Origin of the sequence: Curtobacterium sp. 179-B 9B NHS (assembly GCF_045370965.1) — a bacterium.
GTDB lineage: Bacteria > Actinomycetota > Actinomycetes > Actinomycetales > Microbacteriaceae > Curtobacterium.
On the sequence record NZ_JBIQDQ010000012.1, the window covers coordinates 57672 to 102620 of the forward strand.

The following is a 44949-nucleotide window of genomic DNA, read 5'->3' on the forward strand; positions in this document are numbered from 1 at the left end:
GAGCGTGTCGTCCACGCGAAGGGCGGCGGTGCGTTCGGTACCTTCACCGTCACGCACGACGTGTCGCAGTACACCCGTGCCGCGTTCCTGCAGCCGGGCAAGCAGACCGAGATGCTCGCCCGCTTCTCGAGCGTCGCCGGTGAGCAGGGCTCCCCGGACACCTGGCGCGACCCCCGCGGCTTCGCGCTGAAGTTCTACACCGAAGAGGGCAACTACGACCTCGTCGGCAACAACACCCCGGTGTTCTTCATCCGCGACGGCATCAAGTTCCCCGACTTCATCCGCTCGCAGAAGCGCCTGCCGGGCAGCCACCTCCGCAACCACGACATGCAGTGGGACTTCTGGACCCTCTCCCCGGAGTCGGCCCACCAGGTCACGTGGCTCATGGGTGACCGCGGCCTGCCGTCGTCGTGGCGCCACATGGACGGCTTCAGCTCGCACACCTACCAGTGGATCAACGCCGAGGGCGAGCGCTTCTGGGTGAAGTACCACTTCGAGACGCAGCAGGGCCACAAGACCCTGACGCAGGAGGACGCCGACCGCATCGCCGGTGAGGACGCCGACTTCCACATCCGCGACCTGTACGAGGCGATCGAGCGCCAGGACTTCCCGAAGTGGGTCCTCAAGGTGCAGGTCATGCCGTACGCGGACGCCGAGGGCTACCGCTTCAACCCGTTCGACCTGACGAAGGTGTGGCCGCACGCGGACTACCCGCTCATCGAGGTCGGCACGATGGAGCTGAACCGCAACCCGGAGAACTACTTCGCGCAGATCGAGCAGGCCGCGTTCGCGCCGTCGAACTTCGTCCCCGGCATCGCGGCGAGCCCCGACAAGATGCTCCTCGCGCGCATCTTCAGCTACGCGGACGCCCAGCGCTACCGCGTCGGCACGAACCACGCGCAGCTGCCGGTGAACGCCCCGAAGAACGAGGTCCACTCGTACTCGAAGGACGGCGCCATGCGCTTCGACTTCCAGAAGGCGGAGGTGCCGGTGTACGCGCCGAACACCCAGGGTGGAGCGCACGCCGACCCGACCGCGACGGACGACGTCCCGGGCTGGGAGTCCGACGGCGCGCTGCAGCGCTCCGCGGCGACCCTGCACGCGGAGGACGACGACTTCGGCCAGGCCGGCACGCTCTACCGTGAGGTCCTCGACGACGCCGCGCGTGAGCGCCTGGTCGGCAACATCGCCGGCCACGTCTCGAAGGTGACGCGCGACGACCTGCGCGAGCGCGTGTTCGCCTACTGGACCAGCGTCGACGCCGACCTGGGGGCGCGCGTGCGCGCCGCGGTCGCGCCGAGCGCGCCCGGTTCGAACGAGGACCCGGAGAAGGTCGCGGTCGAGGCGTAGTCGCCACCACCTGACGGACGGGAGGCCCGGTACCAGCTGGTACCGGGCCTCCCGTCCGTCGTGTTGTCGCTCCTGGACCTGCTGTCCGTTGCGCATGACCTCGCCCGGCTGGTGGCGGGGCCCGGTCCTCGTTCCTAGACCTGCTGTCCGTTCAGCATGGTCTCGCCCGGCTGGTGGCGGGGCCCGGTCCTCGTTCCTAGACCTGCTGTCCGTTGAGCATGATCTCGCCCGTCGGCCAGTCCTCCAGCTGCGCCTCGACCGGCAGGACCATCCAGCCGCCCTGCTCGGTCTCGTTCACACCGACCCCGTCGGCCGTGAAGGCCGAGAACGTGCCGACGGCGCCGTCGACCTCGTGCCAGCCCATGTGCGCGTAGAAGGGGATGCGGTCCTCGCCGGCGCCGAGGAAGCCGTAGGGCACGCGGAGTCCCTCGAGGACGGCGCGGGTGCGGACGAGGAGTTCGCGGCCGACCCCGCTGCCCTGCAGCCTCGGCGAGACGGCGACGATGCCGGTGTCGCCGACCAGGACGTCCTGCCCACCGACCGTGACGAACATCCGACGGATCCCGACGTGCGCGAGCACCGTGCCGTCCTCGCCCCAGCCGACCACGCGGCGCTCGGGCTGCATGCCGGCGTAGTCGCGGCCGCCCACGTACCAGTGCGACCAGCTCGGGAACGCCTGCCCGAGCATCGCTGCGATCGCCTCGTGGTCGGGGAGCGACAGTGCGCTCTCCTCGACCACCTCCCACCGGATGTCTTCGCTCACGCGTCCATCCTGCCGGGTCCACCTGCGCATCGGTGCGGCCCGAGGCTCGGCCAGGCGGACATGTTCGCGTGTGCTCGACCACGAACGTGTCCGCGGAGCCGAGCCTCGGCGCAGACCGCCCGCGCGCGAGCCGCTCAGCCGCGACCGGGCGCGGTCACCTCGATGCGGTTCGCCCACGGGTCCTCGAACGCCACGGTCCGACCGTCGTCCGCGGTCTGCACCCCGGTGTCGTGCATGCGGGACACGAGTGCGCCGAGGTCGTCGGCGCCCGGCACCTCGATCCGCACGAGCCCGAGCCCGAGTGCCTGCTGCCGGCGCCCGGCCCCGCGGGAGTTCCACGTGTTCATCGCCATGTGGTGGTGGTACCCGCCCGCGCTGACGAACAGCGCCTGGTCGCCCATCGCCGCGGTCGTCGCGAAGCCGAGCCGGTCGACGTAGAACGCCTTCGCGGTGGCGACGTCGCCCACGGACAGGTGCACGTGGCCGACCCGGCCTGGGCGCGTGCTGGCTGCTTCGAGCGCCGAGGAGGTCAGGTGTTCCTGCACGAAGGCGTTCGGGTCGACGTAGATGGTCGCCATGTCGACCATCCCGTGCGTCCACGACCACTCGGTGCGGTCGCGGTCCCAGTACAGCTCGACGCCGTTGCCCTCGGGGTCCTGGAAGTAGAACGCGTTGCTGACCAGGTGGTCGGCGCTGCCCGTGAAGGTCTGCGGGTACTTCGTCGCGACGGAGTACAGCGCTGCCGCCAGGTCGGCCTGCGTGTCGAACAGGATCGCGGTGTGGAAGAGCCCGGCCTCGTGCGGAGCGGCGTGCCGCATCGCGGGGGCGTGCTCGAGGACGACGATCGGCGTCGACCCACGACCGAGCACGGCGGTCCCGCCCGCGTTCGTCAGCACCGTCAGGCCGACGCCGTCGCGGTAGTAGGCGACCATCGTGTCGAGGTCGGCCACGCGGAGCGTGACGGCGCCCATCCCGGTGTCGGCTGCGAGCAGGTCCTGCGTGTGCATGCCCCCAGTGTGCGCCGAAATGGTTGACGCGTCAACCAAACCGCGACCACGGGCTACTTCGCGCTGAACCCGCCGTCCGTCTTGAGCAGCTGGCCGTTCACCCACCCGCCGTCCGGCCCGAGCAGGAACCCGACGAGCGCCGCGGTGTCGGTCGGCATCGACGGGCGCCCGAGCGGGGTCTGCGCGACGGCGGCCCGGCGGATCTCGTCGGTCATCCACCCGGTGTCGTTCGGGCCCGGGTTGACCAGGTTCGCACTCACCCGGACGTCGCCGAGCTCGAGGGCAGCCCCGACGATCAACCGGTCGAGTGCGCCCTTGCTCGTGCCGTACGGCAGGTTGAACCCGACGTGGTCGCTCGTCAGCGCGACGATGCGACGGCGGTCCTCCGGTGCGGCTGCACCCTCGCGGAGCCGCCGCGCGTACGCCTGCACGACGAGGAACGGCGCGCGCACGTTCACCGCCAGGTGTCGGTCGAACGACTCCACCGTCGTGGTCGCGAAGTCCGAGTCGACCGACTCGCAGTGCGACATCACCACTGCGGTCACCGGCACGCCGGCCTCTGCCTCGGCGCGGCCGACGAGCGCGGCCGCCTGCTCGGGGTCGGCCAGGTCGACCGGGAGGCGCGTCACCCGTGCCCCCGCACGCTCGGCCTCCGCGACCACCGCGTCCACCCCGTCGGGGTCGGCCGCGCCGTGCACGCGCGCGTCGTACGGCCCCCACCACGAGAGGGCGAGGTCCCAACCTTCGGCGGCGAGCCGCGTCGCGATCGCGGCGCCGATCCCGGCGCGGCGGCCGACGCCCGTCACCAGGGCGAGCGGTCTGCTGGTGAGCGGTCCCTGGGTCATGGGTCGTGCCTCCCGTCCGGGCGACGCGTCGGTGCGTCGCCCGACCAGGATGGCATCGCACACGGGATCCCGTCGGCGCGGCGCGGCGCGGCAGGGCCAGGATGGGAGCATGCCGCCCTCCCGCCGACCCGATCTGGCGACCTTCCCGGTCGACCGTCTGCGCGACCGCATGTCGTCGTACATCTACGGCAACATCACCGTGCTCGCGGTCGCGATCGCGGTGGGGCCGGAGCAGATCGAGCACGGGGCAGCGGTGCTCACGGTGCTCGCGACGGCGGTGCTGACGTACCTGGCGCACGTGCTGTCCCACCTCGTGGCGCACACCATCGGCGACACCGGTGACGACGCCGAGCACCGGGAGACGATCGGGGCGATCCTGCGCGACGCGAACCCGATCGCGACCTCCGGCCTCATCCCCGCGGTGCTCTACGCCGTCGCGTGGGCGGACTGGCTGCCGGCGCAGTGGGCGCAGACCGCGGCGATCGTCATCCTCGTCGTCCGCATCGGGATGGTCGGGGTGTTCCTGCAGCGGTTCAGCGGACGGCGTCCGACGTTCCTCGGGCTCTGGGGCGGCATCGTGCTCGCCGCGGTGGCCTTCGTGATCGGCCTGGTGAAGGTGGTGGTGACGCATTGAGCGAGCAGACCGACGAGTCCCGTGCCGGACGACCGGTACGGTCCGGGTGGCGCTTCGTCCGCGACCTGGCGGTCATCGTGGTCGTCGCGCTGCTGGCGTCCTTCCTGGTGAAGGCCTACCTGGTGCGGGCGTTCTCGATCCCGTCGGGCTCGATGGAGCGCACGCTGCTGATCGGGGACAACGTGCTGGTGAACGAGCTCGTGCCGGGCGTCGCGCCGCTCCGCCGGGGTGACGTCGTGGTCTTCCGCGACCCGGGCGACTGGCTGACCAGCGAGCAGGGCGACGACCTCATCAAGCGGGTGATCGGGCTGCCGGGCGACCGGGTGTCGTGCTGCGATGCCCAGGGACGACTGTCCGTGAACGGCCACGCGGTCGACGAGCCGTACGTGGTCCGGCCGTCCGACGTGGACCGTGTCTCGGCGGAGGACTTCGACGTCACCGTGCCCGCGGGGCGGATCTGGGTGATGGGCGACAACCGGTACGAGTCGGCCGACTCGCGCATCCACGGGACGGTGCCGACGGCCGACGTCGTGGGCCGGGCGTTCGTCGTGACCTGGCCGGTCACGCGGTGGAGCGTGCTCGGCCGGTACGGCGAGGAGTGGGACGCGGTGCCCGACCCGCGGTGAGGGACCCCGCGCAGCGCGGTGGACGGGCCTGCAGCCGGGTCGGCCGGACGCAGTGACCGGTCAGCAGCCGGGTCGTCCGGTCGCGGTGGCCGGTCAGCAGCCGGGTCGTCCGGACGCGGTGGCCGGTCAGCAGCCGGTCGTGCTGAGCGTGACCCGCGTGACGTCGTCGCCCGACACCGTCGTCCGGACGGAGCACAGGTCGCCGGCCCGCACCGTGACGTCGCCGAGCGGGACCCCGGCGAAGTCCGCGGTGCCTCCCGGGAACACCCGCTGGTGCTCGGACAGCTTGCCGGTCGCGGCGAAGACCTTCACCTCGTAGGGGCGATCCGCAGCGTTCGACGACACGGTCACCGAGATCTGCCCGGTCGAGTCGTGGGCGCCGCACCCCGTCAGCGAGAGCGCGGCGGCAGCGCCGAGGGCGAGCACGAGCGGAGCACGACGGATCATCGTGCCGAGGGTACGCGCGTCCGACGGAGGCGCGTGTCCGGCTGATCCGGTCGCGCGCTCCCGGGTCCACCGTTCTGGGGAGGGGCGCTCCCACGGCGGACCAGTAGCGTGGAGGGCATGCACCAGGGGACCTCACCGACCTCCGCCGGATCATCGCCCGACGCCGTCCGCCGCGCGGCCCTCGTCGCCGCGCTCGACGTCGTCGACGGCGGGCCCGAGGAACGCTTCGAGCGCATCACGCGGATCGCCCGCGAGGCGTTCGGTGTCTCGGGCTCCTTCCTCAACCTCGCCGGCACCGAGGTCCTCACCATCAAGTCGCAGCAGAGCGACGCCGTGTTCGGCCCGACCATCCCGCTCCGGGACACGTTCTGCGGCCGCACGCTCGACCAGGCCGGTCCGATCGTCGTACCGGATGCCCGCGCCGACGACCGGTACGCCGACATGCCGATGGTCGTCGAGGACCCCAACGTGCGCTTCTACGCCGGTGTGCCGCTCCGCGTCGGCGACGACCACGTCAAGGTCGGCACGCTCTGCCTGGTCGACCCGCAGCCCCGGACGCTGGAGCCCGACGACCTGGCGCTGCTCGAGGAGCTCGGCGTGTGGGCGGAGCGCGAGCTCGCGGCCGGCGCGGACGAGGACCGCCTCCGGAACGTCCTCGCCGGGCTGCAGCCCACGCCGGTCACGGTGCCGGGGTACCGGATCGGCGGCATGTCGGTCCCGCACGGGGTGGTCTCCGGCGACCTGCACGAGTGGCACCTCGCCGGTGACGCCCTGCACCTGACGGTCGCGGACGTGATGGGCAAGGGCATGTCCGCCGGGCTGCTGGCGGCGACGATCCGCGGAGCGCTCCTCGCGCGGCCGGACGAGGAGCCCGGGCGGGCGATCGCCGCCCTGGACGAGCAGGTCGCGCCGGACCTCGGCCGTGCCGAGTCGTTCGCCACCATGTTCCACGGCCGGCTCGATCCGACCAGCGGGCGGATGGACTTCGTCGACGCCGGGCACGGCCTCGTCCTGCAGATGCGTGCGGACGGCCGTGAACGGACGCTCCTGTCGAACGACCTGCCGATCGGCCTGCACCCGGCCGGGCTCACCCGGTCGTCGGGGTCGCTCGTGCTCGAGCAGGGTGACGTCCTCGTGCTCGTCAGCGACGGTGCGCTCGAACTCTGGGACTCGACGCTGCAGTCGCTGTCCCGGCTCGGGGCCCTGTGGCGCGAGGAGCCCGAGATCGACGCGTTCCTGGGTCGGGTCCGCGCCCGCGCGCTCGAGCACGACCCCGGTGACGACCTGACGGTCGTCGTGCTCGTCCGCGACTGAGCCACGGCGACCGGCGACCGGCGGTCGTCGGTCGTCGGTCGTCATGTGGTCGGACGGGAGGCGCGCGGCGGCCCCGCCACGCGCCTCCCGTCCGGCACCCGGTCACGTCGCGCTCCGCTGCGGACGACACACCCTGCTGTGGCGGGGCGCGACGTCCGTGCGAGGGCGCGACGTCCGTGCCGGGGCGCGATCCGTGATCGGCGGACGCGTGGCGGGACGCACCCGGCCGGGCCGCGACGCCGGCCCGGCGGTCAGGCGCCGAGGCGCTCGATGAGCTCCGCGTAGCGGGCGGCCGTGCGGTCCACGATCTCCGCCGGCAGCACCGGCGGGGTGCCCTGGCGGTCCCAGTTCGCGCTGAGCCAGTCGCGCACGATCTGCTTGTCGAACGAGTCCGTGCGGCTGCCGGAGCGGGCGTCCCAGTAGCGGCTGGAGTCGCTGGTCAGGACCTCGTCCGCGATCCGGATCGTGCCGTCGGTGTCGCGGCCGAACTCGAACTTCGTGTCGGCGATCACGACGTCGTGCTCGAGGGCGATCGCCGCCGCCTCGCCGTAGACGCGCAGCGACAGGTCGCGGAGGGCCTCGGCGTCCTCGCGCCCGACGAGCTCGACGGTCTGCTCGAAGGAGATGTTCTCGTCGTGCTCGCCCTGCGGCGCCTTGTAGGCCGGGGTGTAGATCGGCTCGGGCAGGCGGTCGCCCTCGGACAGCCCCGCGGGCAGGGGGACACCGCACACGCTCTGCGTCTCGCGGTACTCCGCCCAACCGCTGCCGACCAGGTACCCCCGGACGACGCACTCGACCGGGAACATGGCGAGCGGCAGCACGTGCATGGACCTGGCGGCCACGGACTCCGGCACCGGGGTCCCGCTGGCACCGGGGTCGACCAGGTGGTTCGGGACGTCCGCGATGCGGTCGAACCAGAAGCGCGACAGCCGTGTCAGGAGCTCGCCCTTGCCGGGGATCGGGGGTTCGAGTGCGAAGTCGTAGGCGCTGACCCGGTCCGAGGCGACGAGCAGCAGCTCCGACGCGCTCGCGACGTCGTCGACGCCCGCGGGCACGTAGAGCTCGCGGACCTTGCCCGACGAGACGTGCCGCCAGCCGGGCAGCTCGGACACGGCCGTCACCGTGCGACCTTCGCGGCGATGTCGGTGCGGTACTGCGCCCCCTGGAGCGCGATGTCGCCGAGTCCGGCGTAGGCGCGCTCCCGGGCCTGTGCGAAGTCGGTGCCCGTCGCGACGACGCTCAGCACCCGGCCGCCGGTGGCGACGAGGTCGTCGTCGAGCACGGCGGTCGCGGCGTGCGCCACGGACACGCCCTCGCGCGCCTCGGCAGCGTCGATGCCGGTGATGACCCGGCCGGTGTGCGGGTTCTCCGGGTAGCCCTCGCTCGCGAGCACCACCGTGACCGCGACGTCGGTGCTGAACGCCGGCTGCGGAGCCGACGCGAGCTGTCCGGTCGCGGCCGCCGTCAGCAGGGCGCTGAGCGGCGTGGTCAGGCGGGGGAGCACGACCTGGGTCTCCGGGTCGCCGAAGCGGGCGTTGAACTCGATGACGCGGACGCCCTGTTCGGTCACGATGAGCCCGCAGTAGAGCAGGCCGATGAACGGCGTCCCCTCGTGCTCGAGTCGACGGACGGTGGGGAGCGCCACGAGCTCGGTGACCTCGGCGACGAACGCCTGCTCGGACTCCCACCGCTCGGCGAGCCACGGGAGCGGGGAGTAGGCGCCCATGCCGCCGGTGTTCGGACCGGTGTCCCCGTCGCCCAGGCGCTTGTGGTCCTGTGCGGGGCTGAGCGCCCGGACGTCGTGCCCGTCGCTCAGGAAGAACAGCGAGACCTCTTCGCCGTCGAGGAACTCCTCGACCACCACGCGGCCGTGCTGCAGCCAGTACGTGGCGTGGTCGACGGCCGCCTGCCGGTCCTCGGTCACCAGGACGCCCTTGCCCGCGGCGAGCCCGTCGGCCTTGACCACGTACGGTGCCCCGAGCTCGTCGATCGCGGCCACGGCCTCGTCCACCGTGCCGGCGTACACGGGGCGTCCGGTCGGGACCCCGGCCTCGGACATGATGCGCTTCGCGAAGGCCTTCGAGCCCTCGAGCTGGGCGGCGGCACGGCTCGGGCCGAACACCGGGATGCCCCGGGTCCGGAGCGGGTCGGCGACCCCGGCGATCAACGGCGCCTCGGGCCCGACGACCACGAGCTCCACACCGTTCTCGATCGCGTACTCGGCGATCAGCTCGCCGTTCGTGGGGTCGAGCGACACGGTCTCGACGTCGGCGGCGATGCCGGCGTTGCCGGGGGCCACCGTGATGACGTGTCCGGCCCGCTCTGCGAGGAGGGCCGTGATGATCGCGTGCTCGCGGGCACCGGAACCGAGGACGAGGATTCGCACGCGGCAAGCCTACCGAGCGCGACACGCCGTCCGCGATGCGACGGCTAGCCTGTGGACATGCCGCCGAAGAGGATCGAGGACGCCGCAGGACGCTCCGCGCTCGCCGCCGTGCGCGCGGGTTCGACCGTCCGGTCGGACGTCGCGACCGCGGTCCGGTGGACCCTGCAGCGCCTGGCCGACGACGTCCCCGGCAACAGCGTCGAGGTCCGCGTCCCGCCCTTCGCCGCGGTGCAGGCGGTCCCCGGTCCACGGCACACGCGGGGGACCCCGCCGAACGTGGTGGAGACCGACGCCACGACCTGGCTGGCACTGGCGCTGGGCGAGCTGCGGTGGGACGAGGCCCTGGCGGCGTCGCGGGTCAGCGCGTCCGGCTCCCGGGCCGACCTGACGGCGTTCCTGCCGGTCCGCACCGCGGTCTGACGCCGGTCGCGCCGCTGCGTCGCGCGGCCGGGCGAACCGGCAGCCGGGGCGCTCGGCCGGGTCGTACAGCCTGGCTCACCGACTTAGGTAGGTCCTACCGATGTGACCGACAGGACCACCCGCGTAACGTCGAAGTCGCCGGGATTCGGACCCGACCCGAACGGGTCCGAACCCGGCGACAGGGTTCAAGGTACGCGACATGCTGCCTTCGTTGTCAACCGGTACGGCGAGTCGTGCTGCAAACCGCAACGATCGCGGTCCCATCGGGGACCTTTCCTGACCCTGCGTCAGCTTCCGAGGCGGTTCAGGACGCCGCAGGACGACCATCAGGACGCCGACGCGTGGTCAGCGGGCGCCGAGCAGCTCCACCAGCTCCGACCGCGCGTGCACGTCCCACTTCGCGAAGATCCGCGACATGTGCGCGTCGATCGTCCGCACGCTCAGGCTCAGCGTCTCCGCGATCCGCCGGTTGCTCAGGCCCTGCGCCGCGAGTTCCGCGACCTCGTACTCCCGGTTCGTCAGCGGTGGGCGGACCCGACCGGCGGACACGGCCATCCCGTGCGCGGCGAGGACCCCCTGCGCCGCCACGACCCGCGTCCGGTCGCCGGCGAGCTCGGCGTCCGCGTACTCGACGACCGCGCGGGCGAGGGGACCGTCGACGCGCGCTGCGGCTTCGCGCATGCGGGCGAGCGACGCGGTGGTGTCCCGCCCGGACGTCATGTCGTGCGTGTAGTGCTGCGTCACCGCGTACATCACGTGCAGCCACGACCCGTCACGGGTGCTGCGCTCGATGATCTCGTCCGCGTGTCGGAGTCCGGCCGGGTTGCCGAGCACCGTCTCGGTCCAGGCGATCGACACCGCCACCTGCTCACCGGTGATCCGCATCGCGCGGCCCGGCGTGGTGCGGGCGCGCTCGAGTGCCGCGGCCGCGCGCTCGGTGTCGCCGGCGTACGCGTACGCCATGGCCAGTCGTGCCCAGGGGTAGGCCGCGAACCCGCCGTGGTCGGCCACGTCGTAGCGCTCGCACGCCGCCGAGAACGCGGCGATCGCGTCGTCCCACCGTCGCTGGCCGATCGCGTGGTTGCCCAGGCCGATGAGCTCGAGCGTGAAGTCGTACTTCAGGAACGGGCTCCCGCGTCGGACCGGGATCTCGGTGACCAGGTCGGCCATGTCCCCGCGCCAGACCTGCACCTGGTGCAGCACCGAGACGTTCTCGCCGACGCCCCACGGGGCAGCTTCGACGTGCTCGACGGCGGTGGCGATCGCCCGACGCGCGAACGCGGCGGCCTCCTCGAGCCGGCCCTCGGTCGCGAGTGCCATGGTGACGCACGGCGCGAGGCACAGGAGCGACACGGGCACGGTCGGCTGCTGGAGGATGCGCGACCGCTCGATCTCCGCCCGGACCTCGGCGAACCGACCGCCCCAACCCAGGTGGGCCAGTCGGAGCAGCCGGACGTGCTCGGCCGTCTCCGGACCGACGAGGGGTGCGAGGGCCTCGGAGAGCGCCACGGCGGCGTCGACGTCGTCGTCGTGGAACTGCCGGATGTTCGCCAGGGTCTCGCACGCCTCGACCACGACGGCGTCGTCGATCTCGCCGGCGCGCTTCCTGGCGAGGTCCCACGCGGCCTCCGCGTCGGCGCGACCGGCCTCACGACCCGTGCTGTACGAGTGCGCGATGGACCGCAGGCAGAGGGCGGTGACCCGCTCGGTGGCCGTGAGCGCGGTGCGCAGTGCGGCCGAGGCCAGGGCGACGGCGCTCTCGTGCTCCTGCAGCCGGACGGCGACCTGGGTGGCGTCGATGAGCTGGCCGACCGACGGCAGCACTCCGCACTCGAGCGACCAGAGCGCGGCGCGGAGCCGGGCGGCGGGCGGCGCTCCCTCCGGCCGGGCGGTCCGGAAGGCGTTGGCGCGCGCGAACAGTGCCGTGCGCCGCGCGACCGGCACGAGGCCACGGACGACCTCGCCCACGAGCGGGTGGGACGACCGGACGATGCTCGTGCCGTCCTCGGCGGAGTCGACGGCGACCAGGCCCAGCGCGACGACCCGGTCGACATCGCCGCCGGACACCATCCCGAGCAGTCGGACGAGCGGGATCGGGTCGGCGAGCGCGACGATGTCGACGACGTCACGGAGGTCCTCGGGCAGCGCGCCGAGCTCGGTGCGGTACATGTCCGCCAGGCTGTTCGACGCGGTGACCCGGCCGCGCCAGTACCAGCCCGTCGCGGTCTGGTCGAGCGCCCCGGACGTCAGTGCCGCGCGGACGACCTCGCGCAGGTACAGCGGGTTGCCGGCGGTCGCCCGGTGCACGCGCTCGGTCGAGGCGGTCTCGAGCTGCGCGCCGAGTGCCTGTGCGACGACCTCGCCGGTCTCGTGCAGGTCGAGCGGGGTGAGGTCGATGCGCTCGAGCAGGTCGTCCTGCCACAGTGCGCGGAGCGGCTCCGACAGTGCGGTGAAGTCGCGGCACGTCAGCACGAGCCGCGCACCCTGGTCGCGGACGAGCCAGGCGACGTACCGAGCCGAGATGGCGTCGAGGTGGTCGGCGTCGTCGACGCGCAGCACGACGTCGCGGTCGGCCAGGTCGTCGGTCTCGCGCAGTCGGCGTGCGGCCGAGGCGTCGTCGACCAGGTCCGCCAGGGCCGCCGGCAGCTCACCGAAGCGGTCCGCCACGGCGCCGAACGGCATCGAGCGACCGGCTTCGACCGCGGTGATCGGCACGACGACCGTGCGACCGGTGGGGTCACGGCGGGCGACGCGGTCGGTGACGCGGGCGGCGGTGGAGGTCTTGCCGAGCCCCGGTGCGCCGACGATCGCGACGCTCCAGCGGTGCTCGGCGACGACGGAGACCGCGCGGTCCTCCTCGCGACGCTGCACGATCGGCCACGGGACGCGTCCGGGCGTGCGGGGGCGGCGACGCCCACGGACGGACTGTTCGCGCACCCCGTCACCTCCCGTTCCTGGTCGTCCGCCTGCTCCCCCCGGCTCACGGATCCCGTTCCCGGGCTCCGACATCGTCCTCGACCGGGTGGTCGGTGTCCGACGGACTGCGTTCCGTGGATACCGACCGGTAGGGACATCATGCCCTGGATCGGTCGACGCGCAACAGGCCGACGGACGTCCCACAGTGGGGGACAATGGTCGGGTGAGCGACACCGACCGACCCGAAGACCGCCCGGCAGCGCCGGCCGCGACGCCGGCTCCGAGCGCCGTCAGCTCGGCGGACGAGGTCACCATCCGCCGCGCGCCCAAGTTCGGCGTGTTCATCGTCGGCGGCGCGGTGCTCGGCTTCCTCGCGACCCTGCTGGTCGTGACGCTCACCATGGACATCGACCGCGGCGACCAGCAGGACGCCGACTTCGGCACGCTGGTCGGCTACTTCTCGCTCTGGGGTGTCACGATCGGCGCCTTCGTCGGGGCCGTCGTGGCGATCGTCCTCGACCGCGTGTTCGCCCGCCGCGCCGCCCGCCTGACGGCGGAGCGCGTCGAGGTCGAGCCGGCCGAGGAGACCGTCGACGGCGAGGTCGAGGAGCACGGTGACGCGGGCGGACCCGCGGGACGCACCGACCGCTGACGGTCTGCACCGCACGACGGACGGGAGGCTCCCCACCAGCTGGTGGGGAGCCTCCCGTCCGTTCCGTGGTCGCCGTGGCGACGCGACTCAGCTGAGCTGGTTCGCCTCCACCCACGACAGGTACTCCGGGCTCACCGTGCCGGTGACGTACTCACCGGTGAAGCAGCTCATCTCGAGGTCGGTGACGTCCGAGCCCTCGATGATCGCGTCACGCATGTCCGCGACCTCCTGGTAGATGAGGTGGTCGCTGCCGAGCACGCGGTTGATCTCCGGGATCTTCCGGTCGTGCGCGATCAGCTCGGCGCGGGTCGGCATGTTGATGCCGTACACGTGCGGGTACCGGACCGGGGGAGCGGCGCTCGTGAACGTGACCTCGTTCGCACCGGCGGCCCGTGCCATCTCGACGATCTCGCGGCTCGTGGTGCCGCGGACGATCGAGTCGTCGACGATCAGGATGTTCTTGCCCTTGAACTCGGACGACATCGCGTTGAGCTTCTGGCGCACCGAACGCTTGCGCTCCGCCTGCCCGGGCATGATGAACGTGCGGCCGACGTAGCGGTTCTTGAAGAAGCCCTCGCGGTAGTCGATGCCGAGCTTCTGCGCGACCTGCATGGCCGCGGGTCGGGACGAGTCCGGGATCGGCATGACCACGTCGATGTCCCCGGTCGGGGCGTACTGCGCGATCGTGTCGGCCAGGCGGTTGCCGAGACGGAGGCGGGCGTCGTACACCGAGATGCCGTTCATGACGGAGTCGGGACGCGCGAGGTAGACGTACTCGAACGAGCACGGCACCAGGCGCGGGTCCTTCGCGCACTGGCGGGCGTGCATCTGGCCGTTCATCTCGATGAACACGGCCTCGCCCGGAGCGATGTCGCGGACGACCTCGTAGCCGCCGGACTCGAGCACGAGGGACTCGCTCGCGACGACCCACTCCGGCTGCCCGGCCTCGTCGAACTTGTGGCCGAGGATCAGCGGTCGGATGCCGTACGGGTCGCGGAACGCCAGCAGGCCGTGTCCGGCGATCGTGGCGATCGTGGCGTAGGAGCCCTCGACGCGCTCGTGCACGCGCTCGACCGCGTCGAACACCTGACCGGCGTCGAGCTCGCTGCCGCGGACCTGGCCCTGGAGCTCGTGCGCCAGGACGTTGACCAACAGCTCGGTGTCGCTCGTCGTGTTGAGGTGACGGCGGTCGATGTCGAACAGCTCGCGGGTGAGCTCGCGGGTGTTCGTCAGATTGCCGTTGTGCACGAGCACGATGCCGTAGGGCGCGTTCACGTAGAACGGCTGGGCCTCTTCCTCGTTGCTGGCGACGCCCTTCGTGGCGTACCGGACGTGTCCGAGCCCCATCGTGCCGAGCAGGGCACGCATGTCGCGGGTGCGGAATGCTTCACGGACGTGCCCACGCGTCTTGTGCATGTGGTGGACGCGACCCTCGACCGTGGCGATGCCGGTCGAGTCCTGGCCCCGGTGCTGCAGGAGCAGCAGGGCGTCGTAGATGGATTGGTTGACGGGCCCCTGCGCAACGAGGCCGACGATGCCGCACATTCGCGGAGTGCTCCAGACCGTAGGATCGGGTGGTACCGAACAAGTCTGCCATGCTCCGCGGAGGACCACGCATGCCGAACCCGTACGCTGCCGCCGGTGTCGACACCGCCGCCGGTGACCTGGCCGTCGAACTCATGAAGTCCGCCGTCTCGGCGACCCACAACCCATCGGTGCTCGGTGGTGTCGGCGGGTTCGCCGGGCTCTACGACGTCTCGTTCCTCAAGGACTACGAGCGTCCGCTGCTCGCGACCTCGACCGACGGCGTCGGCACCAAGGTCGCCATCGCGCAGGCGATCGACAAGCACGACACGATCGGCCAGGACCTCGTCGGCATGGTCGTCGACGACATCGTCGTGGTCGGCGCGAAGCCGCTCTTCATGACGGACTACATCGCCTGCGGCCGGGTCGTGCCGAACCGCATCGCCGACATCGTCGCCGGCATCGCCCGCGGCTGCTCGGCGACCGGGACCGCCCTGGTCGGCGGCGAGACGGCGGAGCACCCGGGGCTGCTCGGGCCGGACGACTACGACGTGGCGGGTGCCGCGACCGGCGTCGTCGAGGCCGGACGCCAGCTCGGCGCGCACCTCGTCGAGGACGGCGACGTCGTCGTGGCGATCGAGTCCTCCGGGCTGCACTCGAACGGGTACTCGCTCGTCCGGCACGTCCTGTCCGGCAAGGGCATCGGCTACACCGACCAGCTGCCGGAGTTCGGCGCGGGGGTCTCGGTGGGCGAGGCCCTGCTCGAGCCCACCCGGCTGTACACCGCGCCGCTGCTCGACCTGCTCGACGCCCGACCCGGCGTCGTCCACTCGCTGTCCCACGTCACCGGTGGTGGCATCGCCGCGAACCTGGCGCGGGTGCTGCCCGTCGGCACCTGGGTCGAGGTCGAGCGCTCGACGTGGACGCCCCCGACGGTGTTCCGGGTGCTCGCGGACATGGCGGGGACACCGGTGGAGGACACCGAGGGCACCTGGAACCTCGGCATCGGGATGTTCGCGGTCGTCGCGGCGTCCTCGGCATCGGCGGTGCTCGACGACCTGCGGGCCGCGGGGCTGCCCGCGTGGACGGTCGGCACGGTGTCGACCTCGGCGCGGGACCTGGACGGGTTCGAGCAGGGCGCCAAGGGCGTCGACGGGGGAGCGGTCCGGCTCGTCGGTTCCTACGCGGGCTGAGGCGCACCGCCCCGACCTCGTCGGCCGCGCGGCGTCGTGCGGTCGCGCCGAGCTGACGGCGTCGTGCGGTCGCGCGGCGTCACCGTCTGCGCCGAGCTGACGGCGTCGGCGATGTTCCACCGGTGCCTGCGCGGCCGTCCTGGTCGCACGACATGCCGCGTGCGATCGTTCCGGTCGCGCGAACTGCCGCTCATGTCGAAGGTGAGCGGCAAGTCGTGCGACCGAAGCTCGCCGCCGCGTGCGGTGGCGCGGCGAGGTCGACCCGTTCGGGCCGGCGTCGGCGATGTTCCACCGGTGCCGGCGCGGCCGTCCTGGTCGCACGACCTGCCGCGTGCGATCGTTCGGGTCGCGCGAACTGCCGCTCATGTCGGAGGTGAGCGGCAAGTCGTGCGACCAGGGCTCGAGCCCGGCGAGCTGGACGGGCCCGCCGACCGCCGGAGCCCGCGCACACGACGACGCCGCGCGACCCCGGAGGGTGCGCGGCGTCGACGGTCCGGGTCAGGCGGACTTGTCCTGGTCCTGCTGGGGCTCGAACTCGTCCTCGTCGTCGCCCGGTTCCTCACCGTACTGGTCAGCCCAGCGGTCGACGTAGGAGTTCTCGTCCGAGTGTTGCCCGGCGGAGAGCTCTCGCTCGAGCGCACCGTAGTTCGTGTCCGGACTGAAGTACTTCAGCTCCCGGGCGACCTTGGTGTGCTTTGCCTTCTGACGGCCGCGCCCCATGCGTGACCCCCTCGTGATCGGCTCTGGTCCGGTCCTGGCGGGTGCATGGTTGCCACCCGGGGAACCGAACGGTTCGTGGTTTGAAATCTGCCGATCACTCTACCATGTACCCCGTTCCCCACCTGCCCATCGGCGTCCCCCGTCGGCCGGTCGCAGAGGTGACCAGGGCTCACGCCGCGAGCGGCTCCGGCACGCCCCGCTTCCGCCGTGCCGAGCGCAGGACGAGGGCGTCGAGCGAGAACCGCCCGGGCCCGGTCAGGGCGATCGCGAGCGAGGCGACGGCGAGCACGAGCACGTACTCGAAGCCGCCGTCCTGGGCGAAGAACCCCGCGGTCGCGTGGGCGAGCAGGCCCGCGACGACCATGTCGACCGCGAGCAGCAGTCCGACGACCCGAGTCGCGACGCCGACCACGAGCAGGATCCCGCCGACGAGCTCGAGGCCGGCGACGAGGGGTGCCGCGACCTCGGCGAGCGGGACGCCCATGCCCGAGAAGCCCTGCGCGACGCCGGGGATCCCCTGCGCGAACTTCTGGGCGCCGTGCGCGGTGAACACCACGCCGAGGACGATGCGGATCGCGGTCAGGCCGATGGAGGTCGATGTCGTTCGCATGGCGACGACGCTATGCGGTGACGTGTCATCGACCCGAGGCCCTCGGGGGATTGCCCGCACTCGGCCAGGGGTCACCCAGACGTCGGTCCGCCGAATCGGGGACCGACGCTCAGGAACGACCGACGCCGGTCCACCACAGCGGGGACCGGCGTCGGGCGACAGGGTGTCGCGTCAGGAGTCCGCGCCGCGCCCGGTCTGCTGCTGCAGGCGGTCGATGTGCTCGGACGCCTCGGCCTTGCTGAGGTCCGCGGGGAGCTCCTCGCCGGCCTCGCGGGCGAGGGTGTCGAGGTAGCTGCGCTGCGGGCCGGTCATGGGCTCGTCGCCGGTCACCCACTGCTCCGGGTCCTTGCTCGCGGTCGTCGAGGGGTCGGGACGCTCGCCGCCCAGGGTCTCGCCCTGGTGCGACTCGTCGGGGGTCTGGTCTGCTGCGTCGGTCATGGCGCTGAACCTACGCGCGACGCCGGACACGACACGCAGCGAGGGCGTCCCCCAGGGGACGTGCGCCGGCACGCGGACCGGGCTCCCGACCAGGCGGACGGCGGCGCTCAGACCGGCGTCGCCGTGTAGCGCACCAGGTCCGGTCCGACGCCGCTCGTCGCGATCGGCACCTCGTCGCCGCCCTGCTCGATCCAGATCGTCGCCGCCCGCTCGTCGATCCGGACGACCTCGTGCAACGACCCGTCGATGAGCACCGCCGCCCGCACGGACACCTGCCCGGTGGACGCCCGGGGCGGCAGCCCGACCACGTCGGCGTCGTACGCGGCGTACCGACCGGGGGAGAGGAACGGCGAGACCGGGGTGGTCACGACCTCGAGACCACCCTCGACGGCGCGCACGGCGACCAGGCGCACCGCCTGGTCGGTGGGCAGGGGGACGTCGACCACCGGGGCGTCGACCGGACCGGCCAGTGCACGGAAGGCGGGCCGACCGTCGGGGGCGAGCAGTCCCTCCAGGCCGTCGATCCGCACGCGACCGCGGCCACGCGAGTCGGCGTAGAGCCCCGGCTCGAGCCCGGAGCGGCGTGCCTCGAGCCGCGTGACCACGACGCGGTCCGGTCGGTACCAGTCGCGGAGCGTGGCCGGGTCGACCCAGCCGATGCTGGCGACCCCGCGGGCGAGGTCGGCGCGGTCGTCGGCGGGGCGTTCGTCGAGGGCTCCGAGCGGGTGCTCACCGCGCACGGCGACGAGTCCGGCGTACGGCCCGGCCACCGGTGGTTCGTGGTCGAGCACCTCGACGCGCTTCGACACCTTGCCGCCGTGGCCGTCGAAGGTCGCAAAGGTGCGCAGGTCGGAGATCGTCATGTCGCCGACGATGCTACGACCGGCCGCCGTCACGGCGTGCAGGTGTGGCGACGAGGAGGTGCACCTCGCCCGTGCACTGGGTCGGGTCGACGCCCTCCGCGGGACCGGCGGGACGCGACGCCCGCCGCGGCTGCAGGCCGTCGCGCTGCACCGGCGACCCCACCGGCTGCAGGCTGTTCCGCTGGACGGACCGGAGCAGACGGTCCTCCTGCGCGTCGTGGTGGGACACGCCCTGCGGCGAGCGGCGGAGTGCCGGCCGGACCGGCTCACCGCGGCGTTCCTGCCCCGGCAGCGGACGGGAGCGTCGCCCGTAGAGCAGTTCCGACGAGTCGAGCAGCCACGGCACCAGGGCCACGGTCACCCCGTGCACCAGCAGGAGCTTCTTGCGGATCCGGCGCCCGCGGTGGTTGTGCAGCAGGGTCTCCCACCAGTGCCCGACGACGAAGACCGGCGTGTAGACGGTGACGACCTCGGACCCGTGCTCGGCCCGGTGCGCCTTGATGTACCGGATGAGCGGCATCGAGATGTCGCGGTAGGGACTCGGCACGACGGTGAGCGGGACCTCGATCCCGTGCTCGACCCACTGCTCCTGCAGCCGGCGGGCCTCGGCGTCGTCGATCGCGACGTGCACCGCCTCGAGTCCGGCGTGCTGTGCCGCGATGGCGTAGTCGATCGCCTTGAGCACCGGCTTCTGGAGTGTGTTGACGAGGACGATCGCGTGGTCGCCGGTCGCGCCGAACTGCGTGTCGACGTCCGCCTCGACCTCGTGCGAGACGTCGCGGTAGTACCGGTTCACGCCGAGCATGAGGACGAACAGCACGGGCATGATCACGAACACGAGCCAGGCGCCGTGCGTGAACTTCGTGATGGTGACGACGACGAGCACGACGAAGGTGGAGGTCGCGCCGATCGCGTTGATCGTCAGCGAGCGCCACACCTGTCCGCGGTCGACGGGCTCGTCCGCGCTGCCGTCGCGGTCCGAGCGCAGCAGGCGCAGCCAGTGCCGGACCATGCCGGTCTGGCCGAGCGTGAACGACACGAAGACGCCGATGATGTACAGCTGGATGAGGCTCGTGACGTTCGCGCGGTAGACCACGAGCAGCGCGACCGCGACGAGCGCGAGCACGATGACGCCGTTCGAGTAGATGAGGCGGTCGCCGCGGGTCGACAGGGCCTTCGGCGCGTAGGAGTCCCGCGCCAGGATCGAGCCGAGCAGCGGGAAGCCGTTGAAGGCCGTGTTCGCGGCGAGGAGCAGGACCGCGGCCGTCGTCGCCTGGACGACGAAGAACAGCACGCTGCCGCCCCCGAAGGTCGCGGCGGCGATCTGCGCGATGAGCGAGCGCTGCGGTGTGGTCGCGCACGCGGTGAAGCCCTGCAGGTCGCACGCGCGCTCGGCGTAGTGCACGTGCGAGACGAGCGCGAGCGTGATGAGCCCGACGAACAGCACGATCGCGATCGAGCCCATGAGCACCAGCGTCGTCTGGGCGTTGCGGATCTTCGGGCGACGGAAGGCCTGCACGCCGTTCGCGATCGCCTCGACACCGGTCAGGGCCGAGCAGCCGGACGCGAACGCGCGCAGGAGCAGCAGCACGAAGGCCGCCTGCGTCGTGTGCTCGACGTTGTCGATCGTGTACGCGGCGGACTCGGCGACGGGGGCGTTGCCGAGGGCGGTGCGGACCAGGCCGGTGACGACCATGACGAACACCGAGCCGACGAACAGGTAGGTCGGCACCGCGAACGCCTTGCTCGACTCGCGGACGCCGCGCAGGTTCACCCCGGCGAGCAGCACGACGAAGGCGACCGCGAGCTCGACACGGAACGGGTCGAGTCCCGGCAGGGCCGAGATGATGTTGTCCACGCCCGAGGCCACCGACACGGCGACCGTCATGACGTAGTCGACGAGCAGCGCGCTCGCCACGACGAGGCCGGCCTTCTCGCCGAGGTTCCGGTGGGCGACCTCGTAGTCGCCACCGCCGGACGGGTAGGCCTTGACGAGCTGCCGGTAGGACGCGACCACCACGACGAGCAGCAGCACCACCACGGCCGCGACCCACGGGGCGAAGGTCAGGAACGCCATCCCACCGAGCAGCAGGATCATGAGGAGCTCCTGCGGGGCGTACGCCACGCTCGACAGCGGGTCGCTCGCGAAGATCGGCAGCGCCAGGTGCTTCGGGAGGAGCTGTCCCTCGAGCTTCTCGGAGGGCAGGGGATCGCCGATCAGTCGCGCCTTGAGCGACCGGATCTCGTTCGTCACGAGCGGCAAACCTACTCAGTTGCGCGCCCGAGTCAACACTGTGGGAACGGACAGGCGATGACGGCCGTGCGCCGGACGCACGCCGACGGGCAGCGGACGGGAGGCGCGGCTCGCCACCACCCGTCCGCCGGCGGCCGTCAGACGGAACGGCGCAGGGCCTCCAGGCCGTCCCGCAGGCGCGTCACCGTGTCCTCGGTGAGCGTCCCGCGCGTCGCGCGGCGACGCAGGTCCGCCCGGACCTGCTGCCGGAACGCGGCGATCGCCATCTCGACCTCGCGGAGGGCGCGGGCGCCCTCCGTCGGGACGTCGACGGGCTCGTCGGCGGTCTGACCGCGCGGAGCCTGGGCGCTCGCGGCGAGGTCCGCTCGGAGCGAGCGCATGGCCTCGCCGACCGAGGCGCGGACGCCGTCGGCCAGGGACCGCACCGAGTCGGCGACGCCGGACTCGACCGCGGCGAGCTCCTCGGCGCGGGCGTCGAGCTCGGCACGCCCGGCGTCGGTGATCGCGTACACGGTCTTGCGGCCGTCGACGGTCTTGGTGACGAGCCCCTCGGACTCGAGCTTGGCGAGCCGCGGGTACACGGTGCCGGCGCTCGGGACGTACGCGCCGCCGAAGCGCTCGCCGAGGGCCTGGATGAGCTCGTAGCCGTGCATGGGGCGGTCGGCGAGCATGGCGAGCAGTGACAGGCGCAGGTGACCGTGCGCGAAGACGGGGCTCATTCGGACGCCTCCGCGCCGGTCGGGGCGTCCGTCGGAGCGGCCGGGGCGGGCGGGGCGTGCAGGACCGCGACGTCACCCGAGACCGAGTTGACCTTGAGGTCGAGCCACTGCCCGCTCAGCTCGCCGCCCTGCTTGACGTACGAGCCGCGGACGCCGCGGATCTCGGAGTCGTCGAACTGCAGCTTGCCGGACGCGGTGCTGACGGTGCAGCGGTAGGGGACGCCGTCCTCGAGCCGGACGCTCACCGAACCGGACACGGTGTTGATGCGTGCGGCGTCCGGGGTGCCCTGCAGGTCGAGCACCACGTCGGCGTTCACCCCGTCGGCCGTGAGGCGCGGGATCGCGCCCGTCGCCACGACGTCGCCCGACACGGTGCGGACCGTCAGTGCGCCGTCGAGGTCGCGGACCGTGGTCGCCCCGGAGACGGCGTGCACGGCGAGGTCGCCCGCGAGCCCGTCGACGACGACGTCGCCCGAGACGGTGTTCACCGAGGCGCCGCGGTTCGTGCCGGAGAGCAGCGCCCCCGCGGAGACGACGCCGACCGTGACCCGTGCGTCGCGGGGGACCAGCACGCTGACGTCGGCGGTGGCGCGACCGCGGAACGACCTGAGGAAGCCGAGCGGGTCGTCCCACCGGACCTGCGGGTGGTCGATGGTGAGCGTGTCGCCGTCCAGCTCGATCTTGAGCGGCTTGCCGGACACGCCGTGCACCTCCACCCGGGCGGTCGGTTCGTCGTGGGCCACGACGTCGACCTGCCCACCGGCGAGCCCGACGCGCAGGGCGCGGACGATGCCGGTGTCGATCACCTTGGGCTCCTCGACGAGCCACTTCTCCTGGGCCATGTTGCCTCCTCGAACTCGCGATGTATCGCGTGTGTGGAGTCACGGTACATCGCGAGTGACCCGTTGTCACCAGGCCAGGATGCAGGACGGCCCCGCTCCCGGTGGGGAGCGGGGCCGTCCTGCGGAGCGGGCCTACTTCGCGGCGTCGTCCAGCGCCGCCTGTGCCTTCTCCGCCGCCGCGTCGAGGGCCTCCTTCGGGCTGGTCTTCAGCAGCATCGCGGACTGCAGCTGCGTCGACAGCGCCGCGCTCACCTCGCCGTACGCGGTGATCGACGGACGGGCCTTGGCGTACTCGAGCTCGTCGGCGAAGGCCTTGAGGCGCGGGTTCTCGTCCAGGTACTGCTTCCACGTCGCGTTGTCCGCCGTGGCCTGGTTCGCGGGGAGCAGGCCGGTCGCGATGTCCCACTTCGCCTGGGTGTCCGGGCTGAGCCACCACTGCAGGAACTTCCACGAGGCGTCCTGCTTCGCGGTCGTCGTCTCGATGATGTACGAGTTGTTCGTGCCGAGGTTCATCGCCGGCTCGTCGATGCCCGGGAGCGGGAAGACACCGACGTTCTCCTTGCCGAGCGTGCTGTCGATGGTCGACAGGTCGTACGCGCCGGTGATCGCCATCGCGGCCTTCTTCGACGTGAGCGCGGGGACGGCGCCGTTCGTCGAGGTGGTCAGGAGCGACTGCGGGTAGGCCGAGCCGTCCTGCAGCATGTCCGTCCACGCGGTGAGGGCCTTCACGCCCGCGTCGCTGTTGAACTCGACCTTGGTGTTGTCCTCGTTGAGGAAGTCGCCGCCGGCACCCCAGAGCATCGACTGCCACGTGAAGACCGGCCACTCACCGGTGCCGATCGGCAGGTAGGCGCCGTACTGGGTCGTGCCCTTGGTGAGCTTCTTCGCGTCGTCCTGGAACTCCGACCACGTCGTCGGGGTGTCGGTGATGCCCGCGGCCTTGAACATCTCCTTGTTGTAGACGACGGCGTAGTCGCCGATGTCGGTCGGCAGCGTGTACTGCTTGCCGTCGAACTCGCCGGTCGAGAGCATGCCCTCGGTGAAGCTGTCCTTCGTGACGTCACCGCTCGACAGGTGGTCCTCGAGCGGCAGGACCTTGCCGGTCTGGATCACCTCGCCGGTCTGCTGCGGGGTGCTGTCGCCGAGCACCATGTCGGGACCGGTGTCGTTCTTCAGCGCGTTGATGAGCTTCGCGTCGAACTGGTCGGACGAGGCCGCGTACTGGGGCTGGACGTCGATCTCGTCCTGCGAGGAGTTGTACTCGTCGATGAGCTTCTTCACCTCGGTGGCCTGCGGCCCCGTGTAGTTGTGCCAGACCGTGATCGTGGTCTTGCCGCCGCTGCCGCCGGAGTTGCCGGTGACGGAGCCGCCGGAACACCCGGACAGGGCCAGTGCGGCACCCACGGCGAGGGCCGTGGCGCCGAGCAGTCGCTTGCGCATGAGTCGTCCTTTCTCGGACTTCGGGTGGAGCGAAGGGTGCCTCCGCGTGGAGCGGAGGGTGATGAGGAGGAGTGGAGCGAGGGGCGGTGCGGGATCAGCGGAGTCCGCCGGCCATGGCCGACACGATCTGCTTCTGGAAGATGATGAAGACGATGAAGACCGGCAGGATCGCCAGCGTCGAGCCGGCCATCAGCAGGTTGAAGCTCTGGCTCGCGTTCGCGGACTGCAGCTGCGTGAGGCCGACGGAGACGGTGAAGAACTCGGTCCGCGACGCCACGAGGAACTGGAAGAAGAAGTTGTTCCAGTTGTAGACGAACGACAGGACCGCGAAGGACCCGATCATCGGGGTCGCCATCGGCGTCACGACGGACCACATCCGCCGCCACACCCCGGCACCGTCCACCCGGCTGGCGTCCTCGATCTCGCTCGGGAACGACGTGAAGAACTGCCGGAAGAGGAAGGTGCCGAGGATCGACGGGATGTTCGGGACGATGAGGCCCTGGTAGCTGTTCAGCCAGTGCAGCGAGGACAGCAGGGTGATGAGGGGCGTGAACACGACCTCGAACGGCACGAGGAGCGCGGCGAGCAGGACGACGAACACGATGTTCTTGCCGGGGAACTTCAGGCGCGAGAACGCGAAGCCCGCAGCCAGGCTCGTCACGATCTGCCCGAGGGTGGTCGCGATCGCCACGACCGTCGAGTTGAAGAAGTACAGCCCGAAGGGGGCGACGGTGAAGATGTCGGTGTAGTTCGACAGCTCCCACTGCCGCGGCAGGAAGGTCGGCGGGAAGGCGAGCGCCTCCTCCGAGGACTTGAAGCTCGTCAGCAGCATCCAGAGGAACGGGCCGAAGAACAGCACGACCGCGACGAGCAGGATGACGTGCCGCAGGACGGCGGGTGAGTGCTTGCGGAACAGCACGCCGAACGGGCGGCTGCGGTGCGGACGGGAGGCGCGGTGTGCGTCCGCCGGGAGGGTGCGGGAGGCGATCTGGGTCACGGTGGCGGTCCTAGTTCAGCTCGACGGGATCGCGGCGGTTGATGACCCGCAGCTGGACGACCGCGACGAGGATGCCGACGATGAGCAGGAGCACGGCGGCAGCGCTGGCCGAGCCACCGTGGAAGAACACGAAGCCCTGGTTGTAGATGTAGTAGAGGATCGTCTCGCTCGAGTTGATCGGGCCGCCCTGGGTCAGGACGTAGACCTGCGTGAAGACCTGCAGCGCGCCGATCACGCCGGTGATCGCGAGGAAGCCCGTGGTCGGGGCGACCAGGGGGAGCGAGATCCGGAAGAAGCGGCGGATCGGCCCGGCGCCGTCGAGCGTCGCGGCCTCCATGTAGGACGCCGGGATGTTCGTGAGCGCGGCCGAGTAGATGATCATCGTGTACCCGACGCCCTGCCAGATCGAGAACACGATCACCGAGACCAGGGCCCACGGCTCGGACGTCAGGAAGCCGATCGGGGGAGCACCGAGCGCGGTGACCACGCCGTTCACCAGACCGCCGAGCGGCGACAGGATGAAGCTGAAGATCAGTGCGCTGCCGACGATCGGGGCGATGTACGGCACGAACAGCAGTGCCCGGTAGACGCCGCGACCGCGGAACGGCTGCGCCAGCAGTGCCGCGAAGAACAGCCCGAGGGCCATCGTGATCGGCACCACGACCACCACGTACAGCGCCGTGTTGCCGGCCGCCCGGACGAACTCGCCGTCCTGGAACAGCCCGGTGAAGTTCGACAGGCCGACGAAGCCGTTCGTCTCGCCGGACGCGGGGTTCCAGTCGGTGAACGAGTAGAAGACGGTCTGCGCCAGTGGGTACAGGTAGAACAGCGCCAGCAGCACCGTCGTCGGGGCGATGAGCACGTAGCCCGCTCGGCCCTCGCGTCGTTCCATCCGGCTCGCGTCCGCAGTGGACGACCGTCGACCGGGGACACGCACCCGGGCCGGGTTCTCAACCGCACTCGTCATGCGGACCTCCTCTTGGCTCGTCGTTGAACGCTAGGAATCGGCTGTTTCGAGCAGATTACCGTTCGATCACCAAAAGTAAACAGTCGAATCTGCAACGACTTCGTTCGATAATCGACCGTTTCGTCGCTACAGTGTCGGCATGCACGAGCAGCACTTCCAGGACATGGACCGGAACCCCGGGTCCGTCGGGGACGTCCTCCGACTGATCCGCGTCTCGGACACGACCTCGCGCTCGAGCATCGCCAGGAGCACCGGACTCGCACCGTCCACGGCCTCGGCCCGGGTCGACGCACTGACCGCGCTCGGGCTCGTGCGCGAGAGCGGCGCCGAGGGGTCCCGCGGCGGCCGGCGTGCCCGGCGGCTCGAACTCGTGGCGGACGCCGGCTTCGTCGCCGCGGCCGACCTCGGCGCCCACCACGTGCGCATCGTGCTCACCGACCTGGCCGGCCGGATCGTCGCCGACACCGACGCCCTCGAGCACGGCGCCGCGACGGTGCCCGTCGCCGCCGGACCGCGGGCGTCGGTCGCCGCGCTGTGGGACCGGTTCGTCGAGCTCGCCCGCGACGCCGGCCTCGACACGACCCGCTTCCGCGGGGCCGCGATCAGCGTCCCCGCGCCCGTGTCGTACCCGGGCGGCAGCATCGCGACCCCGTCGTTCGAGCCGTCGTGGCACGGTGCCGTGCTGCCCGAGCTCTTCGCCGAGCACACCGACGCCCCCGTCCTCGTGGAGAACGACGCGAACCTCATCGCCCTGGCCGAGCGTCCGGGCCCCGACCGCACGGGCACGCTCGTCGCGGTGAAGCTCGGCACCCGCATCGGCTCGGGGGTGCTGCTCGACGGGCGCCTGCACCGCGGGGTGAGCGGTGCCGCCGGCGAGATCAGCCACACCCCGGTCGACGGCCAGGCCGCGATCGGCTGCACCTGCGGCGTGCCGGACTGCCTCGAGTCGGTGGCGTCCGGGGGAGCGATCGTGGCGCGGCTGCGCGCGGGCGGACGGCAGGTCGGCGGGACGAGCGACGTGCTCGCGCTCGCGGCGCAGGGCGACGCGGTCGTCCTCGACGAGCTCCGCCGGGCGGGGGAGCACATCGGCCGCGTGCTCTCCGGCATCGTGAACTTCTGCAACCCGTGCGAGGTCGTGCTGGCGGGGGCGATGTCGGCGTCGTCCGTCCTGGTCGCGACGATCCGCGGGGAGCTCTACCGGTCGTGCCTGCCGATGGTCGCGGACGCCCTCGACGTCCGGGCGAGCTCGTCCCCGCGCGACGCCGGCATCCGCGGGGCGACGGTGCTCGCGATCGACGAGGTGCTCGCACCGGCACGCGTCGACGAACTCGCCCGCGCGGCGACGGAGCGGACGGCATGAGCGCCGCGGGCACGGGCTCGCACGGCGGCCGGGAGGCATCGGGCGCGGTCGTCGCCGTCGACGTCGGCGGCACCACCGTCAAGGGGATGGTCCGGGTCGGTGACGTCGTCCTCGACCGCGCGGTCGTCCCCACCCTGGCGCCGGTCGCGGCGACCGACGCGCACGCGGCGACCGACGCGCACGCGGCGGCCACGGACGCCGCCGTGGGCGGTCCGGCGCTCGCCGCCGTCACCGCCGTCGTCGACCGACTCGCCGCAGCAGCCGCCGCCGCCGGGCACCCGCTCGCCGCCATCGGTCTCTGCACGCCCGGGGTCGTCGACGCCGAGACCGGGACGGTGGTCGTCGCGGTCAACCTCGACTGGCACGACCTGCCCCTCGCCGGACTCCTGCGCGACCGGTACGGCGTCCCCGTCGCCGTCGCGCACGACGCCCGCGCTGCCGCGACGGCCGAGATCGCAGCACGCACCGCGGCGGGCCGGGACGTCGCCGAGCTGGTCTTCATCCCGATCGGGACCGGCGTCTCCGCGAGCCTGGTCGTCGACGGGCGCCTGGTGGTCGGGGCAGCCGGAGGTGCCGGCGAGGTCGGACACGTGTGCGTCCGACCGGGCGGCGAGCCCTGCACGTGCGGGCAGCGCGGGTGCGTCGAGGTGTACGCCTCCGCACGGAACATCCGACGGCGCTACCGCGCGGCCGGCGGCACGATCGACGGCGCGACCGAGGAGATCGTCGCCGCCGTGGACACCGACCCCGAGGCCGCCGCGGTCTGGGCCGACGCGGTCGACGCGCTCGCCGCCGGGATCGCGATCCTGTCCGCCGTGCTCGACCCGGCGGTGGTCGTCGTCGGCGGCGGACTCGGCGAGTCCGGGGAACGCCTGCTCGCCCCGCTGCGCACCGCGGTGGACGCGCAGCTCGGCTGGCGTCCCGCGCCCCGCATCGAGCAGTCCCTCGCGGGCGCCGGTGCCGGCCTGGCGGGAGCAGCCCTGCTCGCCCGCACCGCTGCGCAGTCGACCGCAGCGCAGTCGACCGCAGCGCAGTCGACCGCAGCGCAGTCGGCCCCTGCGCCGCCTGCCGCCACCACCGCTGCCCACGGCGCCGAACCCACCACGGACACCGCACCACCACGAACCAGGAGGACCCCATGACCGCTCAGCGACTCCGGATCGGCCTCGTCGGCGCGGGGGTGATCGCCCACGCGCACCTGCCGAACCTGCTCCGGATCGGGGACGTCGTCGTCTTCTCCGAGGTCGGCGCCGAGGACCTCGTCGCAGCACACGGCGGCGAGGTGGTCGACTCGCTCGACGAACTCCTCGCCCGCGTCGACGTGGTGGACGTCGTCGTCCCCACGTACGCCCACGCCGAGGTCGTGCGCGCGGCGCTCGCCGCCGGCAAGGACGTCATCAGCGAGAAGCCGCTCGCCCGCACCGACGCGGACGCCGACGACCTGGTCCGGCTCGCGCACGAGGCCGGTCGCCAGCTCTACCCGGCACACGTGGTCCGCTACTTCCCCGAGTACGTCCGTCTCAAGGCCGCGGTCGAGGCCGGGCAGCTCGGCGAACTGGCCGTCCTGCGGTTCGTCCGCTCGGGTGCGTTCCCGACCCGCTCCGCCTGGTTCGCCGACCCCGAGCTCTCGGGCGGCATCATCATGGACCAGATGATCCACGACCTGGACATCGCACGGTGGATCGCCGGCGACGTCGTCCGGGTCAGCGCGGTGCACGTCCGCAAGGGCACCGTCGACCACCCGGTCGAGGCGGCGCACGTGCTGCTCACCCACGCGTCCGGGGCGATCAGCCACGTCGCGGGCATCTGGGGGCCGGCGCACCTGCCGTTCGTCACCGAGTTCTCCGCCACCGGCACCCTCGGGTCCCTGTCGCACGACTCCCGCGCCGAGCGGAACTACACGGCGGAGCTCCTCGACGAAGCCGGGGTCGGCGGCGACCTGCCCGAGCTCGACCCCGCCGAGGACCCGTACTTCCTCGAGATCCGCGAGTACCTCGGGGCCTTCCGTGGCGGCGTGGTGCCCCGCGTGTCCGCCGAGGACGGCGCCACCGCGGTCCGCATCGTCAACGCCGCGCTGCGGTCGGTCGCGACGGGGCAGCCCGTCGACCTCGAGCCCGCCCCGGCGGCCGGGACGCACGAGGGGGCGACGGCGTGACCGCCCTGCGCATCGGCGTGCTGTCCTTCGCGCACACGCACGCCCTGTCCTACCTGTCCGCGCTGCAGGCGATGCCCGACGTCGAGGTCGTCGGCACCGACCCGGACGGCACCTCGACGGGCACCGACCTGGTCGACCTGCGCGGTCGTGCACTCGCGGATGCCCTCGGGGTCGCGTACGTCGACACCGTCGAGGAGCTGCTGGCGAGCGGGGTCGACGCCGTGGTGGTCACGAGCGAGAACGCCCGGCACCGTGCCCTGGTCGAACAGGCCGCCGCCGCCGGGGCCCACGTGCTGTGCGAGAAGCCGCTCGCCACGACCTGGGAGGACGGGCTCGCGATGCGCGCCGCCGCCGAGGCCGCCGGCGTGCTGCTCATGGTCGCCTTCCCGGTCCGCTTCGCGAGCACCTTCGCCCGGCTCGCCGCGACGAAGCGGTCCGGCCGCCTCGGCGAGGTGTTCTCGGTCCGCGGTGCCAACAACGGCATGCTGCCGCTGACCCGCTCGTGGTTCACGGAACCCGGACTGTCCGGCGGCGGCGCGATCGTCGACCACGTCGTGCACATCGCGGACCTGCTCGACGAGCTCCTGGACGGCACGCCGGCCGAGACCGTCACGGCGGTCACGAACCGGGTGCTGCACGCGTCGCGCGCGCAGGCCGAGACCGCCGGTCTGGTCACCATCACCTACGCCGACGGCACGATCGCGGCGATCGACTGCTCGTGGAGCCGTCCGGACACCTCGCCGGCGTGGGGTGGGCTGGCCCTCACCGTCGTCGGGACCGAGGGATCGGTGGACGTCGACTTCTTCCGGCCCAGCGTCCGCGGGCTCGACGCCGCGAGCGGCCGGTCGGTCGTCCTGCCCTACGGGCCGGACTTCGACGCCGCGATGCTCGACACGTTCGTCGCCGCGGTGCGCTCCGGCGAGCAGCCCCAGCCCGACGCGGCCGTGGGACTGCGCACCCTGGCGATCGTGCTGGCAGCGCAGGAGTCGGCCGCGACCGGCGAGACGGTGCGGGTGCGGTCCGTCTGACCCGACCCGCTGACGGCCTGGAGGCGCGGTGCCGGCCGGCGCCGCGCCTCCAGTCCGTCAGCGGGTGCGGCCCGACCGCCGGGCGGTCGCGTCAGGAGCCACCGGCCGCCGCCCACAGGCGGCGTGCGTTCGTGAGTCCGCGCTCGACCGCGTCGACGTCGTCCTCGAGTCCCTCGAACTCGATCGACACCGGCCCGTCGAACCCGCTGGCGACGATCCGCTCGACGATCCGGCCGAGCGGCAGGTCGCCGTGCCCGACCACCGTGCCGAGGACGGCGCGACCGGCCAGCGTGGTGAGCCACCCGTCCGCCGCCGGCGGGGTCTCGCGCACCAGGAAGTCCTTGAGGTGCACGACCGCTGCGACCGGCAGCACCCGCTGGACCGCGCGCAGCGGGTCGTCGTCGAGGCAGACGAAGTTGCCGACGTCGAGCAGCGCGCGGAAGCCCGGGTGGTCGACCTCGTGCACCAGTCGCAGGATCCGCTCGCTGTCGTTGAAGGCGAAGCCGTGGTTCTCGACCATCGTCGTGATGCCGAGCGTCGCGGCGTGCTCGGCGACCGCGCGGCAGACCGGCACCACCTGCGCGAGCACCCGCTCGAACTCCGCGTGGTCGGCGTCCCGCCAGGCCCAGGGGACGACGTCGTGGCGGAGGTGCGTGATCCCGAGCCGGTGTGCGACGTCGAGGTGATCGTGGACGCGGGCGACCTCGGCGTCGACGGTCGCCGGGTCCGAGAAGTCCGCACCGATCACGTGGTTCGCGAGCCCGATCCCGCGGGCGGCGGCGTGCTCGCGCAACCGGTCGACGAGCTCGGGCTGCCGGGGGAGGTCGTCGCCGAACCCGCCCGCGGCGATCTCGAGGTGCTCGCCACCGGCGTCCGCGACCCGGTCGACGACGTCGAGGATCGTCAGTGCACCGCGCTGGAGCGAGCGGGCGTAGCTGTAGGAGGACACTCCGAGTCGCATGGCGCGACCCTAGCCGCAGTCGGTGCGCCGCCACCAGGGGTGCTGCCCTGGCGTTGCGGGGACCACGGCAGGCGGCGGAAGAGCGGCATGAGCGGCTGCACCATCGGGCCGATCGCGAACGCCGCGACCACCGTGCCGGCCCCGACGTCGCCGCCGAGGAGCCATCCCACCACGACGACGGTGACCTCGATGACGGTACGGGCGAGCCACAGCGGCCAGCCGAACCGCTCGTGCACGCCGACCATCAGGCCGTCCCGGGCGCCGGTGCCGAGCCCGGCGCCGATGTAGCAGGCCGTCGCGACGGCGAGCAGCGCGAGCCCCGCGGCGAACAGCAGGATCCGGGGGACCAGGCCGTCGGGCTCCGGCACGAGCCAGAGCACCAGGTCGGCCGACGGGCCGATCGCCAGCACGTTGCAGAGCGTGCCGATGCCGGGCTTCTGGCGGAGCGGGATCCAGAGCAGCAGGATGACGACGCTCGACGCCACGGTGATGACGCCGAACGACCAGGGCAGCACGTTCTCCAGGCCCTGCGTCAGGACCGTCCACGATCCGACGCCGACCACGGCGCGGACCTGCAGCGCGGTCGAGGCGCCGTAGAGGAAGAGCCCGACGGCGAGCTGGACGGAGCGGAGCACGAGGGCGGTGGAGCGGCGCATGCACCGATGCTCCCGCCGGATTGGCCTGGCCGTCGAGAGCCAATCGGGCTAGCGTGGCCCCGTGCCCCCGGTCTCCCTCAGCGCCCGTGCCGCCGCCCTCCTGCTCGCCGACTGGCGGGACGGCACCGACGCCCCCGCCTACGAGGCCCTGTCCGACGCCGTCCGCGTGCTCGTCATCGACGGTCGGGTGCCGCTGGGCGTCCGGTTGCCCGCCGAACGCGGGCTCGCCGAGGCCCTCGGCGTCTCCCGGACGACCGTCGCGAACGCCTACGCCCGGCTGCGGGACGACGGGTTCGTGGTGTCGCTGCGCGGGTCCGGCAGCGTCGTGCACCTGCCGCGCGACCTGGCCGGTCGGCCCGACCCCGAGCGACTCGGCGGCGTGGTGCCCGGGGACCTGCTCGACCTGCGGAAGGCCGCCCTGCACGCCGCACCCGAGGTCGCCGACTCCGTCGAGCGGGCGGTCCGGTCCGTGCCCGCCGCGCTCGCCGGCATCGGCTACGACACCGTCGGCGACCCCGGGCTCCGCGCAGCGATCGCGGACCGGTACACCGAGCGCGGGTTGCCCACCGACCCCTCGCAGGTGATCGTCACGATCGGTGCCCAGCACGCGATCGCACTGCTCGCCCGCGTCCTCGTGCGCCGCGGCGACACCGTGCTCGTCGAGTCGCCGACGTACCCGCACGCGCACGAGGCCTTCCGCGAGGCCGGTGCGCGACTCGTCGGCGTGCCCGTCGACGCCCGCGCCGGCTGGGACGCGGCAGCGCTCGAGACGACCCTGCGCCGGACGGCCCCGGCGGTCGCCTACGTCATGCCCGAGCTCCACAACCCGACCGGGGCGACCATGACGGCGGACACCCGGCGGCTGCTGCTCGACGTCGCCGCGACGACCGGCACGACCGTGGTCGCCGACGAGACGATGGGGGAGCTCCGCATCGACGGGGACCCCGCGCCGCCGCTCGCCTCGGCCGACCCGTCGGGCGCCTCGGTCGTGATGATCGGCTCCGCCGCCAAGGTCTTCTGGGGCGGCCTGCGCATCGGTTGGGTCCGGGCCGCACCGGAGCTCCTCCAGCGCCTGCTGCTCGCCCGCCCGACGGGCGACCTCGGCACGCCGGTCCTCGACCAGCTCGTCGCGCGCGAGCTCGTGCCGCGCACGGCGGCCGTCCTGGAGGGGCGGCGCACCTTCCTGCGCGCCGGTCGCGACGAGCTCGTGGCCGGCCTGCGCGCCCGGCTGCCCGAGTGGGACGTCCCGTCGCCGGCAGGCGGGTTGACGACGTGGGTCGGGCTCGGCCGTCCGGTGTCGAGCGCACTCGTCCTGGCCGCGCGGGCCGAGGGGGTGCTCCTGGCGTCGGGTGGGGTCTTCGGCCCCGACGGCGGGTTCGAGCGGTTCCTCCGGGTGCCCTGGACGACGGCCGCGGCGGACCGGGAGCGCCTGGTCGACGTGCTCGGGCGCGCGTGGTCGCGGATCGGTGGCGAGGCAGCAGGCACCCGGGGGTCACTCGCCGCGGTGGTCTGAACGCCCGGTCGTCCGCAGGTGCACGTTCGTCCACGGACCTGCGCCGGGCGGTCTGGTTCGCAGGTGGAACTGCGAGGATCGGCACGTGCACCTCCTCTCGGTCTTCAGCCTCCGGAACCGCGCCCTCATCGCGCTCGTCACGATCGTCGTCGCGGTGTTCGGCGGCGTCGCCCTGACGAACCTCAAGCAGGAGCTCATCCCGAGCGTCCAGTTCCCCCAGGTGGCGATCGTCAGCGCCTACCCCGGTGCGACGCCGGAGGTCGTGTCGAACGACGTCTCGACGAAGATCGAGCAGGCCATCCAGGTCGTGCCGAACCTCGAGTCGACGAGTGCGACCTCCTCGACCGGGCAGAGCGTGGTGTCCGCCTCGTTCGACTACGGGTCGAACCTGGCCAGCGCCGAGGACAAGATCCAGACCGCGGTGAACGCCCTGTCGCTGCCGGACACCGTGCAGACCCAGATCGTCACCGGGTCCTTCGACGACCTGCCCGTGCTGCAGCTCGCCGTCACGGCCTCGGGCAACCAGGAGCAGCTCGTCGACCGGCTGAACGCCACGGCGGTGCCCGACCTCGAGAAGCTCGACGGCGTGCGGCAGGCCGACGTCTTCGGCAACCCCGGCCGCCGCATCGTGATCACCCCGGACGAGGACGAGCTCGCGGCACGGGGGCTCACGACGCAGTCGATCTCGGACGCCCTCGACGACAACGGCACGCTGATCCCCGGTGGCACGATCACGCAGGACGGCACGACCCTCTCGGTGCAGACCGGGCAGCGCATCGCGTCGCTCGACGACATCCGCGGGCTGCCCCTGACGGCGTCGAGCGGGTCCGGGTCGTCCGGCTCGTCGGCCGGTGGATCGTCCACGGGCGGTGCTGCGACGGACTCCGGCAGTGCCGCGGGCGCTCCCGGCAGCACCGGCACGGCCACCGGCTCCGCGGGTTCCGGGGACGGCACCGCGGGCGGGACGGCCGCGGGCCAGGGCCAGACCGGTGCGACCGGCACCGGGACGACCGCGACCGGCGGTGCGGGCGGGAGCACCGCCTCCACGCCGACCTCGCTCGGTGACGTCGCGACGGTGCAGATCGAGGAGTCGCCGAGCACCTCGATCAGCCGCGTCGACGGCAAGACCGCGCTGACCATCGCGATCACGAAGACGCAGGAGGCGAACACCGTCGACGTCTCCGAGACGGTGAAGGCCGCACTGCCCGGCATCGAGGCCAAGGTCACCGGCGACCCGCAGTTCACCGTGGTGTTCGACCAGGCGCCCTACATCCAGCAGTCCATCGACTCCCTGGCGGAGGAGGGCCTGCTCGGCCTCGGGTTCGCGGTCGTCGTCATCCTGGTGTTCCTGCTGTCGTGGCGGTCGACGCTGGTGACCGCGATCTCGATCCCGACCTCGGTGCTGCTCGCCGCGATCGGCATGCAGGCCGCCGGCTACACCCTCAACATCATCACGCTCGCCGCGCTCACCATCGCGATCGGCCGCGTGGTCGACGACTCGATCGTCGTCATCGAGAACATCAAACGGCACCTGCAACCCGGCGTCGACCGCGGGCGGGCGGTGCTCGACGCCGTGCGCGAGGTCGCCGGGGCGGTCACCGCCTCGACGCTCACGACCGTTGCGGTCTTCCTGCCGGTCGCGTTCGTCGCCGAGCTCGTCGGCGAGCTGTTCCGGCCCTTCGCGCTCACGGTCACGATGGCGTTGCTCGCGTCGCTGTTCGTGTCGCTGACGATCGTGCCCGTGCTCGCGTACTGGTGGCTCCGGGCGCCGAAGACGCACCGGCACGCGGCGGTGCCGACCACCGGATCGACCGAGACCGGGTCGACCGAGACCGTGCCCGCGAGCTCGTCGGCACCGGTGTCGGCTGCGTCCGGGGCGGCTGGACCGACGTCGACCGGGGCGCTGACCTCGGCCGACGACCTGCACGACGCCGGGACGTCCGACCGGCTGCGTCGCGGGTACCTGCCCGTCCTCCGCTGGGCGGTCGGCCGCCCGGCGCTCGTCCTCGTGCTCGCCCTGGTCGTCCTCGGCGGCACCGCAGCGGCCGTGCCCTTCGTCAAGACGAACTACCTCGGCGACTCCGGGCAGAACACCTTCACCGTGACGCAGGACCTCGAGCCGGGCACCAGTCTCGACGAGCAGTCGGACGCCGCGCGCAAGGTCGAGCGGGTGCTGCAGGACGTCTCCGGTGTCGAGACCGTGCAGACCACGATCGGGTCGAGCGGCCAGTCCATCCAGGCCGCGTTCGGCGGCGGCGCATCTGCCTCCGTGCAGTACAACGTCACGACCGACGCCGGGGTCGACCAGACGACGATCCAGTCCGAGGCCCGCGACCGCATCGAGCGGATCGACGGCGTCGGCGAGGTCAGCCTGTCGAGCGCCGGTGGCGGCTTCGGCGGGTCGAGCGACATCGAGGTGGACGTCACCGCGCCGACCCAGGCCGAGCTGCAGACCGCGGCGGAGAAGGTCCTCACCGAGATGCGCGGCGTCGACGGCACCACCGCGGCGTCGAGCAACCTGTCCGCCGCCGAGCCGTACCTGGCCGTCCGGGTCGACCGGACGAAGGCCGCCGAGCGCGGGCTCACCGAGACCCAGGTCGGCGGCATCGTCGCCGCTGCGGTCTCGCCGCGGGACACCGGCAGCGTCGAGATCGACGACGCCACCCTCGACGTCTACATCGCCGACCCGGAGCCGCCGACCACCATCGACGCACTGAAGTCGCTGTCGATCCCGACCGCGAGCGGCGAGGTCCCGCTGACCGACGTCGCGACGGTCGAGCAGTCCGACGGTCCGACCACCATCACCACGTCGAACGCCGTGCGCACGGCGACCATCACGGTCACGCCCGACTCGACGAACCTCGGACAGGCGGTGCAGAACGTCACGACGGCCGTCGATGCCCTCGACCTGCCGAAGGGTGCGTCGGCGACGATCGGCGGTGTCGCGTCGAGCCAGTCGTCGGCGTTCAGCCAGCTGCTGCTCGCCGTGCTCGTCGCGATCCTGATCGTCTACGTGATCATGGTCGCGACCTTCCGGAGCCTGCTGCAGCCGATCCTGCTGCTGCTCTCGGTGCCGTTCGCGGCGACCGGTGCGCTGCTCCTGCAGATCGTCACGGGCATCCCGCTCGGGGTCGCGTCGCTCATCGGCCTGCTCATGCTCGTCGGCATCGTCGTCACGAACGCGATCGTGCTCATCGACCTCGTCAACCAGTACCGCCGCCGTGGGCTCCGCGTCCGCGAGGCACTGATCGAGGGAGCGACCCGCCGACTCCGGCCGATCCTCATGACGGCGCTCGCGACGATCTTCGCGCTGCTGCCGATGGCGGTCGGGCTGACGGGGAAGTCGGGCTTCATCTCGCAGCCGCTCGCCCTGGTGGTGATCGGCGGTCTGGTGTCCTCGACGTTGTTGACCCTCGTCGTGCTGCCGGCGCTGTACTCGGTGGTGGAGGGCTTCCGGGAACGCCGGGCCGACCGGCGGGCGGAGCGGGAGGCGGCAGCAGAGCACTGACACCGGGCGCCGGGGTCCGGACGCTCGAGGCGTCAGTCGCGGGTGCCGGACCGAGGGCGCCGGACCGCGGGCGCCGGGTGTTGGGCGTCAGACGGCGGACGCCGGGGTCCGGATGCCCGAGACCCGCGTCAGTCGCGGGTGCCGGACTCCTCGGCGTCGACCTGCCGGAACCACGACACGAGCACGCAGGTCAGGGTGACGAGGAACACGATGGCGGCACCCTGGGCGGCGATCGCCATGTGCCCGGTGGCCGCCGAGTATCCGCCGAAGGCCACGGCGGCGGCGAACGACAGTCCGAGCAGCAGCTCCGCGTACGTCCGGACGGAGGTCCGGGTGGGCCACTCGGTGACGGGGCGCGCGGGACGGGTCGTGGTGTCGGTCACCCCTCGAGTGTGCGCGGACGCCCCAGCCCCCCGCACACCCGAGTCCGGGTGCCACCCGCACGGGGCACGGCCCGGCCGGACCCGTCAGCGGAGGCGGTCGCGGAGGAACGCCACCACCCGCTCGCTCATCGCCCGGTCGAGCTGGGCGATCGAGTGCGCCGTCCCCTCGACCGCGACGAACGTCACGGGGACGTCGTGCTCGCGCAGGGTGGCGACGAACTCCTGCGACTCCCACAGCGGGATGAACTCGTCGGTGGAGTGCCCCACGAAGAACGGAGCGGTCTCGTCGGTGACGTGGTACCCCGGCGAGGCCGCCCGTGCCGCCGGGCACGTCGTGTAGTCCCGGCAACCGAGGTAGAGCAGCTGCTTCCGCTGGAACGACGCCGACACCCCGTCCGGCTCGGTCGACCGCGTCGTGAGGTCGGTCGGACCGCTGAGGTCGACGACCGCGCGGATGCGGTCCCCGGCGGCCCACGCGGCCGACTCGTGGTCGGTCACCGCGAGCATCGCCACGAGGTTGCCTCCCGCGCTGCCGCCGAAGAGCCCGACGCGGTCCGGGTCGATGTCGTAGGTCCCCAGCGTCGCGGGTCGGAACACCCAGTCGAGCGCTCGGCGGACGTCGTCGAGCCCCGCCGGGAACGGGTCCGTCGGTGCGAGGCGGTAGTCCACGTTCACGGTGACGAAGCCCTCGGACGCCAGGTACTGGCACACCGCCCGGTAGGCGGCCGTCGCCTTGTCACCGTGCGACCAGCTGCCCCCGTGGACGAGCATCACGGCCGGTCGGCCGCCGGCAGCACGGGTGTCCCGTGCGTCCGCGCGCGCAGTGGCGTCACCGGCCGGCGTCGCTGGCGTCGACGTCGGGGCCGTCGGGGTCGCCGTGGTGTCCGGTGCGCTGTCGGGCGGCAGGCACACGTCGAGGCGCTGCAGCGGTTCTCGACCGTAGGGCACGTCGGCGACGACCTCGATCCCGGGGTAGCGCAGCGACAGCGGGTAGATCACGGGGTCGGCGGTGACGACGTCGTCCCGGTCGCCCGCCGGTGTGCCGCTGCACGACCCGAGCACGGCCGTCGCCACGAGCGCGGTGAGGAGCGCGAGCAGGGTGCGGCCGGTCTTCATCGACGTCCACGCTAATCCCGCCCGCTCGGCACTGCGTCCGCCGTCCGGACGAGTGGGCTCCTCCCTGCGGCCGAACCGGGCGTACCTGGTCGGACCGGGCGTACCTGGTCGAGCCGGGCGTACCTGGTCGAGCCGGGCACACCTGGTCGTCCCGGGCGTACCTGGTCGAACAGATCGACCAGGTGTGCCCGATCTCGCCAGGTACACCCGAAGTCACCGGGCGCCCGGGCCGCCCGATCTCGCCAGGTACGCCCGATCTCACCAGGGACGCCGGGATCCGCCGGGTGCCAGGATGGGCACGAGACCCGCAGGAGGACCCGTGAGCCGTCGCAAGGCCTGGAACACCGACCCCGAACCGCTGCTCCGCGTCGAGGAGGGTTTCCGCCTCGACCGCGTCGACCCCGACGGCACGCCGGGCTTCCCCGGCCGCAAGATCGACGGGCTCGAGGCCCTCGCCGCCGGTGCCGACCGCCTCGCCGCCCTGCAGGAACGCCTGCACGCCGCGAGCACCGCCGGCGACCAGCGTCGTGTGCTCCTCGTGCTGCAGGCGATGGACACCGCGGGCAAGGGCGGCATCGTCTCGCACGTCGTCGGCGCGGTCGACCCGAACGGCGTCCACTACGCGGGCTTCGGGGTGCCCACCGCCGAGGAGCGCGAGCACGACTTCCTCTGGCGCATCGAACGGCAGCTCCCCGCGGCGGGGCAGCTCGGTGTGTTCGACCGATCCCACTACGAGGACGTCCTCGTCCAGAAGGTGCGCGCGTTCGCCCCGCCCGAGGAGATCGAGCGTCGGTACGGCGCGATCGTCGACTTCGAGGACCGTCTGGTCGAGCAGGGCACGACGATCGTCAAGGTCATGCTGCACATCTCGAAGGACGAGCAGCGCGAGCGCCTCGGCGACCGGCTGGACCGCCCCGACAAGCACTGGAAGTTCACCCCGGGCGACATCGACGAGCGTCTGCTGTGGGACGAGTACCAGCAGGCGTACCAGACGGTGTTCGACCGCACCTCGACGGCCCGGGCGCCCTGGTACGTCGTCCCCGCGAACCGCAAGTGGTACGCCCGGCTCGCCGTGCAGCAGCTCCTGCTCCGCGCGCTCGAGGACCTCCAGCTCACCTGGCCCGCCGCCGACTTCGACGTGGCCGAGCAGCGACGGCGGCTCGCGGAGTCCTGATCCCGCTCACGGTCTGGAGGCCCGGCACCCCTCCGCCCCGCGGCCCACGGCCGCGCACGGCCGGCAGTCGATCGGTCGGGGCTGGCCAGGCGGGCTCGTGTCACGTAGACTCGCTCGGTCGGCCTTCGGCACCGCGGCATGTGACCGCGGGTCTCGTTTGGGTGTGTGTGCGCTCGAGGGCTGGATTCACGTCGATCCGCGACGGGAAGAACCCCCTCCCCGCTGAAGAGCCCCCGCCGATGTCGCTGCCGGGCGCTGTGGGACGTCTGCACCCCGGAAAGTAGCAATGGCCCCGTACGACAAGGGCGCGCGTCAGCGTGCCGACGACCGAGTCCGCCACGCGAACGGCACGCCCGCCGCTCGCAGCAGCAAGCACCGCGGGTACCGCGCCGCCGACCCGGCCCAGCCTCGGCAGAAGCAGCGCTGGGACGCCGAGGAGCGTCGCGGCCGCGCATCGCAGGGCGAGCGCCCGGCTCGCCCGAACTGGGAGCCGCGCGACGGCGGCCAGCGCCGTGACGACCGCGGCGGACGCGGGTTCGACCGTGACCGTGGTGGTCGCGGCCACGACCGCGACGACCGTGCCCCGCGTCGCTTCGACCGTGACGACCGTGCTCCTCGTCGCGATGACGACCGTGGTGCTCGTCGGTTCGACCGTGACGAGCGTGCTCCGCGTCGGTTCGACCGCGACGACCGCGCACCCCGTCGTGACGACGACCGTGCCCCGCGCCGGTTCGACCGTGACGACCGTGCCCCGCGTCGGTTCGATCGTGACGACCGTGCGCCCCGTCGTGACGACGACCGTGCCCCGCGTCGGTTCGACCGTGACGACCGTGCCCCGCGTCGGTTCGATCGTGACGACCGTGCGCCCCGTCGTGATGACGACCGTGCCCCGCGTCGGTTCGATCGTGACGACCGTGCCCCCCGTCGCGATGACGACCGTGGTGCTCGTCGGTTCGACCGTGACGACCGCGCCCCGCGCCGGTTCGACCGCGACGACCGCGCTCCCCGTCGTGACGACGACCGTGGTGCCCGACGCCCCGACCGTGACGACCGTGCCCCGCGCCGGTTCGACCGCGACGACCGCCCGCAGCGCCGCTCCTCCGACGACGACCGCGCGCCCCGCCGCGACCGCGACGACCCGCGCCCGGCCTACGTCCCCGCGGACGACGTCAAGCTCGAGAAGCTCCAGGCCGAGGCGACCGTCGCGGCCGACGTCGAGGGCGTGACCTTCGCCGACCTCGGCATCGGCGGCAACATCTCCCGCGCCCTGGCCGAGATGGGTGCCACGGCCCCGTTCCCGATCCAGGCGGCGACGATCCCCGACGTGCTGTCCGGCAAGGACGTCCTCGGCCGTGGCCGCACCGGTTCCGGCAAGACGATCGCGTTCGGTGCACCCCTGGTCGAGAAGCTCATGGAGCACGGCGGCGGGACGAAGCGCAAGATGGGCCGCGCCCCGCGTGCGCTCATCCTCGCCCCGACGCGCGAGCTCGCCCTGCAGATCGACCGCACGGTGCAGCCGATCGCCCGTTCGGTGGGCCTCTTCACGACGCAGATCTACGGCGGTGTGCCCTACGGCCGCCAGGAGGGTGCCCTCGAGCGCGGCGTCGACATCATCGTCGGCACGCCCGGCCGGGTGCAGGACCTCATGAACAAGGGGAAGCTCGACCTCAGCGAGGTCGTCGTCTCCGTGCTCGACGAGGCCGACCACATGTGCGACCTCGGGTTCCTCGAGCCGGTGCGCGAGATCCTCTCCGCGACGGCCGAGGTCACGCCGCAGGGCAACCGCGCCCAGAAGCTCCTGTTCAGCGCCACGCTCGACGCCCAGGTGGCATCGCTCGTGTCCGAGTTCCTGCACGAGCCGAGCGTCCACGAGGTCGCCGGCGAGGACCAGGCGTCCTCGACCATCGACCACCGCGTGCTGGTCGTCGAGCAGCGCCAGAAGGACCAGGTGCTCGAGGAGCTCGTCGCCGGCGACGGCAAGACGATCGTCTTCGCCCGCACCCGGGCCTACGCCGAGCGCCTGGCCGACCAGTTCGAGGACGCCGGCATCCGGGCGACCTCGCTCCACGGTGACCTCAACCAGTCGCGCCGCACGCGCAACCTGCAGCTGCTCACGAGCGGCCGCGTGAACGTCCTCGTCGCGACGGACGTCGCGGCGCGCGGCATCCACGTCGACGACGTGTCGCTCGTCGTGCAGGCGGACGCCCCGGACGACTACAAGGCGTACATGCACCGCTCCGGCCGCACCGGCCGTGCCGGCAAGGAGGGCACCGTCGTCACGCTCGTCCCGCGTGGCCGCGTCCGGAAGATCGAGGGCATCCTCGAGAACGCCGAGATCGAGGCGGACCTCGTGCAGGCCGCCCCCGGCGACGGCATCGTCGCGGAGCTCGCGGCGCGCTAGACGCGACCACCTCGACCGACGGGAGGCACGGAGCCAGCTGGCACCGTGCCTCCCGTCCGTCCGGAAGGGGTCAGCGGCTGAAGAAGAGCAGGCCGCGCACGTAGCCGGCCTGGCCGGCGTGCTGCGTGCAGTCGTCGAGGATGCTGACGAGCCGTGCGCCGCGGGTCACCGGCGGGTCCCAGGCGTCGTCGACGACGGCGTCGAGGTCCTCCGGCGCCAGCGTCGCGACGTACGCGACCGTCCGCTCGTGGACCGCGCGGAGGTAGCCGTTCAACAGGTCCGCCGAGGCGCGCACGCGACCGACGTCGTCGCGCGACATCCCGTACCCGAGCGCGTCGGCCGGGAACGGTAGGTCGAACCGATCGACCCAGCCGTCCGCGGTCCAGACCTGCTCGGAGCCGGCGAGGTCGGCGACCTGCGCGTCCTGCCCGCGAGCGATGTGCCAGGCGAGCCACGCGAGGGTGTTCGCGCCGGCCGCCGGGCGAGCGGCGAGCTGGTCCGCGGACAGACCGTCGAGCGCACGCTCGACCGTCTCGGGGACGCGGGAGAACGCTTCGGTGAGGAGTTCGGCAGGGGTCATGCGGCCGACGCTACGCGGCGGGTGCGGGCCCTGCTCCAGGGCCCCGGTCCGCGCTCAGCGGGCGGTGGCCGCGCGGTGCCGCCGGTCGAGCGCTGCGCCGATGGCCTCGAGGGCAGCCGCGACGCCGTTCCGCTCGGTGGCGGGGACGGCCTCGCTGAAGGCCGAGGCGTACGCGGCGCTGACGGCCCGTGCGACGGCTGCGCCCGACGGCGTCAGGTGCACGAGGATGCTCCGCCGGTCGCCCGGGTTCGGGCGTCGCTCGAGGTGCCCGTGGCGCTCGAGCCGGTCGAGCAGCGAGGTCATCGCACCGGTGCTCAGCTCGAGGACGTCGCCGGCCTGCTTCGGTGTCGTCGCCTGCCCCTCCGATGCCGCGAGGTGCACCAGGAAGCGCGTGTCGGTGATGCCGAGGCCCTGCGCGGCGCTCTCGTGCGCGAGGACCCGAGCGTGCCGGACCTGCAGGACCCGGAAGGCCGCGATCATCCGTGCGAGCCCGGCGTCGTCCGCGGCCGTGCCGACACGGTGCGCCGGTGCCGGGTCGCCGATCGCGAGGTCGCTCTCGAGGTCGCTCTCGAGGTCGATCTCGACGTCGGGGGAGACCGGGGCCGGGGGGAGGCCGGTCGTGACGGTCAGGGGAGGCAGGGCGGGGGAGGTGTCCGTCACGGGGTGGCTCTTCTCGGGTGGTGATCGCGGCGGCGATCGACGGGACGCGGGCGGACCCGGGTCAGAGGTCCATGCAACAAGTATCTCAACGATTGAGACACCCCCCAACAATGGGGTCATTGCTTCTCTTGTCATCAACACGTTCGACAAGTAGCTTGATCGCCGTAGTACACAGGCACCGTAGCGCGACCAACCACCGCGGGTCCGGAGCCACCATCGATCAGAATCTCTCCTCCGGAGGACAACCATGTCCCGTGTGTCCCCTCGCGCCGCCCGTCTCGCCGCCTGGATCGCCGTGCCCGCCGCCCTCGTCGCCTCGGGCGTCGTCGTGTCGACCGCCTCGTACTCGGCCTTCTCGGCCACCACCACGAACCCCACCAGCAACTGGACCGCCGGCACCGTCGCGCTGTCGGACGACGACGCGAACACCGCGCTCTTCACCGCTGCGAACCTCAAGCCCGGCTCCGTCGACAGCAAGTGCATCACCGTGACCTCCACCGGGTCGCTGCCGTCGACCGTGAAGCTCTACGCGACCTCGCCGTCGACCTCGAGCGTGCTCGCGCAGAACACCACGATCAAGATCGAGCAGGGCACCGGCGGCGGCTTCTCGTCGTGCTCGGGCTTCACCCCCGCGGCGACCGGCGGGACCCTCTTCGAGAACACGCTCCCGACCCTCGGGACGCAGGCGACGAACTTCGCCTCGGGCCTCGGCGCGTGGACCACGACCGGTGCCGCCAGCGAGACCCGGGTCTACAGGGTCACGTACACCGTCTCCGCGAACACCCCGAACGCGGCGCAGGGCACCAACGCCCAGATCGGTCTCACCTGGGAGGCCCAGAACAACTAGCAGGGCACCCCGCCCGTCACCACGCCCCCGGTCGAAGGCAGTCATGGTCAGCATCGCAGTGCACGGTGGTCACACCCCGCACGACGTGCTCCACGACGTCGTCGACTGGGGGCGTGTCGTCGTCGCGACCGCGGCCCGGGCCGTCGTAGCGACGCTCCTCGGGCTCGCGCTGTGGTCGGCCGCCCCGGCGCTCCTCGGCTGGCACCCGACCACCGTGATGACCGGGTCGATGGCACCGCGCCTCGCGCCGGGCGACGTCGTGGTGTCGCGACCGGTCGCCCCGGCGGAGATCCGGCCCGGGCAGATCCTGCTCGCGGACGACCCCGACCAGCCGGGACACCTGCGGATGCACCGGTTCGTCGAACCCGGCCCGGACGGCACCGTCGTCACGAAGGGCGACGCGAACCCGCAGGCGGACTCGACGCCGATCGAGCGTTCCGCCGTGCACGGGGTCGGCTTCCTGCGGGTGCCGTCCGTCGCCACCCCGGTGCTCTGGGTCCGCGAGGGCCGCTGGGTCGAGGTCGGCACCGTCGCGCTCGCGCTCGTCGCGGTGCTCCTGCTCTGCACGGTCGACGCTCCGCTCCGTCGACGCGGTCCGCGGCACCGCGGCGACGGTGGGCACGCGGGCAGCGGCGGGACCGCGGGCCACGGCCGGGAGGCACGGCTCGCCTCCGCAGCGC

Annotated in this window: 41 protein-coding genes (1 of these 41 cut by a window edge); 17 read left to right on the forward strand and 24 right to left on the reverse strand. The window is 72.5% G+C overall.

Annotated features, from left to right (window positions below; translation table 11 throughout):
• Positions 1-1350, forward strand: partial view of a catalase gene (locus ACH0A8_RS11370; protein ID WP_271826246.1) — the 3' portion only. The gene continues 174 nt to the left of window position 1, outside the view; the window shows 1350 of its 1524 coding nt (coding positions 175-1524); its start codon lies off the left edge, out of view; the stop codon is at positions 1348-1350.
• Positions 1351-1546: 196 nt separating this feature from the next.
• On the opposite strand, the gene ACH0A8_RS11375 is transcribed toward ACH0A8_RS11370, so the two are convergent.
• The 3 genes from ACH0A8_RS11375 to ACH0A8_RS11385 all read right to left on the reverse strand — a co-directional run bounded on the left by ACH0A8_RS11375 (position 1547) and on the right by ACH0A8_RS11385 (position 3965).
• The gene (locus tag ACH0A8_RS11375) at positions 1547-2113 is read right to left on the reverse strand and encodes a GNAT family N-acetyltransferase (protein WP_209684035.1); all 567 of its coding nucleotides are present in this window, start codon (positions 2111-2113) and stop codon (positions 1547-1549) included.
• Positions 2114-2247: 134 nt separating this feature from the next.
• The gene (locus ACH0A8_RS11380; protein ID WP_400428185.1) at positions 2248-3120 is read right to left on the reverse strand and encodes a VOC family protein; all 873 of its coding nucleotides are present in this window, start codon (positions 3118-3120) and stop codon (positions 2248-2250) included.
• Between the two features lie 53 nt (positions 3121-3173).
• Positions 3174-3965 (reverse strand): SDR family oxidoreductase, encoded by a 792-nt coding sequence (locus tag ACH0A8_RS11385; RefSeq protein ID WP_406907229.1) that lies wholly within the window; start codon positions 3963-3965, stop codon positions 3174-3176.
• A 109-nt stretch (positions 3966-4074) separates the two neighbouring features.
• Here ACH0A8_RS11385 and ACH0A8_RS11390 point away from each other — a divergent pair, with 109 nt between their 5' ends.
• Together ACH0A8_RS11390 and lepB are read left to right on the forward strand one after the other, a co-directional pair.
• Entirely contained in the window at positions 4075-4599 is a 525-nt protein-coding gene (locus ACH0A8_RS11390) for a hypothetical protein (RefSeq protein WP_209684029.1), read from the forward strand.
• Entirely contained in the window at positions 4596-5225 is a 630-nt protein-coding gene (gene lepB, locus ACH0A8_RS11395; protein WP_066652147.1) for a signal peptidase I, read from the forward strand. Before ACH0A8_RS11390 ends, lepB begins: the two co-directional genes overlap by 4 nt.
• Positions 5226-5351: 126 nt before the next feature.
• Here lepB and ACH0A8_RS11400 read toward each other — a convergent pair whose 3' ends face one another.
• A complete protein-coding gene (locus ACH0A8_RS11400) occupies positions 5352-5672 on the reverse strand; it encodes a hypothetical protein (protein ID WP_144411227.1) in 321 nt (106 codons plus the stop codon).
• A gap of 117 nt (positions 5673-5789) precedes the next feature.
• On the opposite strand from ACH0A8_RS11400, the gene ACH0A8_RS11405 reads away from it, so the two are divergent.
• Positions 5790-6986 (forward strand): PP2C family protein-serine/threonine phosphatase, encoded by a 1197-nt coding sequence (locus tag ACH0A8_RS11405; RefSeq protein ID WP_144411228.1) that lies wholly within the window; start codon positions 5790-5792, stop codon positions 6984-6986.
• A gap of 251 nt (positions 6987-7237) precedes the next feature.
• Here ACH0A8_RS11405 and ACH0A8_RS11410 read toward each other — a convergent pair whose 3' ends face one another.
• Positions 7238-8098: a phosphoribosylaminoimidazolesuccinocarboxamide synthase gene (locus ACH0A8_RS11410; RefSeq protein ID WP_406907230.1), complete on the reverse strand. Its 861-nt coding sequence runs from the start codon at positions 8096-8098 to the stop codon at positions 7238-7240.
• 5 nt (positions 8099-8103) lie between these two features.
• Positions 8104-9372: a phosphoribosylamine--glycine ligase gene (gene purD / locus ACH0A8_RS11415; RefSeq protein WP_209684027.1), complete on the reverse strand. Its 1269-nt coding sequence runs from the start codon at positions 9370-9372 to the stop codon at positions 8104-8106.
• 57 nt (positions 9373-9429) lie between these two features.
• On the opposite strand from purD, the gene ACH0A8_RS11420 reads away from it, so the two are divergent.
• Complete coding sequence (locus ACH0A8_RS11420) at positions 9430-9792, forward strand: sterol carrier family protein (protein ID WP_066657743.1); 363 nt, start codon at positions 9430-9432, stop codon at positions 9790-9792.
• A gap of 345 nt (positions 9793-10137) precedes the next feature.
• Here ACH0A8_RS11420 and ACH0A8_RS11425 read toward each other — a convergent pair whose 3' ends face one another.
• Complete coding sequence (locus ACH0A8_RS11425; RefSeq protein WP_406907231.1) at positions 10138-12729, reverse strand: LuxR C-terminal-related transcriptional regulator; 2592 nt, start codon at positions 12727-12729, stop codon at positions 10138-10140.
• Positions 12730-12931: 202 nt separating this feature from the next.
• Here ACH0A8_RS11425 and ACH0A8_RS11430 point away from each other — a divergent pair, with 202 nt between their 5' ends.
• The gene (locus ACH0A8_RS11430; RefSeq protein ID WP_209684023.1) at positions 12932-13360 is read left to right on the forward strand and encodes a hypothetical protein; all 429 of its coding nucleotides are present in this window, start codon (positions 12932-12934) and stop codon (positions 13358-13360) included.
• An 87-nt stretch (positions 13361-13447) separates the two neighbouring features.
• On the opposite strand, the gene purF is transcribed toward ACH0A8_RS11430, so the two are convergent.
• Entirely contained in the window at positions 13448-14905 is a 1458-nt protein-coding gene (gene purF, locus ACH0A8_RS11435) for an amidophosphoribosyltransferase (RefSeq protein ID WP_066652154.1), read from the reverse strand.
• Between the two features lie 71 nt (positions 14906-14976).
• Here purF and purM point away from each other — a divergent pair, with 71 nt between their 5' ends.
• Positions 14977-16077 (forward strand): phosphoribosylformylglycinamidine cyclo-ligase, encoded by a 1101-nt coding sequence (gene purM / locus ACH0A8_RS11440; protein ID WP_406907232.1) that lies wholly within the window; start codon positions 14977-14979, stop codon positions 16075-16077.
• A gap of 498 nt (positions 16078-16575) precedes the next feature.
• On the opposite strand, the gene ACH0A8_RS11445 is transcribed toward purM, so the two are convergent.
• From ACH0A8_RS11445 to ACH0A8_RS11490, 10 genes are all read right to left on the reverse strand, one after another.
• Positions 16576-16797: a DUF3073 domain-containing protein gene (locus ACH0A8_RS11445; protein WP_066652157.1), complete on the reverse strand. Its 222-nt coding sequence runs from the start codon at positions 16795-16797 to the stop codon at positions 16576-16578.
• 169 nt (positions 16798-16966) lie between these two features.
• On the reverse strand, positions 16967-17407 hold the full coding sequence (locus tag ACH0A8_RS11450; RefSeq protein WP_406907233.1) for a DoxX family protein: 441 nt from the start codon (positions 17405-17407) through the stop codon (positions 16967-16969).
• A 171-nt stretch (positions 17408-17578) separates the two neighbouring features.
• A complete protein-coding gene (locus ACH0A8_RS11455) occupies positions 17579-17845 on the reverse strand; it encodes a DUF3072 domain-containing protein (protein WP_066652161.1) in 267 nt (88 codons plus the stop codon).
• Positions 17846-17952: 107 nt separating this feature from the next.
• The gene (locus ACH0A8_RS11460) at positions 17953-18708 is read right to left on the reverse strand and encodes a hypothetical protein (protein WP_311206251.1); all 756 of its coding nucleotides are present in this window, start codon (positions 18706-18708) and stop codon (positions 17953-17955) included.
• A gap of 13 nt (positions 18709-18721) precedes the next feature.
• Positions 18722-20971: an APC family permease gene (locus ACH0A8_RS11465; RefSeq protein ID WP_271826255.1), complete on the reverse strand. Its 2250-nt coding sequence runs from the start codon at positions 20969-20971 to the stop codon at positions 18722-18724.
• A gap of 128 nt (positions 20972-21099) precedes the next feature.
• Positions 21100-21681 (reverse strand): PadR family transcriptional regulator, encoded by a 582-nt coding sequence (locus ACH0A8_RS11470; protein ID WP_066652167.1) that lies wholly within the window; start codon positions 21679-21681, stop codon positions 21100-21102.
• Positions 21678-22523 carry a DUF4097 family beta strand repeat-containing protein gene (locus ACH0A8_RS11475; protein ID WP_066652169.1) on the reverse strand — a complete coding sequence of 282 codons (846 nt, stop codon included), beginning with the start codon at positions 22521-22523 and terminating at the stop codon, positions 21678-21680. The genes ACH0A8_RS11470 and ACH0A8_RS11475 overlap by 4 nt, the downstream gene beginning before the upstream one ends.
• 132 nt (positions 22524-22655) lie before the next feature.
• Positions 22656-23963: an ABC transporter substrate-binding protein gene (locus ACH0A8_RS11480; RefSeq protein WP_406907234.1), complete on the reverse strand. Its 1308-nt coding sequence runs from the start codon at positions 23961-23963 to the stop codon at positions 22656-22658.
• A 94-nt stretch (positions 23964-24057) separates the two neighbouring features.
• Positions 24058-24960, reverse strand: a complete 903-nt coding sequence (locus tag ACH0A8_RS11485; RefSeq protein WP_066652173.1) for a carbohydrate ABC transporter permease — start codon at positions 24958-24960, stop codon at positions 24058-24060.
• A gap of 10 nt (positions 24961-24970) precedes the next feature.
• Positions 24971-25927 (reverse strand): carbohydrate ABC transporter permease, encoded by a 957-nt coding sequence (locus tag ACH0A8_RS11490; protein WP_081984625.1) that lies wholly within the window; start codon positions 25925-25927, stop codon positions 24971-24973.
• Between the two features lie 139 nt (positions 25928-26066).
• Here ACH0A8_RS11490 and ACH0A8_RS11495 point away from each other — a divergent pair, with 139 nt between their 5' ends.
• Genes ACH0A8_RS11495 through ACH0A8_RS11510 form a run of 4 tightly spaced genes read left to right on the forward strand, consistent with a single transcriptional unit; the run spans position 26067 to position 30470 of the window.
• Positions 26067-27287: an ROK family protein gene (locus tag ACH0A8_RS11495; RefSeq protein ID WP_406907235.1), complete on the forward strand. Its 1221-nt coding sequence runs from the start codon at positions 26067-26069 to the stop codon at positions 27285-27287.
• A complete protein-coding gene (locus ACH0A8_RS11500) occupies positions 27284-28429 on the forward strand; it encodes an ROK family protein (RefSeq protein ID WP_406907236.1) in 1146 nt (381 codons plus the stop codon). Before ACH0A8_RS11495 ends, ACH0A8_RS11500 begins: the two co-directional genes overlap by 4 nt.
• Entirely contained in the window at positions 28426-29442 is a 1017-nt protein-coding gene (locus tag ACH0A8_RS11505; protein ID WP_066652184.1) for a Gfo/Idh/MocA family protein, read from the forward strand. Before ACH0A8_RS11500 ends, ACH0A8_RS11505 begins: the two co-directional genes overlap by 4 nt.
• Positions 29439-30470: a Gfo/Idh/MocA family protein gene (locus ACH0A8_RS11510; protein WP_271826260.1), complete on the forward strand. Its 1032-nt coding sequence runs from the start codon at positions 29439-29441 to the stop codon at positions 30468-30470. The genes ACH0A8_RS11505 and ACH0A8_RS11510 overlap by 4 nt, the downstream gene beginning before the upstream one ends.
• 91 nt (positions 30471-30561) lie before the next feature.
• Here ACH0A8_RS11510 and ACH0A8_RS11515 read toward each other — a convergent pair whose 3' ends face one another.
• Together ACH0A8_RS11515 and ACH0A8_RS11520 are read right to left on the reverse strand one after the other, a co-directional pair.
• A complete protein-coding gene (locus ACH0A8_RS11515; RefSeq protein WP_406907237.1) occupies positions 30562-31431 on the reverse strand; it encodes a sugar phosphate isomerase/epimerase family protein in 870 nt (289 codons plus the stop codon).
• Positions 31374-32087: a YitT family protein gene (locus ACH0A8_RS11520; protein ID WP_245171599.1), complete on the reverse strand. Its 714-nt coding sequence runs from the start codon at positions 32085-32087 to the stop codon at positions 31374-31376. Before ACH0A8_RS11520 ends, ACH0A8_RS11515 begins: the two co-directional genes overlap by 58 nt.
• 61 nt (positions 32088-32148) lie before the next feature.
• Here ACH0A8_RS11520 and ACH0A8_RS11525 point away from each other — a divergent pair, with 61 nt between their 5' ends.
• The gene (locus ACH0A8_RS11525; RefSeq protein WP_406907238.1) at positions 32149-33600 is read left to right on the forward strand and encodes a PLP-dependent aminotransferase family protein; all 1452 of its coding nucleotides are present in this window, start codon (positions 32149-32151) and stop codon (positions 33598-33600) included.
• Between the two features lie 85 nt (positions 33601-33685).
• On the forward strand, positions 33686-37108 hold the full coding sequence (locus ACH0A8_RS11530; RefSeq protein ID WP_400428152.1) for an efflux RND transporter permease subunit: 3423 nt from the start codon (positions 33686-33688) through the stop codon (positions 37106-37108).
• A gap of 128 nt (positions 37109-37236) precedes the next feature.
• On the opposite strand, the gene ACH0A8_RS11535 is transcribed toward ACH0A8_RS11530, so the two are convergent.
• Positions 37237-37491: a hypothetical protein gene (locus ACH0A8_RS11535; protein WP_406907239.1), complete on the reverse strand. Its 255-nt coding sequence runs from the start codon at positions 37489-37491 to the stop codon at positions 37237-37239.
• Positions 37492-37575: 84 nt separating this feature from the next.
• Entirely contained in the window at positions 37576-38607 is a 1032-nt protein-coding gene (locus ACH0A8_RS11540) for an alpha/beta hydrolase (protein ID WP_066652193.1), read from the reverse strand.
• A gap of 292 nt (positions 38608-38899) precedes the next feature.
• Here ACH0A8_RS11540 and ACH0A8_RS11545 point away from each other — a divergent pair, with 292 nt between their 5' ends.
• Positions 38900-39781 carry a PPK2 family polyphosphate kinase gene (locus ACH0A8_RS11545; RefSeq protein WP_406907240.1) on the forward strand — a complete coding sequence of 294 codons (882 nt, stop codon included), beginning with the start codon at positions 38900-38902 and terminating at the stop codon, positions 39779-39781.
• A 286-nt stretch (positions 39782-40067) separates the two neighbouring features.
• Complete coding sequence (locus ACH0A8_RS11550) at positions 40068-42182, forward strand: DEAD/DEAH box helicase (RefSeq protein ID WP_406907241.1); 2115 nt, start codon at positions 40068-40070, stop codon at positions 42180-42182.
• Between the two features lie 70 nt (positions 42183-42252).
• Here ACH0A8_RS11550 and ACH0A8_RS11555 read toward each other — a convergent pair whose 3' ends face one another.
• Together ACH0A8_RS11555 and ACH0A8_RS11560 are read right to left on the reverse strand one after the other, a co-directional pair.
• Positions 42253-42762 carry a mycothiol transferase gene (locus ACH0A8_RS11555; protein ID WP_066652197.1) on the reverse strand — a complete coding sequence of 170 codons (510 nt, stop codon included), beginning with the start codon at positions 42760-42762 and terminating at the stop codon, positions 42253-42255.
• Between the two features lie 54 nt (positions 42763-42816).
• Positions 42817-43422, reverse strand: coding sequence for a MarR family transcriptional regulator (locus tag ACH0A8_RS11560; protein WP_406907242.1), 606 nt, complete (start codon positions 43420-43422; stop codon positions 42817-42819).
• Positions 43423-43669: 247 nt separating this feature from the next.
• Here ACH0A8_RS11560 and ACH0A8_RS11565 point away from each other — a divergent pair, with 247 nt between their 5' ends.
• A complete protein-coding gene (locus ACH0A8_RS11565) occupies positions 43670-44269 on the forward strand; it encodes a hypothetical protein (protein ID WP_066652201.1) in 600 nt (199 codons plus the stop codon).
• Between the two features lie 43 nt (positions 44270-44312).
• Positions 44313-44949: S24/S26 family peptidase (locus ACH0A8_RS11570; RefSeq protein WP_406907243.1), on the forward strand; the 637-nt coding region annotated here is incomplete at its 3' end.

Excerpts from the sequence above, each read along its gene's own strand:
- ACH0A8_RS11380 (WP_400428185.1), bottom strand. The coding sequence starts at position 3,120 with ATGCACACGCAGGACCTGCTCGCAGCCGACACCGGGATGGGCGCCGTC.
- ACH0A8_RS11385 (WP_406907229.1), bottom strand. The coding sequence starts at position 3,965 with ATGACCCAGGGACCGCTCACCAGCAGACCGCTCGCCCTGGTGACGGGC.
- ACH0A8_RS11390 (WP_209684029.1), top strand. The coding sequence starts at position 4,075 with ATGCCGCCCTCCCGCCGACCCGATCTGGCGACCTTCCCGGTCGACCGT.
- ACH0A8_RS11400 (WP_144411227.1), bottom strand. The coding sequence starts at position 5,672 with ATGATCCGTCGTGCTCCGCTCGTGCTCGCCCTCGGCGCTGCCGCCGCG.
- ACH0A8_RS11405 (WP_144411228.1), top strand. The coding sequence starts at position 5,790 with ATGCACCAGGGGACCTCACCGACCTCCGCCGGATCATCGCCCGACGCC.
- ACH0A8_RS11420 (WP_066657743.1), top strand. The coding sequence starts at position 9,430 with ATGCCGCCGAAGAGGATCGAGGACGCCGCAGGACGCTCCGCGCTCGCC.
- purF (WP_066652154.1), bottom strand. The coding sequence starts at position 14,905 with ATGTGCGGCATCGTCGGCCTCGTTGCGCAGGGGCCCGTCAACCAATCC.
- purM (WP_406907232.1), top strand. The coding sequence starts at position 14,977 with ATGCCGAACCCGTACGCTGCCGCCGGTGTCGACACCGCCGCCGGTGAC.
- ACH0A8_RS11445 (WP_066652157.1), bottom strand. The coding sequence starts at position 16,797 with ATGGGGCGCGGCCGTCAGAAGGCAAAGCACACCAAGGTCGCCCGGGAG.
- ACH0A8_RS11450 (WP_406907233.1), bottom strand. The coding sequence starts at position 17,407 with ATGCGAACGACATCGACCTCCATCGGCCTGACCGCGATCCGCATCGTC.
- ACH0A8_RS11455 (WP_066652161.1), bottom strand. The coding sequence starts at position 17,845 with ATGACCGACGCAGCAGACCAGACCCCCGACGAGTCGCACCAGGGCGAG.
- ACH0A8_RS11460 (WP_311206251.1), bottom strand. The coding sequence starts at position 18,708 with ATGACGATCTCCGACCTGCGCACCTTTGCGACCTTCGACGGCCACGGC.
- ACH0A8_RS11470 (WP_066652167.1), bottom strand. The coding sequence starts at position 21,681 with ATGAGCCCCGTCTTCGCGCACGGTCACCTGCGCCTGTCACTGCTCGCC.
- ACH0A8_RS11475 (WP_066652169.1), bottom strand. The coding sequence starts at position 22,523 with ATGGCCCAGGAGAAGTGGCTCGTCGAGGAGCCCAAGGTGATCGACACC.
- ACH0A8_RS11480 (WP_406907234.1), bottom strand. The coding sequence starts at position 23,963 with ATGCGCAAGCGACTGCTCGGCGCCACGGCCCTCGCCGTGGGTGCCGCA.
- ACH0A8_RS11490 (WP_081984625.1), bottom strand. The coding sequence starts at position 25,927 with ATGACGAGTGCGGTTGAGAACCCGGCCCGGGTGCGTGTCCCCGGTCGA.
- ACH0A8_RS11495 (WP_406907235.1), top strand. The coding sequence starts at position 26,067 with ATGCACGAGCAGCACTTCCAGGACATGGACCGGAACCCCGGGTCCGTC.
- ACH0A8_RS11500 (WP_406907236.1), top strand. The coding sequence starts at position 27,284 with ATGAGCGCCGCGGGCACGGGCTCGCACGGCGGCCGGGAGGCATCGGGC.
- ACH0A8_RS11505 (WP_066652184.1), top strand. The coding sequence starts at position 28,426 with ATGACCGCTCAGCGACTCCGGATCGGCCTCGTCGGCGCGGGGGTGATC.
- ACH0A8_RS11515 (WP_406907237.1), bottom strand. The coding sequence starts at position 31,431 with ATGCGACTCGGAGTGTCCTCCTACAGCTACGCCCGCTCGCTCCAGCGC.
- ACH0A8_RS11520 (WP_245171599.1), bottom strand. The coding sequence starts at position 32,087 with ATGCGCCGCTCCACCGCCCTCGTGCTCCGCTCCGTCCAGCTCGCCGTC.
- ACH0A8_RS11540 (WP_066652193.1), bottom strand. The coding sequence starts at position 38,607 with ATGAAGACCGGCCGCACCCTGCTCGCGCTCCTCACCGCGCTCGTGGCG.
- ACH0A8_RS11545 (WP_406907240.1), top strand. The coding sequence starts at position 38,900 with ATGGGCACGAGACCCGCAGGAGGACCCGTGAGCCGTCGCAAGGCCTGG.
- ACH0A8_RS11550 (WP_406907241.1), top strand. The coding sequence starts at position 40,068 with ATGGCCCCGTACGACAAGGGCGCGCGTCAGCGTGCCGACGACCGAGTC.
- ACH0A8_RS11555 (WP_066652197.1), bottom strand. The coding sequence starts at position 42,762 with ATGACCCCTGCCGAACTCCTCACCGAAGCGTTCTCCCGCGTCCCCGAG.
- ACH0A8_RS11565 (WP_066652201.1), top strand. The coding sequence starts at position 43,670 with ATGTCCCGTGTGTCCCCTCGCGCCGCCCGTCTCGCCGCCTGGATCGCC.